This window comes from Streptomyces sp. NPDC058880 (assembly GCF_042742535.1).
Lineage (GTDB): Bacteria > Actinomycetota > Actinomycetes > Streptomycetales > Streptomycetaceae > Streptomyces.
On record NZ_JBHYMC010000012.1, the window covers coordinates 1 to 56,646 of the forward strand.

Sequence of the window (56,646 nt, forward strand, 5' to 3'; positions counted from 1 at the left end):
CCAGGTCCGACGGATACCCACCCCCAACACCACTCACGACGAGCTCAACGAACGCCCCAGTAACGGGACACGGCAGATCTCAAACGCGGTCTCAGTGGTCCCCGCGGGCAGGCGCGGCGGCGCCGACCGCCTGCTCCAGGGCCTCCAGCACGGTGTCGCGGAACAGCGTGGTCTTGTAGCCGGTCCGCGGCAGCGGCCGGCAGCGGGTCAGCACCGTCGCGGCCGCCGCGGCGAGGGTCACCGGGGTGGCTTCCCGGCCGATCAGCGCGGCCTCCACCTCCGGCAGCCGGAGCGGGACACGTGCCACGCCGCCGGCCGCAACCGCGGCGTGCGTCACCGTGTCGCCGTCGAACGTAAGCCGCGCCGTGGCCTCCACCAGGGGCCACTCCGCGTAAGCCCTGCTGGTGGCCCGGTGGTAGGCGGCGCGTTCGCCGGGCAGCGGTGCGGGCAGCCGGACCGCGGTCAGGATGCGGTGCGGCGGCAGCAGGTGGTCGCTCTGGTGGAGCCGGTCTCCGTCGCCGTACAAGTCGGCGACGCTGCACGGCTCTTCGTCGTGGATCTCGACCTCGGCGTCGTAGGTGAGCAGGGCCATCGCCAGGGTGGAAGGGTGCGGGGCGATACAGGGGCCCGCTCCGGTGACGACGGCGAAGTGGTGGTCGCCGTCCCGCGCCGGGCAGCCGGCGCCGCCCTTCTGGAGGCAGCTGACGTGCGGATTGCGGAAGTACCAGCAGCGGTTGCGCTGCAGGAGGTTGCCCCCCAATGTGCCCGCGGCGCGGATCTGCGGGGTGGCCGCCGTGCCGGCCGACACCGCGAGGGCCGGCCAGCCGGCGCGCAGTTGTGGATCGGCGGCCAGCGCGGCGAGGGTGGTCAGGGCGCCGATCCGCAGTCCACCGTCGGGCAGCGCCGTGGTGCCGTGCAGGGCGGTGGCGCCGTCGAGGTCGGTGAACGGCCCGGTGGAGACGCCGCTGTGCTTCCGGGCGCCGGTGTCGGTGCCGCCGGCCCGCAGTTCCCCGCCGCGGGTCCGTACGGTGTCCGAAAGGGCGGTCAGGACGGTGGGATCGGGCTCGGTGCTCACGTACCCAGTCCTTCCAGGAGCCGGTCGGGGCGGATGGGCATGTCGTACGGGCGCCAGCCGGTCGCGTCGTGGACTGCGTTGGCCAGGCATGCCGCCGTGGGCAAGGTGGCGATCTCGCCGAGGCCGACCCCGCCGCCGGGGACGTGGTCGAAGCCCTCCTGGTGGAAGTGGACGGTGATCTCCGGGGTGTCGCCGATGCCGGGGATCCGGTAGTCCTCCAGGTTCTCGGTCAGGACCCGGCCGGTGACCGGGTCGGTGCGGCGCTCCTCGTACAGGGCATAGCCGATGCCCTGGACGACGGCGCCCTCGCACTGGCTCCGGGCCAGCCGGTCTTCCTGGATGCGCCCCGCGGCGATGCCGCTCCACACCCGCAGCGGGCGGATCCGGCCGAGCCGCGTGTCCACCTCGACCTCGGCGACCTGCACCGATCCGGTGAAACCGCGGCCGACGGCGATACCGCCCAGGGAGAAGGGCGTGACGTAGCCGCGGCGGTCACGGGTGCGTCGGCCGGTCACCCGTACGCCGTGCGCCGCGTCCAGCCGGGCCGCCACGTCGGCGCCACCGAGCGCTGCGCGCAGCCGGACGGCGGCGTCCACGGCGGCAGGCACCAGGGACGGTGTGGTGCGGCTGCCGCCGGAGGTGGGGCCGTGGACGGTGTCGCTACGGCCGACCTCGGCCCGCACCCTGGTCTCCGGCAGTCCGAGCGCCTGCGCGACGGCCCGGCGCAGCACGGTCCGTGAGCCCGTGCCCATGTCCTGTACGGCGCAGCGGGCGACGACGACCCCGTCCTCGACGGTGAGTTCGACCTCGGTGACGGGGTCGAGGAAGTACAGCCAGTTGGCCGCCGCGACGCCGACTCCGCGGCGGAACCGCCCGGTGCCGCCGCGACGGCCCGTCCAGACCGGAAGGGCGGCGGCCCAGTCGTACAGGACGTGCCGCTTGGGGTTGCCGTCCCAGCGGCGGCGCAGGGCGATGGGGTCCTGGCCGAGCCGGCGGGCCATCTCGTCGACGGCCTGCTCCAGGGCCCAGCACATGGTGGGTCCGCCCGGTCCGCGGAAGGGGGCGCCCGGCGGCCGGTGGGTGACGGCGTCGAAGTCGCGGAGCCTGCGGGGGGCCTTGCCGTACATGAAGCGGGCGAGGGCCGCGACGGAGCCGCCCACCGAGACGCCGCCGTCGCTGTGCGCGTCGATGGCGAGTGCGCCGAGGTCGCCGGAGGCGTCGGCGGCCATGGCCAGCCGGATGCGGGAACCGGGCCGGTATCCGCCGTCGGTGAGCTCCTCGTCCCGGTCCAGGACGACGCGTACGGGGGCGCCGTGCAGCCGGGCGAGCTCGACCGCTGCGACGACGTCCGAGGTCAGGCCCATCTTGCAGCCGAAGCCGCCGCCGACGTGGACGGCACGTGCCACGACGCGTTCCACCGGGACGCCGAAGCGTTCGGCGGCGAGCTCGGCAACGCGTCGCACGGACTGGGTGGACACCTCGATGTGAAGGGTTTCCCCGGCCCAGTGGGCGAGACAGGCGTGCGGTTCGAGGGGGGTGTGGGTCTGCGCGGCGGCGGTGAAGACGCCTTCGACGACCCTTTCGGGGGTTTTCCTCCGCGCTTCCTGGATACGGCGTACAGCCGCGGCGGGGCGCTTGTTCATGGCGGACGGGCCGCGCAGGTTGCCGCGCCAGCGGGCGGGCACCAGCTGGGGGGTGTCGCCCGACCCGGGGGCCCGCTTGCGCGCCGCCCTGTCCGCGTAGACGGTCGGCCCGTCCCCGGTCCGGGCCTGCCGTACGTCGAGGGTCGCCGGCAGCACCTCGTAGTCCACCACGACGCGGGCGGCGGCCGCCCGCGCGGCGGCCCGGTCCGGCGCGGCGACGGCGGCCACGGGCTGTCCGACGTAGCGCACCATGCCGTCGGGGGGCAGCAGCGGCACCAGCGGCAGGTCCCCGGCCTTGAGAGAGCGTACGTGCGCGTGTGCGTGGGGCGAGCGGATGATCACGCCCTCCAGCAGGCCTTCGGGGTGCAGGTCGGTGGTGTAGCGGGCCGATCCGTCGACCTTCTCGGGTGCTTCGGCACGTGGAACGACCGTGGTCGGGCCGCCGGTCGGCGTCGCGTCGTAGGCGCCGGCGCAGGCCGCGGCCACGGCCCGGAGGATCCCCTCGTAGGCGCCGCAGCGGCACAGGTGGCCCGAGAGGGCTTCGGCGATCTGTTCGCGGTCCGGCTCGGTGGTGCCGTGTCCGGCGCGCCAGCGCTCGAAGAAGGCGGCCGCCTCGACCACGAAGCCGGGGGTGCAGTAACCGCACTGGAGGGCGTCCTCACCGGCGAAGGCGCGGGCCACGGGGTGGCCCGACAGGCCCTCCGCCGTCGTGACCCGCCGACCGGCCAGCCGGGCCGCCGGGGTCAGGCAGGACACCCGGGGCTCGCCGTCGACCTGGATCGTGCAGGCCCCGCAGACGCCGCCCGCGCACACCAGTTTGGTCCCGGTCAGTCCCAGGCGGTCGCGCACCACCTCCACAGCGGCCGGGTCGCCTTCCACGTCGACCGTGCGCCGGGCGCCATTGACCTCGAACTCCACGAGACCTACTCCTCAGCCGTGGGGCGGTGACCGCCGGAGCGTCACCCTCACCGCCCCTTGATATCCCGCCGCCGGGGACGGCGCAGTCCGGGGCACGCCGGATCGCGTACGGGCCCGGCCGGCCCGGGTCGGTGCTGCGGGCCCCGGGCGCGGTGGATCGGGCGGCCGGGGTGTTGCTCCGTGCGGGGTGCGCAGCCGGGCGGGCCCGGGACGCTAGGGGCGCGCGGCTCCGAGGCGGCACGCCTCAAGAACTCTCGCGGCCGTCTTCATGTCACTGCCTGCTAGGGAAACCGGTCAGACCCGGTCCAGGGGTCGGTGCGGACCGTTGGGAAGCTCTACTTCGATGGTGTCGCCAGGGCGCACTACGCCGCCTTCCCGCACGATGCTCATGATTCCGGCTTTGCGCACGCCGTTCCCCGCCTCATCGCGACCGACGACCTGCTTCAAGAGACCGTCCCGGAAGATGTTGATCTGCAGGCAGGGATTGCGCAGGCCGGTGACTTCCAGGACGGCGGAGCCACCCATGCGCAGCAATGTGCCGACCGGCAGACCGAGCAGATCGATGCCGCCCGTGGTGATGTTCTCGCCGAGTTCGCCGGGCGCCACCTTGAAGCCTTCTTCGCCAACCTCGGCGAAGAGCTCTTCATGAATGAGGTGGACCTGGCGCAGGTTCGGCTGGGTGGGATCCTGCGCGACGCGCGAGCGGTGCTTGACCGTCACGCCAGCGTGCACGTCCCCCTCCACACCAAGTCCGGTGAGCAACCTGACGCTGTCCCGGTTCGGCTTGGTGAACGCATGCTCCCCGTTGCTACTGACCGCCGTCACTCGCCCCTTCATACCTCGAAACCCCCTCGTCGGTAACCGTGATCGGTCACGAGCCTAGCCCTCGCCCCTCACGGCACAGCATCCACGATCCTCACGGGGTGAGGCCGTTGGTGCGGAGAAGCGGGCGAGGGCCCTGGGGCAGCCCGGGGCCCTCGTACCGTCTGCGGAGTCAGTCGCGCGCCGGTCCGGCCGGCGATCGTAGGCGGCGGGCTTCGAGGAACGTGGCCAGCGCGTAGGCGCCGCCGCACGCGGTGGCGAGGGCCCAGTGAAGGCGGGGGGCTTCGAGGAAGAGCACGGCAGCGGAGGTCAGGGCGAGCCAGATGCCGAGGCAGTAGTGCAGCACGTTGCGGCGTACGGCTCCTTCGGCGAGGTAGAGCAGGCCGACGATGATGCCGGATCCGGCGGGCCACAGGACGGTCTGGAGCTCCGGCGCGTCGAGGACCGAGGTCAGGCCGGTGATGGCGAGGGCCAGGGCGGCGAACCCCGCGATCCAGGCGGTGCCGAGCAGGGTGCCGGAGAGGATTTCCGCTGCGGGGGCTCCGCGTTGGGCCCGCAGGGCGGCCGCGGCGGCCAGGACGATGCCGGTCACGAGACCTGCGCCCAGCAGCACCGTGGGGAGCCATGCGGGCAAGCCGAGCAGCGGGCTGTCGCCGTGAGAGGCTGCGGTGGCACCGTGGCCGAGCAGGTAGGCGAGTCCGAAGCCGGCGTACGCCGCACGGTTGTCGACCTCGCTCGGTCGACGGGGGCCGGGGTCGGGACGGGCGCCGCCGGGCGGCGGGAGGGTGGCGGTACTGGTCACGGTGGAGGTCTCCGGGAGTGGGGAGGGGAGCGGACGGGCGCCCGGGGCGGGAGCGGGTGGCGCACCTTGGCGCGGAGGGGGGCTGCCGGGCTGACGCCGACGCTCCCGGCCCGGGTGCGGGGGCGCTGGTCAGGCAGACTGTTCGGCGTGGGCCTTGAGGCAGTCGAGCCAGTTCTGCAGGGACGTCCTGAGGGCCGTGGTGAGTGTGTCGGGGTCGGTGGCGACGGGGGCTCCGCTCCAGGACTCCTCGGTGCGCACGACGACGCCTCCGCCGGCCGCTTCGAAGGTCCACACGTGGATGCCGGCGATGCCCTGGACGGTCCCGTCCCAGACGATCCGTTCGCCGGGGACGACCTCGCGGACGGTGGAGGTGATGCTCATGCCGTGGGTCAGCCACGTGAAGGGGGTGCCGACCGCCATCGGGCCGTCGAGGCGGGCCTGGTCGACACCGGCGTTCCAGGCCGGCCAGGCGTCGACGTCGGTGTGCACCGACCAGACGGTGGCGAGGGGCGCTTCGATGCGCGTGCTGAGGCTGACCACGACGGGGGCGGTCGTGTCGATGGTGTACATGCGGTGTCCTTTCGTTTCGCGGAACGGGTCGGGTCGGCTGCGGTGGGGGGCGGGGCGTCGGGTCCGGGGTCAGGGGGCGGGAGCGGGTGCGTGCTGCGCTGCCTCGCCCTGTGCGGGCGGGGTGGTGGCTGTGCGCGGGCGGCACGGGAGGAGCGCCCGGCAGCGGCGCCGTCCCCGGCGGGTGAGCGGCAGCGCGAGGAGCGCCGAGGCCGCGAGGATCACGGCGGAGACCGCGAAGGCGGCCCGGTAGCCGGCGGTGAGGGCTTCGAGGCTGGGCTGGTGGCCGCCCGCGCTCGCGGTGACGGATCCGGCCAGGGTGGCGAGGGCGGCGAGGCCGATCGCGCCGCCGACCTGCCGGGTGGTGTTCACCAGTCCCCCGGCCAGGCCGGTGTCCTGCCGCGGGACGCCGTCCACGGCGAGGGCGGTGAGCTGGACGAAGGCGACGCTGAGGCCCAGGCCGACCAGGACGCTGGGGCCGAGGATGTCGACGAGGTAGGTCCCCTCGGCGGTCATCCGGGACAGCCACAGCATGCCCGCGGCCTCGGTGAGCAGGGCCGCGACCACGGTCGCGGTGGCGCCGACACGCCGGGAGATCCGGGGTGCCGCGACGGCGCCGAGCATGTTGGCCAGGGCGAGGGGCAGTTGGCCGGCCCCGGTGGTCAGCGGGCTCATGCCGAGGACCTGTTGCTGGTAGAGCGGCAGGAAGAAGAACAGCGCGATCCACACCGACCCCAGCAGCGCCATCAGCAGGTTGCCCGCGGCGACCTGCCCGGTGGCGAAGAGCCTCGGCGGTATGAGGGCGTCCGTCTGCCGGCGTTCGACGACGGCGAAGGCGGCGAGGAGCACGGCGGCGGCGAAGAGGGCGGCGAGCACTCCGGCGTGCGTCCAGCCCAGCGCCCGTGCGCTGGTCAGTGCCCAGACCAGGCAGGTCAGTGCGAGGGTGACAGTGGCGGTCCCCAGCAGGTCGAACCGGCCGCTGCCACGGGCGGCGTCCCGGGGTACGAGCACGGCTGCGGCCGCCAGCACCAGCCCGGCGCCGAGGACGGTGACGTGGAAGACCCACGGCCAGCCCCACGCCTGGGTCAGTACGCCGCCCAGCAGGACGCCGACCGCGCCGCCCGCCCCGGAGACCGCTCCCCACACCCCGAGGGCTCTCCCCCGGGCGGGGCCGGGTGGGTAGAGGTCCATCGCCAGGGCGAGCGCGGCCGGGGCGATGACCGCGGCACCGAGGCCCTGCACGGCGCGGGCGGCGATCATCAGGCCCGGGGAGGCGGCGAGTCCCGCCGCCAGCGACGCCGCCGCGAACACCGCCAGGCCGGCGAGGAGCACCCGGCGGCGACCGAGGAGATCGGCCGCCCGGCCCCCGGCGAGGAGCAGCGCCCCGAACGCCAGGCCGTAGGCGTTGACCACCCAGGTGGTGCCGCCGTCCGACAGGCCCGCCCCGGCCCGAATCTGCGGCAGGGCCACGTTGACGATCGAGGTGGCCAGCATGACGGTGAACTGTGCGGCGGCCAGCGCCGCGAGTGCGGGCCCCGGGCGGGGCGGGGCGTCCGGGGTGTGCTTCGTGCGTGCAAGGTTCATGGCGCACAGACTCGGGCCGGGCGGTGTCCACTTTCCATGCCTGGCGGAGGCGGCGGCTGTCCACTGCTGTCCGCACCTGTGCAGGTGCCCCCGGCGGCGCGCGGGCCCGGCCGGTCCGGTGCCCGCGCGGGTGATCGGCCGCACCGGCCCGTCCTCGCCCGGGTGGTCCGGGCGGCGCTACGGGCGGTGGCACGGGCGGCGGTGACCGTACGAGCGCGGCCTGGGGGTGGTCAGGCCGGGGCGTTCCACGCGGTTGTCAGCCCGTCCAGCCAGGCGGGCGGCAGCTCGACGGCGTCCCACTCCTCGCGCAGTTCGCGCGGTGCGGCGGCGAGCCGCTCCAGCACGGCGATGCTCGTGGCGGAGTGGAGGAGCGAATAGCGGCCGTGCACGCTGATGGCGCTGCCCGGTCCATAACCGGCGAACATCCGCTCCAGCCGGTCCTTGTGGCGGGTCGCGAACTCCGTCAGCCGGCCGGCGTACCCGGCCCGCTGCCGGGGGCTCATCGTGCCGAGGACCGCGGCGAGGACCTCGTCCGTCACCTCGGGATCCAGCTCCGAGACCTCGGTGAACGACAAGTACAAAGGGGTGACCGCCACGCGGGCCCGTTCCACCTCCATGCGTCTGGCTCTGGGGTGCTCCCCCGCCGGTCCCTGCTGTCCTGCCGCGCCGACGGCCCGTACCAGGGTCCGCTCGGCGACGGCGCCGAGATCCGCCAGGACGGCTCGGGCGCCGACCCCCTCCCCGCCCTTCTCCTCAGCAGCGCGGTGAGCGGCGCTCAGCTCGTCGTGCGCGAGAGCCAGGGCGCCCGCTTCCAGAAGCCCGAGCAGCTGCCGGGCGTCATCGGACGGGACTCCCGCCCGCGCAAGGAGCTGCAGCAGCGTCGCCCTCGCGTTCTCGACGCTGACCTCGTCCGGCCACTGCCGCCCCCCGTCGGCCACGCTCATCGGTTCCTCCTCAGCCCTCGCATGGTGCGGTGGATGCGACCTTCGCACCGCTTCCCACCCTTGACCCTGCACCGCCCCGACGGCCGGGGAACAGCGATCAAGGGCACCGTCGCCCTTGATCCTTCCAGACCGCCGTCACGGCCGCAGGCCCGCTCGCCTGAGGGCGATTTCGGACAGGGCGGAAATGACCCCCCGGTCGCCGCGGCGCCAGGCATCGGCGAGGCCGCCCGGCGGGGCGGGGACCGCCGCGAGCTCGGCCGGAGGTCCGGTGAGGGCCCGCAGCGCGAGCAGGTCGGCGCCTCCGGGGGCGTCGCGCAGGCGGCGCATGGTGGCGCTGCGACGGATCCAGCGCAGTCGGAGCGGAAGCCACAGCAGGAGCACGAGGGCGACGGGGAGGACGATCAGGCCGAGTGCGGCCAGGAACGCCACTTGGCCGACGATGTCCTGGAGTGACTGTCCTGCGTCGGCGAGCCCGCTGCCGGCGTCGGCCGCGGCCCGGAACGGCGTCTTGAGGAGGTCACCGACGAGCGGTACCCGCGAGGCCGTCTCCCCGGCGTCGTCGAGGGCGGCGGCCAGGCTGTCGCCGGAGCTCTCCACCTTCCGTCCCGGCTCGGCCAGCTGCATGATCGCGCCGTGCACGGCGAGGGCGAATCTCACCGCGGCGGCGATCAGGAGCAGCGCGATCAGGTCCGCAAGGATCTGGCGGTTCCGCCGCGCGGGGATCTGGGCGTAGAGAAGCAACGGCTGCTCCTGTTCCGGTCACGTCGTCGGGGCGGGCCGGCCGAGCCCGGCCGGTCGCTCGACCGTACGTCGCGCCCGGTCCTTCCCCGGGTGTCCGCGGGGCAGGTCCGCGAGACGTTGCCGGGTTGGCGCAGCGCCGGACGTCACGGACGGCTCGTCGCCCCCGGTGGAGCGGGCGACCCGGACCGGCGCCGGCTCGTTCCGTCGGGCTCCGGCCTCCGCCACGGCACGCCTTCGGTGTCGGAGGACGGCCTGTCGTCAACGCGAGCACGGGCCCCGCGTCCTCGTCCTATGCCCGGCGGGGGGCGGGGCGGGAGGACACGGGGCCGACGGAGCCGTTGGGGCCGACAGGGCCGTCAGGCCAGCCAGGGCTTCCAGACGGATGCGTTGCGTTCGACCCACTTCTTCGCCGCCTGCTGCGGTGACAGCTTCTCCTCGGCGATCATCAGCGACACCTCGTTCTGCTGGGCCTTCGTCCAGCGGAACTTCTTCAGGAAGTCGGCCGCTTCACCGCCCGACCGGGCGAACCGCGTGTTGAGGTACTTCTGCAGCGGCGTGTGCGGGTAGGCGCAGGCCACCTTCTCCGGGTCGTCCGCGCAGCCCTCGGTGTACTCGGGCAGCTTCACCTCGGTCATCGGGACCCGATCGAAGAGCCACTGCGGCTCGTACCAGTAAGTGAGGAAGGGCTTGCGCTCCTTGGCGAACTGCTTGATCTGCGTGATCTGGGCAGCCTCGGATCCGGCGAAGACCACCTCGTAGTTCAGGCCCAGATTCTTCACCAACGCCTTGTCGTTCGTGACGTAGGACGGCGAGCCGTCCATCAGTTGCCCCCTGCCGCGGCTCTCTGGGGTGCGTAGCTGGTCCGCGTACGTGTCGAGGTTCTTCCAGTCGGTGACGTCGGGATGCGCCTCTGCGAAGTACGTGGGGACGAACCAGCCGATGTGGCCCGTCACTCCCAGGTCGCCGCCGCGGGTGACGGTCTTCTTCCCCTCCACGTACCGCTTTTCCTGCTCGGGGTGGCCCCAGTCCTCCAGGATCGCGTCGACGCGCCCCTGGCTGAGGGCGTCCCAGGCGGGCACCTCGTCGACCTGGACGGTGTCCACGCGGTAGCCCAGCTCGTGTTCGAGGAGGTAGGCGGCGACGGCGGTGTTCGCCTGGGCGCCGACCCACGACTGAACGGAGAGGGTGACCGTCTTGGCGCCCTGCGCGGCGGCGTACGGGGAGGACTGGCGGGTCATGTCGGCGGCCCCGCAGCCGGTGAGGACGGCGAGTCCGGTCGCAGCGGCGAGGACGGCCACGCCGTTCCGGCGGCGCAGATGGCGCAGGGGGCGCAGGGGGTGGGTGTCGCGCATGTCAGGCCTCCTTCGCGGGCTGGGTGACACGGTCGAGGAACAGGCCGAGGCAGACGATCGCGGCGCCGGCCACCAGGCCGGTGGCGAGGTCGCCCTGGGCGAGGCCGAGGACGACGTCGTAGCCGAGGGCGCCGCCGCCGACGAGGCCGCCGATGATGACGACGGCGAGGACCAGTACCACGGCCTGATTGACGGCGAGCAGCAGTGCGGGGCGGGCGAGCGGCAGCTGGACCTGGCGCAGCAGCTGGGAGCGGGTCGCGCCGAGCGAGCGGGCGGATTCCACGGCGGCCGGGTCCACCTCGCGCAGGCCCTGCACGGTGATCCGGACGACTGCGGGCAGCGCGTACACGATCGCGGCGGCGGCGGCCGGGGCGCGGCCGACGCCGAAGAGCGCGACCACGGGGATGAGGTACACGAACTGCGGCAGGGTCTGGCACGCGTCGAGGACGGGCCGCAGCAGCCGGTCCGCCCTGGCGCTGCGGGCGGCTCCCACAGCGATCGCGAAGCCGAGGACGAGCGTGACGGCCACGGCGGCCAGGACCTGGGACAGCGTGTCCAGGGAGGCTTCCCACACACCGAGCACGCCGACGGTGGCAAGGGCGAGGACCGCGGTCAGTGCGGTGCGCCAGGTGCCCACGCGCAGGGCGAGCGCACCGGCCAGGAGCAGGAGCAGCCACCAGGGGGCGGCCTGGAGCCCGCTGCGCAGCGGGTCGAGTATCCAGCCGGTGAACCGGGCGGCCCAGTCGGCGGTGCCGCCGACGACGGGTACGCCGGAGTAGAGGTGGTCGGTCATCCAGGCGACGGCCGAGTTCACCGGATCGGCCAGGGAGACGGTCCAGGAGTCGGGCCATACGGTGGTGCCGGCCATCCGGCCGGCGACGGCGGCGGCGACCGCCGCGAGGAGGGTGAGCAGGCGGCCGTACCCGCCGGCGAACACCCGTCGCAACAGCGGCTGTTCGCCGGCCGGTACGGTGTGGGCGCCGAGTCGGCGGCCCGCGGCATCGGCGGTGCGGTCCAGGACCACGGCGAGCAGGACGATCGGAATGCCGGCGGTGAGGGCGGCGCCGACGTCGACGGAGGCGAGGGCCTGGTAGACGCGGTCGCCGAGGCCGCCCGCGCCGATCACCGAGGCGATGACGGCCATGGACAGGCCCGTCATGATGGCCTGGTTGACGCCGAGCAGGAGCTGTCGACGGGCGAGCGGGAGGCGGGCGGTCAGCAGCCGCTGGCGGCCGGTGGCGCCGAGCGAGGCGGTCGCTTCCATGACGCCCGCGTCGGCCTCGCGCAGGCCGAGGGCGGTGAGGCGGGCCATCGGCGGGGCGGCGTAGACGACGGTGGCGAGGACGGCGGCGGGCACGCCGATGCCGAAGACCAGCACCATCGGCAGCAGGTACGCGAAGGCCGGCAGGATCTGCATGGTGTCGAGCACGGGGCGCAGCAACCGGTCGGCGCGCCGGGAGAGCCCCGCGGCGAGGCCCAGGACGGCGCCGATGGCGACGGAGGCGGCGACGGCGACGACCATCAGGGCGAGGGTCTGCATGGTCGGCACCCACATGCCGAGCAGTCCGCAGGCGGCGAAGGCGGCGGCGCAGGTCAGCGCGAGGCGGACGCCCGCGAGGCGCCAGGCGACCAGGGCGGCCAGGGCGGTGACCCCGGTCCATCCGGCGGCCAGCAGGAGGACGTACACGGCGCGGACGCACACCACGACCGCGTTGCTGACGTGGCCGAAGAAGTAGAGGAACAGCGGGTGGCTGTCGCGGTGGTCGATGATCCAGTCACCGGCGCGTCCGAGCGGGCCCGAGAGGTCGGCGGCGAGGGCCGGGGGCCAGCTGCCGGAACCCGGGAAGGCCACGGCGAGCGGGACCAGGAGCACCAGGGCGACGCCCATCGGGACGAGGAAAGCGCGGCTCGCGAGCGGGCCGCGCGGGCCTCTGCGGGGACTGTCCTGAGCGGTGGGCGCGGCCGTGGAGGAAGCCGGCCGGGCCGCCGCGGGCCGGACGGAGGACGGTCGGGCCTGCGCGGGCAGCGCCGCACGGGAGCCGGCCGGCGCATGGGTCGGGGTCGGGGTCGGGGTCGCGGTCATGCGCACCACCTCCGGGGGTCGGGGACAAGGGTCGGGGGGCGTTCGGGGCAGGTCATGCCGCCACCCCCCGTCCGGTCGGGTCCGGGAGGCCGGCCACGACGGCAAGCAGCCCGGCGTCGTCCACGACGCCCAGGCAGCGGCCGCCGTCGACGACGCGGGCCGGACCGCCGCCGCGGGCGACGGTCTGGATGGCCTCGGCCACGGTGGTGGCGGGGTCCAGTGCGGGCCCCTGTTCGCTCTCCCCGGCGGCGGCGGGGCGCATCGCAGCGCGGACGGTGAGCACCTGTTCGCGCGGGACGTCGCGGACGAAGTCCCGTACGTAGTCGTCGGCCGGCGAGCCGACGATCTCCTCGGGCGTGCCGAGCTGGACGATGCGGCCGTCGCGCATCAGCGCGATCCGGTCTCCCAGGCGCAGGGCCTCGGTGAGGTCGTGGGTGATGAAGACCATCGTGCGGCCCTCGTCGTGGTGGAGGCGGGCCACCTCATCCTGCATCTCGCGCCGGATGAGGGGGTCGAGGGCGCTGAACGGCTCGTCGAACAAAAGCACTTCGGGGTCGGCGGCCAGGGCGCGGGCCAGGCCGACGCGCTGCTGCTGGCCGCCCGAGAGCTGGCCGGGGCGCCGGTCCTGCAGGCCGTCCAGGCCGACCTTGGCGAGGAGTTCGGCGGCCTTGGCCCGGCGGTCGCCGCGTGCGACGCCCTGGATCTCCAGTCCGTACGCCACGTTGTCGAGGACGGTGCGGTGCGGGAGCAGACCGAAATGCTGGAAGACCATGGCCGCGCGGTGGCGGCGCAGTGCGCGCAGCCGGGCGGTGTCCATGGCCAGGACGTCCTCGCCGTCGATGGCCAGGCTGCCGGCGGTCGGCTCGATGAGCCGGGTGAGGCAGCGCACGAGGGTGGACTTGCCGGATCCGGACAGACCCATCACGACGAAGACCTCGCCCTTGCGGACGTCGAAGGTGACGTCGCGGACGGCGGCGGTGCAGCCGGTGCGCTCGCGCAGTTCGGCGGCGGGCAGGTCGGCGGCGGCGGAGCCGGGGATCTTCGCGGCGGCCTTGTCGGGGCCGAAGACCTTCCAGAGGCCTTCCACGGAGAAGACGGAGGACCCGGCGGGGCCGTCGGCGGGCGCGGTGGTGGGGGTGGCGGGCGCGGGGGCGGTGGCGGGGGCGGTGTTCATCGGGCGTCACCCTCCCGGGCCACCAGCTCGGCTGCCTTCTCTCCGACCATGAGCACTCCGATCATCGGGTTGACCGCGGGCATCGTCGGGAAGACGGAGGCGTCCGCGATGCGGATGCCCTGGAGCCCGCGGACCTTGAGGTCCGGTCCCACGACGGCCGCGGGGTCGTCGGCGGCGCCCATCCGGCACGTGCCGGCTGGGTGATAGACGGTGTGCGCGACGGAGCGGGCGTAGGCGCTCAGCTCCTCGTCGCCGGTGATCTCCGGGCCGGGACACACTTCGCGTCCCAGCCAGCCGGCGAGCGGCTCGGTCGCGGCGATCTTCCGGGCGAGCTTGATGCCGTCGACCAGGGTCTGGCCGTCGTAGTCGTCCTCGTCCGTGAAGTAGCGGAAGTCCAGGGCCGGTTTCACCTCGGGGTCCGCGCTGGTCAGGTAGAGCCTGCCGCGGCTGCGCGGCTTGGGGATGTTCGGGGTCATCGAGACTCCGTGCGCGGGGCGCTGGTAGCCGATGCGCTCGGGGTTGTCGGTGAAGGGGACCTGGTAGAAGTGGAACATCAGGTCGGGCCCGGCCGATGCGGGGTCGCGGCGGACGAACAGGCCCGCGTCGCTGTCCATCGCGGAGTTCTCGGGCAGGGGGCCGTCGGTCTCCCAGACGATCACCGATTCGGGGTGGTCGAGCAGGTTCTCCCCGACCCCGGGCAGGTCGTGCACCGGTGGGATCCCGAGGGCTTCCAGGTCCGCGCGCGGGCCGATGCCGGAGTGCAGCAGCAGCCGCGGGGTGTCCACGGCTCCGGCACACACGAGTACCTCTCGGCGTGCGGTGACCAGGGACTCCGTGCCGTCCGAGGCGCGTACGCGGACTCCGCGCGCCCGGGTGCCGTCGATTTCGAGGCGGTGGGCCCAGGTCTCCAGGAGGATGTGGAGGTTAGGGCGTTCGTCCATGACGGGGTGGAGGTAGGCCACCGAGGCGGAGGACCGCTTGTTGTCCTCGGGGTGGTAGGCGAGGTCGAAGAAGCCGACGCCCTCGTGGAAGGGCTTGCGGTTGAAGCCCTCGACGTGCGGGACGCCCAGGGCGGTCTGCGCGGAGTCGACGAAGTCGCGTGCGATGGCGTTGCGGTCCTTCTCCGCCACCGGAACGATGTTGTTGAGGAGCTTGTCGAAGTACGGGTCCATGGCGGCCGCGTGCCAGCCCTCGGCACCCGCCTCCGCCCACTCGTCCCAGTCGGAGGGGAGCGGCTTGAAGGAGATCAGGGTGTTGTGCGAGGAGCAGCCGCCGAGAACGCGGGCGCGGCTGTGGCGGATGTGCGAGTTGCCGCGGGGCTGCTCGGTGGTGGGGTAGTCGTAGTCGAGGTCTCCGCCGAGCAGGCCCATCCAGCGGCGCAGGGTGAGCACGTCGGGGCGGTCGACGTCGCTGGGGCCGCCCTCGATGACGGCCACGGTCACGTCCGGGTCCTCGGTCAGGCGGGAGGCGATCACCGAGCCGGCGGTGCCGCCGCCGACGACGACGTAGTCGTACTCGTGCTCGGGCTCGGGCTCGGGTGCCGTGGGGGTGGGGACGGGTGTGGGGGTGGTCATGGTTGTGCTCCTCCTTCAGCCCGCGAACCAGCGCACGGGGCGCGGGGCGAGGTTCTGGTACACGTGCTTGGTCTCGCGGTACTCGGCCAGGCCCGAGGGGCCCAGTTCCCGTCCGGTGCCGGACTTGCCGAAGCCGCCCCACTCCGCTTGCGGGAGGTAGGGGTGGAAGTCGTTGATCCAGACGGTGCCGTGGCGGAGCAGGCCCGCCACACGGCGACCGCGGCCCGGGTCGGAGGTCCAGACGGCGCCCGCGAGGCCGAATTCGGTGTCGTTGGCGAGTGCGACGGCCTCGGCCTCGGTGTGGAAGGTCTCGACGGTCAGGACGGGTCCGAAGACCTCCTCCCGTACGACGCGCATTCCGCGGTGGCAGCGGTCGAGTACGGTCGGCCGGTAGAAGTAGCCGGGCCCGTCGGGACGTTCGCCACCGCACCGGAGCACTGCGCCCTCGGCGAGGGCTGAGGCCACGTACTCCTCGGTTCGTTCGCGCTGGGCGGCGGAGACCATCGGCCCGCACTCCACGCCAGGGTCGGTGCCTCGGCCGAGGCGGATCCGGTCGGCCCTGCGGGCGAGTTCGGTGACGAAGCGCTCGGCGACGCCCTCTTCGACGATGAGCCGGGATCCCGCGGAGCAGACCTGGCCGCTGTGCATGAAGGCAGCGTTGAGGGCTTGGTCGACGGCGGTGTCGAAGCCGTCCTCGGTGGCGCAGGCGTCGGCGAAGACGACGTTCGGATTCTTGCCGCCGAGTTCGAGGGCGACCTTCTTGACGGAGTCGGCGGCCGCGCGCATGACCTTCGTACCGCTGGTGAGGCCGCCGGTGAAGGAGACGAGGTCGACGCCGGGGTGTGTGCTCAGACGGGCGCCGACCGGGTCTCCGGGGCCGGTGACCAGGTTCGCGACGCCGGCCGGCAGACCGGCCTGGGCCAGCAGGTCGATGAGGGCCACCGTGGACAGCGGCGTGATCTCGCTGGGCTTGAGCACGAAGGTGTTGCCCGCGGCGAGGGCGGGGGCGATCTTCCAGGAGGCCTGGAGGAGCGGGTAGTTCCACGGGGTGATCAGGGCGCAGACCCCGACGGGCTCGTGGACGACGACGCTGTGGACGTCGGGGGTGCCGGCGTCGACGACGCGGCCGGCGCTCTCGCCGGCGACGAGGTCGGCGAAGTAGCGGAAGGCGTCGGCGACGCAGTCCACGTCCACGCGTCCCTCTTCCAGGGTCTTGCCCGCGTCACGGCTCTCCAGCAGGGCGAGGCGTTCGCGGTCGCGCTGGAGCAGGTCTGCGGTGCGCCGCAGGAGCGCGGCCCGCTCCAGGACGGGGGTCTGGGGCCACTCCCCTCCGTCGAAGGCCGCGCGGGCGGCGCTGACGGCCGCGTCGGTGTCTGCGGTGCCGCCCTCGGAGACGACGGCGAGGACCGTGGCGTCCGCCGGGTCGAGGACCTCTCGGGTGGCTCCTGACACGGCGGAACGCCAGGTCCCGGCGATGTGGATGGTCGGCTGCTCGGACACGACGCGCTGTACCTCCGATTCCGGCCACCGCGGCCTTCCCGCGGTGGTGCTGCTCGGGCGCGCCTGCCCCGCCCCTCGGAAACCATGTCCCATTCGTCACTGGAAGTGACGGGAGTCACTCCCCGTTGCCTCACCGGGAAATGGAGCAAGAATGGACATATGGGGCAGTCCTCGACGGGACGCCCTGGGGACGGGCCGGTCGGCCGGGCTCGCCGACGGGACCGCACCGCGGGCATCGGGGCCACGACGGGCGCACACCCGGAGAGGCGGCCTGAGGCCGCGTCCGGCGGGAGGAATCGTTCACGCCGCCGCATTCGAACCGGCAGCCAAGGACCCGGCCAGCGGCTCGCCGGTCAGCCGGGCCTCGCTCCAGGCCGGCCTCGCCAACGCCCGGGCCCGCAAGACCCGCTTATCCGCCCGTGTTGAGCAGCTGGAGAAACGGCAGTCGCACACGCTGGGAGCACAGGGCATAGCAGGTATCAGGGCCCGGAGCCCCGACCGACGTCGACGAGCTCCAGCGGAAGATCACGAGGCTGGAGCGGCACAACGTTGAACTGACATCCGCGTGGGAGGAGGCCCCAGTCCGATCTCGATGCCGCGAGGGAGGTCAGCCGGGACTTGGCCAGAGCACTGAACCAACGCGGCCGCCGCCTCGTACGGCCGTTGTCAGTGCCGGCTGAGAGGATCGTCGGCACGCCACCGCTACGTTCCAATCAGCCGCGTTCGAAGCAGTGCGCGTGGCCGATGGTGGAGAAGCCGCGACGCTCGTACCACTGGCGCGGCCAGTCTGACGCATCGGCGGTCAGGAACCGGGTACTGCAGCCCTCATCGGCAGCCATGCGCAGGGCGACGGTCAGGACGGCGTCGGCGTAACCGCGCCTGAGATGGTCCTCTGAGGTGATCAGGTCCTCGATCTGGGCTGTGCCAGTGACCGGATCCGCATAGAGGTCAGCCCATGAGGCGACCTCGCCTTCCTCTGTGCGGGCACTGATGAAGCGAACGATGTCCGCCCCGCGCCGGCGAGCTTCGCGTCGGTCGACAAGGTGGCGTATGACCTCGTTGTCGACGTCCGGAAGGAGGCCCCGCCATCGCCGGGTAAGTGGATCACGTAGCACATCGAGGTCTGCCTCATCCGCGGGTCCGCCAGCCGGCACTGGGCCTTCGTGCAGCATGACCGCATAGATGGAGTGGGCGTACCCAGCCTGGGTCAGCGGCTCTGCACACGCCAGTCCTGCTTCGTTGTCAAGGACGGAGATCAGTCGGTGTGGCAGATGGCCCAGTGCTTCCTCCGCGATAGTGGGCAGCGCCTCCGGGTCGACGGCCGTATCGATGATCACCTGGTTGTTCGCGCGGGAATGGAAGAAGGCGTCGTCATATACAGCGAAGCCGCCGGGGAGGTCGACGACGCGCGTGGCCTGCCGACGGGCGAAGGCGGATACGAAGGCGTTGATCCGCTGCAGTTCTGAACTTGGCATGGAGGGAGCCTATGCAGTGCTGACCACGGCCGCCGTTGACTTGTGTCGCGGGAAGAACCTTGCCCAGGGCGCCCTCCGGCCACCCGCTTGCCCCGCGGAAGACCCCATGACCTTTTCGTTCACACGCCGTTCGAAGACCTCCCGCGCCCCGGAGCGGCACGGTCCATCGAGCGGCGCATCGTGGCGGGGGCCGAGGGGCGCGCGTACGGGAGAGGGGGTCACGCCCGCGTTCCTTCCGGCGGGGGTGGTCCGTCGTGACCGCCCGTTCACCCACGGATCAGTGGAAGGATCCGGATCACGCGGGTCCGAGGACGTCGGCGAGGTGGCCGGCGAGGCAGGAGCGCACGTCTTCCGGGGTCATCCCCTCCTCGTCGATCAGGTGCGCAACGAGGTCGGCGCGAAGGGCGGCCAGCAGGGCGTGGGCGGTGAAGTCCGGTGCGTGGACTCCAGGCACCCGCTCGAGCTCCGTCCGCAGGGTTGCGTGCCACCAGCCGTAGTGCTCGGCCCGGTACGGGCTGCTGATTCCGGCCTCTTCCGCCGCCGACATCAGGTTCCGGTTCTCGATCTTGAAGTTCAGCGAGGCGTCGAGCAGGTCCGCGACCCGCTGCCGCGGCGAGGATCCCGCAGCCTCCTGCACCTCCCGCACCGTGCGCTGAAGGGGTTCGAGGCGGGAGGTAATCACCGCGGCGATCAGGCCGGCGCGGTCGCCGAAACGACGGAAGAGGGTGCCCTTGCCCACACCGGCGGCTGCGGCGATGTCGTCCATCGACACGCCGTGGGGGCTGGTGCTGGTCGCGAAGAGGGTGTCCGCCGCCGCCAGGACCGCTTCCCGGTTGCGCTGGGCATCCGCGCGCTCCGTGCGCTCCGTGCGCTCCGTGCGCTCTGCTCGTCGGGCCACGGGTCCTCCTCGGTCTGCGGCCTCTCCGGCCCCCGGAATGATATGTGCCCGGTCCCTGTCAGTGGCCGGCGGCCGCCCGGACCTCCCGTTCGACGAAGGCGCGAAGGGTACCCGGAGGGCGTCCGGTCAGGAGCTCGACGGTGTCCGAGGTGCGGTCCTCGGCGCCGTCGGCGATGGCGCGGTCCATGGCCGCCAGCATGGTGGCGAACTCCAGCGGGATCGCGGCCGCCCAGCGGTCGCGCAGTTCCTCGAACGTCAACTGCCGGTGCACGACGGGGCGGCCGGTGACCTCGGCGATGATCGCGGCGGCATCGGAATAGCTCAGCGCCTGCGGTCCGGTGAGGATCAGGTCGGTGTCGGGGGCCTGTTCTGTGGTCAGGGCGTGTACGGCCACGGCCGCGATGTCCTCGGCGTCGACGAATCCGACGCGGCCGTCGCCCGAGGCCGTGAAGATGGCGCCCTCCTCGCGGATGGTGCGTGCGTGAGGGGCGGAGCCGGCGAAGTTCTGCATGAACCAGGAGGGCCGCAGCACCGCCCACTCCTCGAAGAGGCCCGGCAGCTGCTCGTGGACCCGGCCGGCCGCCGGACCGCCCGCAGGAATCGCCGACGAGCTCAACAGCACCGCACGGAGTACCCCTGCTGCGCGAGCTTGACGGAGGAAGGGCAGCATGACCGCGGCCGGGTCCGGGGAGCCGGTGGGCGGGACGAGGTACACCCGATCCACGCCGCCCAGGGCCCCGGCCCAGGTCGCGGGTTCGTGCCAGTCGAAGCGGACAGCCTCCGCGCCGGGCAGCGCAGTGGCGGTCCGGCCGGCCGCCTTGACGCGACGGCCCTTGGCAGCCAGCCGGGCGGTGACGCGACGGCCGGTAGTACCGGTGGCCCCGATGACCAGGGTGGCGTGGGCGGTCGTCATCGGTTCGCTCCGGTGAAGTCGGCGCCGGGCAGGGACGCGGCGAGGGGGTTCCAGTAGTCGCGGTAGGAGGCGATGAGACCGTCCGCGACCGTGACCACGGCGATGTAGCCCATGTCGTAGGGGGTGTCGGTCCGCACCAGCCTGCCGACGCCGCGCATCTCGGCCACGACCGTTTCGGCGACGGTGGTTTGATGGATCGTCACCTCGGGGAAGTCGTGCAGGTCCACGTGATCGGGGTAGTGGCGCATGTAGTCGCCGATCGCGGCCTTGCCCTCAAGGCGCCGCGGCCAGCCTTCGGGGGCGAAGGGGAATTCGAGTACACCGTCGGTGTGCCACAGGTCGACCCAGGCTGTGATGTCCTTCGCCAGCAGCAGGCGCAGGCCGTGGCGATACAGCTCCTCGGCCGTCATGGAGTTGGTCATGTTCGAGGTTTCCGTTTCCGCTCGGGGTGGCAGCGACGCCCGGCGGCTCGCGCGAACGCGGCAGCCGAAGTAAACGGACCGGCAGGCCGCATGATTCGAAGCATATGGACCGTCAGTCCGTTTAACAAGTGCGCTGCCGCGCGGACCGATTGGATGGCGCGCTCAGCCACCCCCCGCGCGACCGGGGACCTCGCTCCACACCGCCGACCCCCACACAGCCCCTCCCCCACCACCACACCGCACGGTCAGGCGGCCCGGCAGAGCTCCGCGGACTTCGCGCCCGCCGCAGCCCGGGCCACGGCGGCGGGCAGGCATCCGGCGCCACGGGAGGCTCCCGCGGCCTGCGCGTGGCCCCGCGCGTGGACGACGAGGCGGAGCAGCGCGAACCGTGCGACACCGGCGAGCGCCGAGGCCGGCAGGTAGACGACCTGCTCCAGCGGCGGATCGGGAGCCGCCACCAGCTGCCGCAGACCCAGCATCGCCATGCAGGTCATCACGTACGCCGCGACGGCGGAACCGGCCGATTGCGCGTGCTGACGGCGGCTCGCGCGACATCCCGCGCCGAAGGTGAAGCGGGCATGGAGCTCGGTGGCGAGGAGCGTGGAAACCGCGGCGATCAGGGCATTGGCGAGAGCCCACGGAAGCCGGGCGACCAGGGCGCCCACGGCGAAGCTGGAGGCGACTCCCACCCCGCCGCCACACAGGACGAAGCGGGCGAAGGCGGTGACGACGCCGGGACGCGCCGCCTGCCGCCGACTCTGCACCGCCTCCATGACCCGACCCCTTCGCCAGCCCGCCCTCGACAGCGCGCCGACATCCGCGGAGCAGACGGGCGCACCACCCATGGCGCCATGACGGCCCATCCATGGCGCCACATCGAGCCATGTCGACGTCACATTGACTTGAATTCGGCAACATCGCAGGTCAAAAGCAGTGCCAGTATGGTCACTCGTTTCGAACCCGGGCTGCTCGCGAGCGGAGGCCGGGCGTGACGGAGGCGCCAAGGCGGAGATGGGGGCGCGTGGACCGGCACCCGAGGAACGGTCACCCCCGTGCGTGCACCAGGCTGAAGAGGACCCGTCGGTTCCTGTCGGGGAAGGCGGGATCGGCCCGCTCCAGCCTGACCCGGACACCGGCCCCGAGCTCGAGGTCGGCGGCATCCGAGGTGACTCTGCCCAGCACGGCGGGCTCCGCCAACTGGGCCTGCCCCTCCCGCGGGTTCGGCTGTGCGAGTTCCGCGTCCGTATCGATGATCACGGCGTCGAAGGTGCCGCCCACCCGGTCCATCAGCAGCGCCGCCTCGACCAGGTCCACGGACTGCCGGTCGACGGCGTTCCCTTTCGCCTTCTCCATCCGGCTGGGCAGGTCGCCCAAGGCCGCCAGCACCCACTCGGGCGCCGCGCGGCCCGCCGTCGCGGCCACGCAGATTTCGCCGGCGTACCGGTCGACCAGGCGGCGCAGCGGTGCCGTGCAGTGGGTGTACGGTGCCGCGATCGCCGCGTGGACCGTCTGTGCGGGGACGTGGTCATGGTCGGGGAAGGACGTGTAGACCGATTTCAGGAGCAGGGCGCCGGCCGCCTCGTGGAGGAACGCCGCGTGTTTCCGGTCGTGCGGATCGAGGGAGCGGATCAGCTCGGCGTACGAGACGTGGTGCGGCCAGCCGATGCCCAGGCCCTGGGCGATGCGGTGCAATCGGGTGACTTCGTGGGTCGGGGCCCGGTCCTGCGTCCGCAGGATGCCGGGGCCGCCGTCGAGCATCATCCGGGCCGCGGCCATCCCGGTCATGAGGGAGATCTGTTCGTTCCAGCCGTCCACGGGCAGCGCGGCCCGGTAACCCAGCCGGAAGGAACCGTCCTCGAAGGTCACCTCCTGGTCCGGCAGCCTGAGCGAGATGCCGCCCCGCTCGGCCTCGACCGCCTCGCGCAAGGTGCCGATCTCGCGCAGCAGGGCGAGCGGCTCCTCGGCGGTGCCCGAGTCGACGGCCCGCTGCACGCCCGCGTAGTCCAGTCTGGCTCTGCTGCGCACCAGGGCACGGCTCACGCTCGACCCGGTCAGCTCGCCGTGGGCGTCGAGGTCGTGCTGCCACAGCAGGGCGGGGACGTCCTGGTCCGGCAGCAGGCTGGCCGCGCCCTCGGAGAGTACGGGCGGGTGCAGCGGCACCTTGCCGTCGGGGAAGTACAGGGTGACGATCCGCCTGCGGGCCTCGTCGTCCAGGGCATCTCCGGCGGTGACGAAGGCGGCCACGTCGGCGATGGCGTAGTGGACGCGGAAGCCGCCGCCGGGCCGCCTCTCCAGGTACATGGCCTGGTCGAGGTCCTTCGCGTCGGGCGGGTCGATCGTGAAGAGCGGCAGGTCGGTGGCGTCCCTGTCGGGGAGCCGGGGCGCCCGGGCAGCCGCTTCGGCCGCCGCGAGCACGGGTGCGGGAAAGCCCGAGGGAGCCTGCAGGTCGGTCCGCAGCTTCTTCAGGGCGGTGGCCAGGGCGGCCTTGGCCGCGTCGGACATGCGCATCGGGCGGCGTGGCATGCCCCGAGCGTAGGGCGGCGGGCGGTCACCGGCACGGCGGGCGATCCGTCCGGGTGCGGCAGGGCGCCCGAGCCCCGCCGCACCCGCGCCCCCGTCACCAGGCGGACCATCGAACGGCGCCCGCGGCGCGGCGCCCGGCCCTCGCCGCCCTCGCCGCCCTCGCCGCCTTCGCGCCTTCGCGCCTTCGCAGGACGGTCAGGCGCCGGTGCCGAGGACCGTACGGATCAGCGTCCGCTGAGCCTCCGACAGGCAGGGGTCCTGCAGGTCGAGCACCTCATCGTCGACGGTGATCCGGTAGCGATAGCCGTCGGGCACGGGAGCGACGGCCCGTTGGGCCAGCTCCTCCAGGTCCGCCGCGTCAGGACGTCCGGAGGTGTCGAGCGCGCTGAGCTTCTCCAGGCCCCCGGCGAAGCCTCCGGAGCGGGTGACCGTTATCAGCATGGCCGTTCCTTCCTGTTCGCTGGTGCGTCACACGGTCTGCGGTCGCAGCCATCGGTGCGCATGCCCCGAACGGCGGAGCACGGTCACGGAGCGGGCGCCGAACCGTAAGAACGTCCGGAAAGGACCGCCCCGGGGCGGTCGAGCCCGCGGGGTGTCGGCGCGGTCGCTCCCCGCGCGAGAGCCCTCGTGAGCCGCTCGGCGGGGAGGGCGCGCGGGAGTCCCGGGCGGGCGGGGCGACGGAGCCCCGAACCCGGGCCGGAATGTCCGGTTTTCGATCCTGCTGGGGGAATACCCCCTCTGTTGCCGTCAGTTCATCCGGATGGAACCGGGGGCGGGCCCGCACCGCCCGTCCCCGACCGGCTCACATGGTCAAGGAGAAATCGTGCGCATCCTCTTCACCGGCCCGGCCTCGGCCGGACACCTCTTTCCCATGGTCCCGACCGCACAGGCCTTACGCGGCGCCGGACACGACGTACTGTTCGCCGGCTCGCAGCCGCTTCAGCAGCTGCGCCAGACAGGTTTTCCGGTGGTCGAGATAGGCGACGGCCGCACCCTTCAGGACGTTTTCGAGCAGGCCATGGGGGAGGAAGTCCGTTACGTCACCACCGACCTGACCTCCGACCAGATCCTCGACCGTGCGGCCCGCGGCTTCGCGTTCCTCTCCCGTCCGACCGTGGACGGCCTCCTGGAGGTCGCCGAGGGCTGGGGCGCCGACCTGCTCGTCTACGACTCCTTCCAAGCCTCGGCACCGCTGGTCGCGGCCAAGCTCAAGATCCCTTCGGTGATCCAGAACTTCGGTGTCACCTCCGGCCACGACATGGTCGGCCGGCTCGCCGCCCACTTCACCGAGACGTACGAGGCGTACGGGGTGGAGGGCCCCGCCCGGTCCACCGCACTGAACATCGTCCCCGCCTCCCTGGGAGGCGACCCCGGCGGTCTGCGCATGCGCTACGTCCCGTACAACGGCGGCGGCTTCGTCCCCGCCGGGCTGCTCCGCCGCGGTCCCCGCCCGCGCGTGGCCGTCACCCTGGGCACGGTGCTCAGCGAGCTGGACGGGGTCCGGGCCATCGTCCGCCTGGTCGAGGCCGCCGCGTCGGTGGACGCGGAGTTCCTGCTCGCCGTGGGCGATGCCGACCTCGCACCGCTCGGCACCCTCCCGGACAACGTCCGCCCACTGCCCTGGGTCCCGCTCGCCGAACTGCTGACCACGTCCGACGCCCTGATCCACCACGGCGGGTCCGGCACCCTGCTCACCGCCCTCCAGGCCGGCCTGCCCCAGCTGCTGCTCCCCCAGGGCGCCGACCACTTCACCAACGCCGACGCCCTCACCGCGACCGGGGCCGCCCTACGCTCCGCCTCCGACGACGTCGACACCGCTCTCCTCACCCGACTCCTCTCCGACCCGGCCCTGCGGGAGGCCGCCGACCGCCTGCGCGCGGAGAACGCCGCTCTGCCGACGCCGGCCGCGACGGTCCCGGCTCTGGAGGCGCTGATCACCTCCTGACGCGTCCGCCCGGCGTCACGCGAGCCGCGCGCGCCGGGACAGCAGCCCACGGCTCGGGGCCTGGAGCCCGGAGCGGGGACCTGCCGTCCGGGCTCCGGCCGTCCGCCGGGGCGCGGACGGCCGGGTGGACCGGGGCGGGCGGTCGGCCGCGGCTGCCTCAGCGCGGCCGCCACCAGGCCTTCGAGCGGCACCGGCGCGGGGCCTGTCCGTTGACTCGCTCGCTGCCGGACACGAGGTGCGATGGGATGTCAGCGGGTGTCGGCCCCTACCGAGGCCCCGTAGGGACCGTACGCAGAGAATGATCGTCCAGCCCATCGGTACGGCGTCCTGCGGTCGGCATCGGGCTCGGCTTCCCCTACGCGGGGCACCCGGGCGGCGCCCGGCCGGCGGGAGGACGGTCGGCCCGCCGTCAGGGCATACCGTCGGGGTCGCAACTGGCCCGCCGCAGCCCGATGGTGCGCAGCGCCCGCATCAGGGCGTCGAAGTCCCCCTCGCGCACGATGTAGACCGCCCCCTCGGCCGTGAGTCCGGACACCGCGCGGGGCACCCGGTCGGCGGCCGTGCGCAGCACCACTCCGCTCGGCGGGTCCAGATCCCGCACCCCGCGGAACACGCGCAGGACGGCCGGATCCGAATCGATGCTGTCGAGCCCGGCCGGCAGGGACAGGACGGTGATGTCGGGCAGTAGGACGCGGGCGTGCGCGAGGGCGACGGCGGGATCGTGTGCGTGCGACACGACCCGGAAGTGCGGGCTGCGCTGGATGCCCGAGCGCAGCAGCTCCAGTTGCTCGCCCTCGGGCACGCCGACCACCAGGATCGTCATCACCCTCCCATCGTGGTTCCCCGCGCGCCGGGGGGCGACCCGGGAGGGTTCTCAGGGCCGTGCGGAGGACACCGGGGCCCGGTGTTGCCCGGCCGACCCGGCCGCCCGGTCCGCCTCGGCCGCTTCGGCCTCGGTGTAGGCGGAGGCGAAGGTGAAGGCGCGCGGCGAGGGCCCGTGCGCCCGGAGGTCGTCCAGCCGCTCCAGCGCCTCGTCGACGGTGGGCAGTCGGCCGGCGGGGATCCACCAGAGCACCAGGTGCGCCTCGACGTGCCGGTCGAACCACTCACGGCGGCGCCGCATCGCCTCCAGGTGTCCGCTGCGGTAGGCGAAGTCCCACAGGGCCTCCCTGCTCTCCCAAACGGACAGGTTGACGATGACGCCCTCCCCCGCCGGACGCAGACCGGTGGCGTCAACCTCCCCCTCCTCGACGAGCCGCCACACGAAGCCGGGGGCTCCGTCGGCGGCGGAGTTGACCGGATCGAGCAGCTCGACGAACGGCGCGATGCGCGGGTCGTCGAGGGGGTGCAGGAGTGTGGCGACGTTGAACTGGGCGAGGTGGGCGGCGTGCGCGGGTTCGGTCATGGCCTCATCCCAGCACGGCCCCCTTTTCTATGTCAATGCTCATTGTTTTTAGAAGCTTCGACCACCACGCAGCACTCCCCCGGCTTGGCGTCCATACGGGCACGAACCGGCCCGTCGACGCCGAACAGCCCTTCCAACAGCGCGAGGTTCATGCCGCAGACCAGGGGCGGGAAGCGCTCGGCGACCGCATGGAACGGGCAGTTGCGCATGCGGACGACGCCACCTCGGCCCGCCTCCCCCGCACCCTCCTCACCCTCCTCCAGGTGCGGTTCATAGCCGCGGGCGGCCAGCAGTTCCATCGCGTCCTCGATGCCCCCGCAGGGCGCCGCCGCCCCGCGCAGCAACTCGCCCCGGCGGCGCGCGGCAGCGCAGAGCCCCGCGTCCAGCCCGGCCTGCTCGGCCGCCTCGGCCAGCAGTTCGACGGCGGTGCGATAGTCGCGGGCGGGCAGCGAGACCGACCGCTCGACCCGCGCCCGTGTGTACACCTTGGCCGGCCGCCCCGCCCCCGGCCCCGAGCGCCCCGTCAGGCGGCGGCTCCCGCTCTCCAGCAGGCCCGCCTCGGCCAGCCGGTCCAGGTGGTGCGCGGCGAGCGTGCGCGCCACACCGGTCGCCTCGGCCGCCTCGTTGCGACTCACTTCGTGCCCCTGGGCCGCCACGTACTCGTACAGTCGACGGCGCACCGGGTCCTGCAGCACCGCGATCACATCGATGTCCTTCACCCGGCCATTCTAGAAACAACGCGGGTCGGAGATAGAAGCGCCGACAGCGGGGGCCCACGGGATGGTCACACTCCCGGCCGACCGCGGTCGAGGACGACCATCCGCGGGTGCTCGCGGTGCTGGACGCGTGGTGGGGCGGCCTCAAAGGCGGGGCGGGATCGGCGGAACGCGCCCTACTGCTGCCCCGGCTGCACTTCCAGCACTTCACCACGACCAGCCTCCTGGTCGAACACGACAGCGGCGAGATCGCCGCGTTCCCGGTCGGATTCCTGTCACAGACGGCGCCCGAGGCCGCGTACGTGCACTTCGCCGGCATCGACCCGACACTGCACGGGCAGGGGGATTTCGGTTGGCGCAAAAGAGGAACAATTGACATCAAGATCAGCTGTCCGCCGTCGCCCCTGCCGACATCATCAGGAGAAGCCGAGGTGCCTCTCAGCCCGGGGGCCCTGCCGGGCCAGCCCACCTCCTACCGTGGAGAGTCACACACAAGCGCGAAGGGGTGGGGAGTATGACGATATGGGGACTGGTCATCGAGACGACCGTGGGTGTCGGCGAGCGCAAGCACACAGAGGCGCACGTGGTGGCGCACATCTCCGGATCCCGAGCGGAGGCGCTCACAGAGCTGGAACGGCGGGCGCGGAGCCACACTCCCGAGCACCCCAGAAGCCCCAGGCGTCGTCGGCTCCTTCGAGAGAGCGACGGATTCCTCCTCGTCGTTGACGGGGCGTGGCAGTCGTTCGTCACGCGGTTCACGGTGGCGGAGGTGCTGGAGGACTCTGCCGCGCCCGCTGTCCCGGAACCCGTGGAGGTGTCGAGGGAGCCCGTCACGTCACCTGGCGAGTCGGTCGGGCAGGTCGAGCGGTACGCGGACGGCGTACCGGTCAAGCCGGCGTGGCTGGGCCGCGACGACCTGTCGTGAGCGGTGGCGCGAGGCCGGCTGTGCACGCAGCATCCGACCAGCGCGATCAATCTCGGATGATACAAACTCGCGTCCGTCGCGATGGGATGGCAAGCGGTCAAAGTTCGGTGGCACCGGGGAGCGTGACGGAGGGGACGGCCCGCATGGCACTCGCCCATTAAATCGAACATGTGTTGCAATAGAGGGGTGAGACCTACGCCCCGATTCCCCGATGATCTCGTCGCGCTCCAGGAGGCGTGGCTGCGTACGTATGCCGAGCTCGCGCAGGTGGCCGCCGGCGGCGGGACCACCCTGCTGCGGCGGCGGCTGATCGCGTTGTCCGGCCGGCTGTGCGCCCATCCGCACTGGCCCGCTCCGGCCGGCTGGCGGGACGGCGGCGTCGAGCTGCGGCGGACCGCGCGCGGGCAGGCCCGGACGCATCGCGAGGCGGCCTGACGATGCCCGCGCCCGGACGCCGGGGCGGGGCGGCGCGGCGGCCGGTCGGGGAGAGTCCGGTGGCTGTCCGGTGTGTCTGCGCGGCACGTGCGGCCGGGCTCCCTTGAATGGGCAGCCTCCTACGGAAACGGGCACCGTATGACCCTCCCCTCGCCCCACCGGGCAGCAGCCCCGGCCGCCGCCGCGGCCGGCTACACCCGCCGGTCACTCCTCACGGGCGCCTTCGCCCTGGCCGGCGCGGCGGCACTGCCCGTGGCCGCGGCCGGGCCCGCATACTCGGCCGCCGGCCCGAACGTCATCGCCTGCACCACCTGGGGGGCGCGGGCCGCTTCCGAACCCGTCGTCGTCCTCGCCAACCGCCCCGAGCGGATCGTGGTCCACCACACGGCGACGGCGAACGTCACCGACTATTCCCAGCAGCGCGCCTACGCCCTGGCCAAGGCGATCCAGAACTATCACATGAACGCGCAGGGCTGGATCGACACCGGTCAGCACTTCACCATCAGCCGCGGCGCCTTCGTGTTGGAGGGCCGCCACCACAGCCTCGCGGAGCTGAACACCGGCAGGCGCCAGGTGCGCGCGGCGCACTGCGTCGGACAGAACACGGTGTCGATCGGCATCGAGAACGAGGGCACGTACACCTCCCAGGCCCCTCCCGCGGCGCAGTTCGCGGCGCTGGCGGACCTGTGCGCCCGGGTCTGCAGCCAGTACGGCCTGCCTGCGTCGGAGATCTACGGCCACCGCGACTTCAACGCCACGTCCTGCCCCGGCGACCGTCTGTACGCCCTGCTGCCGACCCTCCGCAAGGAGGTCGCCACCCGCCTCGGCACGCCCCTGTCGCAGCCGGAGGCGGAGGATCCGGTGTGGGACTTGGTGCGCCAGGTCACCGACCGGCCGTCCGCCACGCTCGGGGAATACCTGCCCGCGGGCCTACTCCCCTGACGGAGCGTCTTCCAAGAAACGGTCCGACGGGGGAGCCGGCCCGATCGCACACGGCGATACCGCGAGCGGCAGGCTGCCGGGCGGACCGGGAAGGCCTCGGGGCTGCCGCGCCTGCCGGTACGCACCCGGGAAACCCGTCCGACCCGTACGTAGGACAGGCGCGGCGCACGGCGCCACACCGAACCGCGTGGTGCGGCGGACGCCACGGCGCGGCCACGGCCTGTCCGCAGAACGAACACCTCCACGGCTTCGTCCACGAGGCTGTACGCGCCAGCCGGCCCGGATAGCGTCGGCCCTTGCGGTCACCGCCGAGGTCCGCCCGTGCACCCGAAGGCAGGAACGAGATGAACCCCCTGGCCGCCCGCGGTCCGCACCGCGTCACGCTCGCCACCCGGGCCGACCGCAGCGTCATCACCCTCACCGGCGACATGGACCTCGACCACGTCGAGCCCTTCCTCGCGGCACTCCGGGAAGCCTGCACCGCCGTCGGTGCTCCGACGCGGGTGGTCGTCGACCTCTCGCGCCTCGACTTCTGCGACTCCACCGGCCTCAACGCCCTGCTCCACGCGCGCTCACTGTGCGAGTCTCACGGGCGAACGCTGACGCTCGCCGACCCCGCCCCGCAGTTCCACCGCCTGCTGCGCGTCACGGGCGCCGACGAGGTGTTCGACGTCTCCGTCTCCGACGCGCCCGGCGCGGGGCCGGTACCGTGACCGCGGCCTCGACTCCGCCCGCTCAGCCGGACCTGAGCGTGACCGAGGGCGCGACACCGTACTCCTGGCGGTAGGCAGCGGCGAAGCGGCCCTGGTGGGCGAAGCCCCAGCGTCCGGAAATGCCCGCAACGGTAGCGGAGCCCGACGGGTCGGCGGACCGGAGCTCGGCATGGGCACGGGCCAGCCGGACCCGGCGGAGATGACCGAGCGGCGTCGTACCGGCGTGGCGGGTGAAGGCGTACTGCACCGCGCGCGGAGTGACAGGGATCGAGGCGGCGATGTCGGCGAGCGTGATGTCGCGGTGAGCGTTGGCCTCGATGAACGCGACGGCGCGGCGCAGGGTGTCGCTGTGCGCGTCGCGGGTGTCGCGCGGGCCCGGCCGGTCCGCCCGGGCGGTGTTCGGCAGCGTGTTCAGCACCGTGGCCGCCAGGTGCTGGGCGGCCGTCGAGACCAGCAGCGCGTCCGGGTCGGCCGATGCGGCGCTGTCGTCGAGGACGTGGTCGCGGAGGTAGGCGACGGCCGCGCCGAGCCGCCGGTTCTCGGCGGGGCCGACGGCCCGGGGCCCGGTGATCCGTACCTCCCCGCCACGCGGAACGGAGGCGACCCGCCCCAGCAGGCGGGGATCGAACATGGTGATCGTGTACCGGGCTTCGCGGACCTGCCCCGCGTACGGGCGGTCGTGGGGGGCGATGAGAAAGGTCTCGCCGGGCCCGAAGACCTCCTCGCGGCCCCCGGTGGTGTCCACGATGGTCCCGCTGTGCATCGTCACCAGGCACACCTTGCCCAGGCAGCCCGCGTCGTAGCCCATCGTGTAGCCGAAGGACACCCGGTCGACGCTCAGTCCGCCGACTGCGGTGCGGGAGATCCGGACGCGGGTGTCCGTGGGACGCCCGCCGATCTGCATGGGGGTGTAGGCGGCGGACAGGAAGGCTTCGGTGGCCTCCAGGTTCCCGCTCTCGAAGAAGAGGTTCGTCATCGGGCCCTCCCGCGCCCCACCCGCTCATCGGCACGGCTGCCGACGGCGGGCTCCCCCAGTATGCCGTGCCCCGCCGACCGGACCGTCTACGTGACGGGGCGGAAGGTCACCGGGAGGCTCAAGGGACCGCGCAGACCACCCGGGCGCCAGCGGATCTCCTGCGGCTCCACGGCCAGGGCGAGTTCGGGGAGCCGACGCAGCGCGGTGCCGATCGCGACCTGCCCCTCCAACCGGGCCAGCGGCGCGCCGAGACAGTAATGGACGCCGTGGCCGAAGGCGAGGTGGGCGTTGTCCTGGCGGGTGATGTCCAGGCGGTCGGGGTCGGGGAACCGGGCCGGGTCGCGGTCGGCGATGGCCGAGGCGATGAGGACGGTCGCACCGCGCGGGACGATCGTCCCCGCGATCTCCGCGTCCACGCGGGCGAAGCGGGCGATGCCGGGACTGACCGGCCCGTCGTAGCGCAGGAACTCCTCGATCGCGCTGCCCAGGAGACCGGGGTCGCCGCGCAGGAGGTCGAGCTGGTCGGGGTGGGCGAGCAGCATGGCGATGCCGCCACCGATCAGGTTGACCGTGGTGATGTAGCCGGCGGCGAGCAGCAGGAAGACCATCGCGATGAGCTCGTCCTCGCTCAGCCTGCGTTCCTCGTCCCGGGCGGCGATCAGGGCACTGAGCAGATCGCCTCGCGGGCGGGCGCGTTTGTCCCGGATGAGGTCGGTCACGTAGGCGCGCATGTGCCGCCAGGCCTCGTCCACCGCGGCGGGGTCCGGCGGCTCCCCGCCGCGCATGATCATGCGGTCGGTCCAGTGCTGGAAGTCGTGCCGGTCGTCCGCCGGTACGCCGAGCAGTTCGCCGATGACGGCGACGGGCAGCGGCAGCGCAAAGTCCGCGACGAGGTCGGCGCGGCCGGCCGGGGCGATCCCGTCCAGGAGGCGGTCGGTGATGTCCTGGATCCGGGGCCGCATCTGCGCGACTCGGCGGGCGGTGAACGCCGTCGAGACCAGGCGGCGCAGGCGGGTGTGGTCGGGCGGGTCGCTGCGGAGCATGTTGCTCAGCATCGACTCCCGATCGGTCGCGGGCAGCTGGGCCAGGAGCCGGGGGTCCGAGGCGTCGCGTACGTCGCTGCTGAGACGGGGGTCCGAAAGCGCGGCAAGTCCGTCCTCGTAGCGGGTGACGAGCCAGGCCTCCAGCCCGCCCGCGGCGACGACGCGGCGTACGGGGCCTTCCTCGCGAAGTTCCCGGTACAGCGGGAAGGGGTCCGCGAGGAAAGCCGGGTCGGCATAGGGAAGAAGGACCGGCCGCTCACTCATCGTGCCTCCAGGAATACGACGCCCCTGCCATGGGCAAGGAGGATATGCGTCCGAGTCTCCACGAATGCAGCTTTTCGGTCATGCGGACGAGCGGTAACCAGTCGTGACGGGCGTGGCGTCGGTGCGTCGACTTTTCGCCGTCAAGGGCATGCTGATGGCCCGTCGATTTCCGATGCACGCGTGATCTGGGCCAAGGACCACTCCGGAAAGTATGATCAAGAAATGGCTGACATGACCGAAACTACGCCAGGCTGGCTGACCCGTGACGAGCTGGACGCGGCCAGGGCCCAGATGCCGATCCTGTACGTCGAGGCCGTTCCCGTGCGCGTGGACGACACCGGCGAAGTCACCAGCGTCGGGCTGCTCCTGCGGATCGGCCCGGACGGGACCATCAGCCGGACGCTGGTGTCCGGCCGCGTCATGCACCACGAACGGGTCCGCGACGCGCTGCTGCGCCACCTGGAGAAGGATCTGGGGCCGGTGGCCCTTCCTCAGGTGCCGGCCTCGCTCCAGCCGTTCACGGTGGCCGAGTACTTCCCGACGGCCGGGATCACTCCCTTCCACGACCCCCGCCAGCACGCGGTCTCCCTCGCCTACGTCGTACCGGTCACGGGTGACTGCCGTCCGCGGCAGGACGCCCTGGACCTGGTGTGGTTCAGCCCGGAGGAGGCGTGCTCGGCCGCCGTGCAGGGCGAGATGCCGGGGGGCCACGCGGTGCTGCTGAAGCAGGCCCTGGCGCACGTGGGACGCGCCTACTGAGGCCGTCCCTACGCGCCGCGGTCACCGGGGCGGGGCGGGATCGGGCGGTACGGGCGGGACCAGGGCGCGTCGGCGCCGGCGTTGGCGCCGGAATCCGGGCGCAGGCCGAGCTCGCCGAGCGCGTTGAGCGCCATCATGGCGGTGAACACCGGGTTGGGGTTGGCGCCGCCCACCCGGCGCTCGGCGATGGCCCGCGCGTAGCGGGTGGTGAACGTGCTCGGGCGGACCGGCCCGTCCCCGCCGGTGAGGCCGAGTGCCGCGCCCTGGAGGGCCATGGCCTGCTCCAGCAGTCCGTCGAGGTGGGACACCGCCTCGGCTCCGCGGCGCAGGGCGAAGCTGTGGCCGTCGGTGAGGATCGTGGCCTCCCCTTCCTCGAAGAGGCCGGCGACGGCGCCGAGCACACTCTGGATCTTGAGCTGGTCGGCGTCGTACATCGCACCGCAGGCGCCGTTCCCCTCATCGGACAGGTGGAGGACCCCGCAGTCCCGCAGGTGCACGATCACGTGCCCGGCGCAGTGGCCCTGGCTGCGCAGGACGCGGACGGACCCGTCGGCGAAGGTCCAGCCGGTGAAGCGCCGTGAGCCGATGCGGATCAGCTCCGGCGGCCGCTCCTCGTAGGTCCGGGTCACCGCGGCGAAGGGCCGCAGCGGCGCGAAGAGCGCCACCACCTCGGCGGCCAGTCGGGCCGGCGGCAGCGGCACCGCCCAGGCGATGCGCTCGAAGGACCGCAGCCAGTAGGACTCCGGGTCCCGCATCTGGTCCAGGTCGCGGGCGGGGACGCAGTGCTGGACGGGCACGCCCAGTTCGTCGGCCAGGTCGTTGTTGCCGATGTGGTCGGGGTGGCCGTGCGTGGTCAGCACGACCGCCCGGGACCAGGGTCCGACCCGGTCGGCCGCCGCGCGCAGCGCGGCGCGGAACGCCGTCGTGACGCCCGTGTCCACCAGCACCAGGGTGTCACCGGCCCGGTGCACGAGGGCGTTGGCGACGTCCGGCCGACCGTGTGCGAGATCGAGCTCCCGGCCGAGGACCAGTACGGTCCTGTCGTCGATCCCGATCAGGTCTCCGAGCGCGGTCATGGATCCTCCCTCGGTCCGTTCGGGCCGGGCGGGGCGGGGCCGCGGCCGCTTCCCCCGACCGTGCAGGACCAGTCTCCCGCCGCGGCGGGTGCGCCGCACGGGCACCCACGTGCCGTACCGGCCGTGGGGTTCCCCGGCGGGCGCACGGCCGGGCCGGAAGGGGCACCGTCGAGACCGGAAAGCACCGGCACCCGTCAGCGGTGCCACGTACCGCCGGTGGGTAGGGAGCTGACCGTCGCGGCCCGTTCAACGCGGCACGCCAGGTGGACGGTTCGGGGAGGGACTGTGGCACTGCTCGATCAACTGCCCGCACTCATCGGGGTCGTGGTCGGCTCGTTCGGCTCCTACGCCGTCCAGACGCTGACCGAGCGCCGCCGGTGGAGACGGCAGCGGGAGGAGCGGTGGGACGAGAAGCGCTTCGAGACGTACGGCCGCTACGCCAACGCCTTGAAGGCACAGCTCCGCCTCACCCAGCGCATCGGCGCCTCTCTCGGATACTCCGACGTGGTCGACCCGTTGGCACCGGCCGACGGTCTGCCGCTGCTCGCGGACGCCGAGTCGCACCGTGCGACGGAGTGGGAGGCCGTCCTCCTCGTGGGTGACGCGGCGACGGTTGCGGCGGCACGGCGCTGGCACGAGACGATCTGGACCATACAGCTGCTGATCCGGGAGGACTCGGTCGACGGCGAGATGTGGACCAGGGCGCACCGGATGGCGAGCGCGGCGCGTGACGCCTTCTACGAGAGTGCGCGGCGCGACCTCGGCATCGAAGGCGCTCCCCCGCCGCCGGGACAGTGGCCCCGCGAGTGGCGGGCCGAGCTGTCCGGCTGAACGGGTCCCGACCCGTGCCCTGGCGGACCGCTGCTCGGTAGCGGCCACACCGTGGGAGCGACAGGCGCGTGGCCCGTAGAGGGCGGCCCATGGGCCGCCCTCTACGGACGTCTCGCGCCACTGGGCACTGGACCGGAACCTACGCGTCACGACCATCCTCCACCGGGGTTCCACCCCACGAAGAGGGCAGAACCCAGCACCTGCTCACGACATCACGCAGGCCCCCATCCTTCGGTCTCCAGGCAGGCCCGGAGCTCCTGGCGGCCGGGTCGGACGCCGTTCCCGCCGGATTCCGGCGTTCTCCCCCAGAAGATCCATGGGATCTCTAGGGTGGTTGCGCTGTCTTTTCGCGCGGTCGGCCCCCGGGGGCCGGCCCGTCACACAAGGGGGAGAACGGTGCTGGTCGAGACGTTGACAGCGTTGGCCGCCGCGGGTGGCGGCGCGGTCGTACAGGCTGCCGGGACGGACGCCTGGGACGGAGTACGGCGCCGGGTGGCGGGGCTCTTCGGGCGCGGCGACGAGCAGCGGGAGCAGGCCGAGCTGGAACGGCTGGACCGGACCTCCCGGGCGCTGGAAGCCGGCGCGTCCGCGGACCCGGAGCGGGAGCGTGACCGGCAGAGCGGCATGTGGCAGGGGCGCTTTGAGTCCCTGCTGGAGAACGCGGACCCGCAGGATCAGCAGCGCCTGGCCGACGAGCTGCGGGCGCTGCTTCGCTGTGGCGCCCTCCTCGAGGGCGACCTGGCCGTGTCCACCGGAAAGGCCACGGCCACGGACGGGGGCCACGCCGTGACCGGTGTCGAGCGCACCGGCGGAGTGGGCGGGCGGCCGGCGCGCGCGGTGAACACCGGGGACGCGCAGGCCACCGGCCCGGGCTCCCGCGCCGTCAGCGGCATCACTGATTCCCGCCATGATCCACGAGGCGCCTAGGCACCGGACACCGTCCGAAGGCCGGGGAGCGACGAGGCGAGGGATCGGGAGCGGCCATGGCGAAATGGCACTGGGGCAGGCGACGTGACGGGGGCGGGCGCAGCCTGGCCCGGGGCACCGCCGTCGAAGGGGTGCGCGTGACGGGGGACATCCCCTCGTCGCCCCCCGCCCAACAGGTGACAGGGTCCGGGAACGCTGTCGCCGACAACGGCGGCATCGCGGTCTCGGGTATCTACAACGACCATTCCAGCGTGCTGCTGCCTCCCGAGGTGTTGCGGGCGGCGGCCAAGGTGAAGGCCCCGCGGGGCATGGACGATCTGCCCTACCTGCCCGGTCACTTCGTGGGCAGGGAATCCGAACTGCAGTCCCTGGACGCGGCGATGAAAGGGTCAGGACAGGTGCGCCTGCAGGCGGTGCACGGACTCGGCGGAGTCGGAAAGAGCGCCCTGGCCGCCCACTGGGTGGCCACCCGGGCCCACTCCCACAAGCTGAGGCCGGTCCGGTGGATCACCGCCGACAGTCCCGCCGGCGTCGAGCAGGGGCTCGCCGCCCTGGCCGTAGCACTGCAGCCGGCCCTGGCCAAGGTGCTCACCACGGCAGCCCTGGCCGAGTACGCCCTCCAATGGCTTGCGGGACACACTGGCTGGCTGCTGGTCCTGGACAACGTCACCGACCCGGCTGACATCGCCGCACTGCTCGCGCGTGCCCCCGGCGGCCGCTTCCTGATCACCAGCCGGCTCGCCACGGTGTGGACCACCGCCACCACCGTCATCCGACTCGACGTCCTGGACCCGGCCGAGTCCCTGACCCTGCTCACTCGCGCCACCACCGCAGCCGGGCCCCGGGACCTGGACGGCGCCGCCGAGCTGTGCGCCGAACTCGGCCATCTGCCCCTCGCGGTGGTCCAGGCGGCCGCTTACCTGGCGCAGAACCCACTCCTCACCCCAAGCAACTACGTCGGCCTCCTGCGCGAGGACCCGGCCGGGACCTATCAACAGGGAGGCGAGGGCCGCACCTCCGCCGAGCGCACCGTCGCCCGCGTCTGGCGCGTGACGCTGGACCGGATCAGCGAACTCCAGCCGTACGCGGCCCGCGTCCTGCGCGCCCTGGCCTGGTACGGCCCCGATCGCATCCCCGTCGGCCTCCTTGACCGCATTCCCGACCATCCCTTCGAGTCGATGCCCACGCCTCGCCAGGTCGCCGACGCCGTCGGCCTCCTGAACGCGTACAGCATGATCGATGTCGCCCCGGCCACCCGCACCCTCGGCATGCACCGTCTCGTGCAGGGGCTGACCCGCACACCCGATCCCGCCGACCCCCACCGCGACCCGGTGCTCATCGAGATGGCCCGCATCCACGCGACCCTCGCCCTGCACGAGGACGTCATCCCCCTGTCCTGGCGGGACCCGGCCTTGTGGCCACAGTGGCGCAGCCTGATCCCGCACATCGATGCCCTGGCGAGCAACACGCCGACCGCCGATGACTCACCGCAGATGGCGGCACTGCTCAACCAGGCGGGGGGCTACCTCCACGGCCAGGGGCTGGCGGGCCGGGCGGTCCCGCACCTCGAACGAGCCCTCGCGTATCGGGAGCGCAGCCAGGGCCCGGACCATCCGGACACCTCCGACATCGTCAACAACCTCGCCGCCACCCGGCTCGCGATCGGTGACCTGGCCGGGGCCGTCGCCCTGTCCGAGCGGGCCGTCGCGGCGACCGTGCGGCACAGGGGCAGGGATCATCCGCTCAGCATCGGAGCCCAGGTCAATCTCGCGGTGGTCCGCCTGGAGGCCGGGGAGGTGGACCGGGCGACGGCCATGATCGAGCAGGCCCTCGCCGACAGTCTCCGCCTGGGAGGTGAAGCGCACTACGCCACCATCATGGTCCGTTCCCATCTGGCAACCGCCTACCTGGCGGCCGGGCACTTCGACCGGGCGCTGGAACTACAGACGCGGAACGCCGCCATCAGCGCCCGGGTGCTCGGGGAGGACCACCCCGACACCCAGGCCGCCCGCATCATCCTCACCCAGGCCGCCCAGGCGGCAGGAGACCCGGCCAGAGCCGTCCCGTTGTACGAACGGCTCCGCCGACGCCAGGAGCGGGCCCTGGGCGAGGACCATCCGCACACCCTCGCCACCCGTTCCAACCTCGCCTCCGCCCACCTGGCGTCCGGAAACCCAGGCCGGGCGATCGAGGAATACGAGCAGGTGGTCGAAGACCGGATGCGCGTCCTCGGCGAGGACGATCCGCACACGCTTGCCGCCCAGGGCCTCCTCGCCGACGCCTACACCGAGGCCGGGGACACCGAGCGGTCGATCCCGCTCAGCGCGCGCGTCCTGGAGGACCGGCTGAGGGTCCTGGGAGAGGACCACCCCGACACCTTCACCGCCCGCGAGAGTCTGGCCGGGGCACACCGGGCGGCGGGAGACCTCGACCGGGCGATCCTGCTCTGCACCCAGGTCCTCGACGACAGGCTGCGTGTACTCGGCCCGAACCACCCCGACACCCTCAACGCCCGGAACAACCTCGCTCTCCTCCAAGGGGGGCAAGGGGCAGAAAACAAGGCGATCGCCCTGCTCGAACACACCCTCGCCGAGAGCGTGCGCGCGCTGGGCGAGGACCACCCGCACCTTGCCGCCACCCGCCACAACCTGGCGGCCGCGCACTTGGAGGCGGGAAACCCCGGCCGGGCGATACCCCTCCTGGAGCAGGCCGTCGCCACGAACATCCGCACGCTGGGCCAGGACCATCCCCGCACGGTCGACTCCCTCCACGGACTGGCATCGGCCCACCGGGAGGCGGGGAACGCGGCCCAGGTCGCCCTGCTGTGCGAACGGATCCATGCCTCCCACAGCCGCACGCTCGGCGAGCACGACGCCCAGACCCTCAAGTCCGCTTCCCACCTCGCGCTCGCCCGCCTGGAGGCGGGAGACCCCGAGCGCGCCCTCCCCCTGCTGAAAGCCGCCTTCCGCGCGCAGAAACGTCTCCTCGGCCCCGGGCACATCGACTTCCTCACGACCGCCCACAACCTGGCCCTCGCCCACCACGCGCTTGGACACCTGGGCAAGGCCCTCCGGCTCTACCGGAAGGTCCTCATCCTCAGCACCTCTGTCCTGGGCGAGGACGATCCCCTGACGCAGTCCGCCGCCGCGCACCACGCCGCCGCCTCCGCTGCGCGGGGCGCCCCTGAAGACCCCCGCATCGATCACGCCCCCAAGAGAAGCTGAGGATCGGATCGGTCCGACCGCCGCTGCCGAGGTGTCAGGCAGCGGTGGAGCGGGCCTCCAGCTGTGACTTCAGGTTGCGCAGGGTCGTCCGGATGTTCTTCCGCTGGAACTCGGCGAAGGTGTGTCCCCTCGTCGCGATCCGGTCGAACGTGTTGGCCACCGCATCGGGCCAGCTCCGGCGGTCGTCGGTCCACGTCTCGGTCACCTCGGTGCCCCCGGGCACGGCGGCGAAGCGGTACTCCCAGGTGGCGATCGGGCCGGGCAGCCACGGGCGGCGGAAGCCTATGGCGTGGACCCTGAACCGGAACAGCCGGTCCGGGTCGGCGGCCGTCACCGTGCAGCGGGTCGTCCAGCGCAGCGGGCCGCGTTTGTTGCGGCCGTCGAAGGCCATGCCGACCCGGGTCCGGGTGCCCGGCCCGTCGACCGGGGTCCCGCCGAGGTTCTCCGGGCTCCAACGCCCCATCAGGGCGGGGTCGGCGACGTGCTGGTAGACCGTCGACGGGTCGGCGGCGACGAAGACGGTGTCGTGGACGCTGAACGTACGGGGCATGTGGCTCCCTCCTCGGAGCACGACGGTAGCGGCCGCCTCGCGGCACGGGTCCGGCGGGCCCCTCTCCAGCCGGCCCCCGCACCCGTCAGGCCCGTCCCAGCATGCGGCGGCGAAGAGTGTCGTAGAGGGGTGCGCTCCCCAGCCGGTCCGCCGTCACCGCCGCGGCGAAGCAGGCCGTCAGCAGCGGCAGCAGAAGCGCGCCGGTGCCGGTCATCTCCGTCACCAGGGCGACGCCGGTGAGCGGTGCCCGCACCACGGCGGTGAAGACGGCGGCCATCCCCACGGCCGCGAACGCGGCGGGACCCGCCGTGCCGGCCGGCAGCAGGGGGAAGGCGGCCGCGTGGGTGAGCGTCCCCCACAGGGCTCCCAGGGCCAGCAGCGGTGCGAACAGCCCGCCGGGAGTCGCGGCAGCGTAGCTGAGCGGGCCGGCCACGAAGCGCACGACGAGGCAGACCACCAGCGCCGCGCCGGTCAGGCTCCCGCCCGCCAGCAGGCGCTCGCTCAGCTGGTCGCCGCCGCCCGTGAGGAGCGGGTCGAAGGCCATCAGGGCGCCGACCAGGGCCCCGATCACGGCGGCCCGGACCACGAGGGGCACCTGGGTGAGCCGGTCGCACACCTCCAGAGTCCCCACGACCAGGGCGCTGTACCCGGCGCCCAGTGCCCCGGCCGTCACCCCACACAGGAGGAAGACCGGGAGCATCCACAGCGGCGGGGCGGGAACGGCCGGCATGGGAAGGACCAGCCCGTCGCCCACGATCAGCTGGGAGACGGACACCGCGGTGACGGTGCCGACGATCGTCAGCAGCACCAGGCGGGGCCGCACCGTGCCGGTCACCTCTTCGCAGACGAACAGCAGCCCGCCCAGCGGGGCGGTGAAGGCCACCGCAAGACCGGCCCCGCCCAGCGCGGTGTGGAGCATGCGGGCGTCGCCGGCGGCCAGCCGGCCGCGGCGGCCCGCCACGGCTCCGATGGCGGCACCCATGTGGACGATCGGTCCCTCCCGTCCCAGGACCAGGCCCGAGCCGATCCCGACGACTCCGCCCGCGAACTTCGCGGGTAGCAGCCGGGCCGGGTGGCCCTGGGACTCCCCCCGCCACACGGCCTCCACGTGCTGGATGCCGCTGCCCGCGGCGTGCGGTACCCGCAGGGCGATCGCACAGGCCGCCGCCGCGCCCGCCGCGGTGAGGGCGACGGGGATCAACCGGCCGGCCCCGCCCAGTGCGGCGGCCTCCTCCACGACCGAGGTGCGCAGCAGGTCGGCGTGTTCCAGGCACCACCGGAACGCGCCGCCGACCAGCCCGACCAGACCCCCCGCCAGCGCCGCCACCAGGAAGGCGCGGCCGTCTCCCCACCTCCGCCCGGATGCCATGGCTCAGTGCTGGGGCAGGTGGGTCTTGGCGTCCTCGTACGTCGCCCCGCCGGGTGCGGGGGCCACGGCGTAGAAGAGGTTCAGCACACCGGTGCGGAAGGTCTCGGCGGACACCAGCTCCAGCGGCACCGCTGTGGGCTCCCGGTCGAACAGGCGCATGCCGCCGCGCACGGCGATCGGGTGCAGCAGGAGGTTCAGTTCGTCCAGCAGCCCGGCGGCGATCAGCTGGCGCACGACGGAGACCGAGCCGCTGATCCATACCGGCGTGTCCGTCCCCGGCTGCTCCTTCAGGGCGGCGACGGCGGGGGCGAGGGCGCCGCCGAGCTGTTCGCAGTTGCGCCAGGTGAAGTCGAGCCGGCTGTTCGACACCACGATCTTGCGCGCGTCACCCAGCACCTTGGCGAACGGCGCGTCCTCCCCGCCCTCCACCTCCCGCTGCGGCCAGGCGCCCGCGAAGCTGTCGTACGTCCTGCGCCCGAGCAGCAGGGTGTCGGCCCGGCCCAGGGTGGCATCCACGGCGGCGCCCATCTCGTCGTTGAAGTAGGGGAAGTGCCAGCGGTCGGGCGCCTCGACGACACCGTCGAGCGAAATGAACAACTGCGCCTTGATCTTCCTCATGCCGGTCTCCGGGAGCTGGTGGTCGGTCCGTCCGCGTACGGGCCCATCCAAGGGCACGCGGGGGTCTGTACCCGGTGCATTCACCCGCACGGCGGCTGCGTCGACCGCTTGCGGACCCCGCCGACGGCGTGCGACTGCGGATCGGCGGCCGGGAACTGCAACCCGATCGGACCCTCGGCCGGAAGTGGGGATGAGGGGCCGCCGCCGCGGACCCCCCGGGCACGGACGCTGTTCGCCCGACCTCCACCCATCACGGCCAAGGACTCTCGTTGAGAAAGACACCGCGCGCAAAGGCATCGCGCCGGGCCCGCTGGATCGTTCCGCTCGCCCTGCTGGTTGTATGGCTCGGCATCGGTGGAACGCTGGGACCGTACGCGGGCAAGCTCCGCGAGGTCGCCACGAACGACCAGGCGGCGTTCCTGCCGCGCAGCGCCGAGTCGACGCGGGTCCTCGAAGCCCGCGGGGCCTTCGAGGAAGCGCAGTCCGTACCCGCCGTCGTGGTGTGGACGGCGAACGGGCCCCGGGTGACCGTCGGGCAGCAGGAGGCGGCCGCTCGGGCGGTCGGGGACCTCGTGGGACGGCCCGGGATCGCCACCACGCCCTCACCGCCCGTCGTCTCCGCCGACGGGCGGGCCCTGCAGGCCGTCGTACCGCTCGCGCCCGACCTCGGCGAGGAGCTCCCGGCGGTCCTGGACGAGGTGCGGCAGGCGGCGCAGCGGGTGCCGGGCACCTCGGTCGGGATCGCCGGTCCGGCGGCCACCCAGGTGGACCTGTCCGAGGCGTTCGCGGGGATCGACGGGCTGCTGTTGGGAGTGGCCCTGGGAGCGGTCCTGCTGATCCTGCTGCTGGTCTACCGCAGTGTGCTGCTGCCCTTGGTGATCATCATCAGCGCGGTGTTCGCGCTGGGCCTGGCCTGCGCGGTGGTCTACGCGCTGGCGGCCCGGGGCGCCGTCCGCGTGGACGGCCAGGTGCAGGGAATCCTGTCGATCCTCGTGATCGGCGCCTCGACCGACTACGCCCTGCTGGTCGCCGCGCGCTTCCGGGAGGAGCTCGCCGTACGCGGCGACCGGGCGCACGCCGCGGCGGCAGCCGTGCGCCGGTCGGCCGGAGCGGTCACCGCCAGTGCGGCGACCGTGGCCCTGGGGCTGCTGGCCCTGCTGGCGAGCGACCTGACGAACAACCGGGCACTCGGGCCCGTCGGCGCCATCGGGATCGTCTGCGCGGTGCTGAGCTCGCTGACCTTCCTGCCGGCCGTCCTGGTCCTGCTGGGCCGCACCGCGTACTGGCCGGCCATGCCCGGCCCGGCCGACGCCTCGGCCGAGGGGCACCGCGTGTGGCGCCGGATCGCCGCCCTGATCGACCGCTCTCCCCGCCGCGTGTGGGTCTCCACCTCCGTCCTGCTGGTGGTGCTGGCCGGCTTCTCTCCCGCGCTGTCCGCCAAGGGCGTGCCACTGGACGAGATCTTCGTGAACGACGCGCCCTCGGTGGGCGCCCAGCAGACGCTGGCCCGACACTTCCCCGGCGGCTCGGGCAATCCCGCCGTCGTCATCGTGAACGCCGACCGGGCCGCCGAGGTACGGGTGGCCGCCGAAGGCACCGACGGGGTCGCCTCGGTCGCACCCTTCACCGCGGGTGGCGGCAGGCCGGGCCCGGGGGCTCCGCTCGTCGTGGACGGCCGCGTCCGTCTGGATGCCACGCTGGACGCGGCGACCGACAGCGACGCCGCCAAGAGGACGGTCCAGCGGCTGCGGGAGCGCGTGCACGCGGTGCCGGAGGCCGACGCGCTCGTCGGGGGCTACACCGCCCAGCAGTTCGACACCCAGCAGACCTCGGCCCGTGACCGCGCCGTCATCGTCCCGGTCGTCCTCGGCATCATCCTGCTCATCCTCGTCGCGCTCCTGCGCTCCGTGCTCGTGCCCGTCCTGCTGGTGGCGACGGTCGCACTGAACTTCCTCGCCACCCTGGGGGTGTCCGCGCTCGTCTTCGGACACCTGCTGGGCTTCAGCGGCACGGACGCCTCCGTACCGCTGTACGGATTCGTGTTCCTGGTCGCCCTCGGCGTCGACTACAACATCTTCCTGATGTCCCGCGTACGCGAGGAGAGCCTCGCGCTGGGGACCCGTGCGGGCGTGCTGCGGGGGCTCGTCACCACGGGCGGGGTCATCACCTCCGCCGGGGTGGTCCTCGCCGCGACCTTCGCCGCGCTGATGGTGATTCCGCTGGCCTTCCTCGTCCAGATCGCCTTCATCGTCGCCTTCGGCGTCCTGCTGGACACCCTCGTCGTGCGGTCTCTGCTGGTACCGGCCCTCATCATCGACATCGGCCCGCGCGTCTGGTGGCCCGGTGCGCTGGCCCGCCCGGGCACGCGGGTCGGCCCGCGGACCGCACCGGCGGCGCGGACCGGGTGATCACCACTGCGGCCCCGGCGCGCCGGTCGCGTTCCCGTCGGCTCGCACCGGACCGAACGGACCGTCGCCGCCGGGGAGGCCGCCGGGGAACGGGGCGAGTCCGAGGAGCGCCGCGGTGGCTTCGGCCGTGATCCGGTGCCACAGGCCGGCGTTGCCGATCATGGCGTGGCCGCCGCGGGGCATCCTGATGCCGCGGACCCGGGCTTCGGCCTTCCGGGCGCGTTCGAGGTAGGCCCAGGTGTCCGCCGCCCGGGTGACACGGTCGTGTTCGTCATGGAGGGCGACAACCGTGCGAGCGCGCAGATGGGCGGCCGGTTCGGCCGGCGGGCACCACGGAGCGAGCGCCACGACCCCCTCGACCTGGGGATCGTCTGCGGCACGCAAGGCCGCACGCCCGCCCATGGAGTGCCCCACGAGGACGACGGGAACCGGTCCGGCGACGGCACGGAGCTCCTCCAGGGCGCGTCGGACGTCGGCGACCGGATGCGCGTGGTGGCCGTTCCAGCCCCGGTGCCGGTAGCGGACGTGTGCGACGAACACGCCGGCGTGGGCGGTGGCGCGCGTGACGGCCGTCGCAAAGGGTCGCATGCGCAGGGCCGGCAGGTTCAGCAGGGGCGGCGGCCGCAGGGCGTCCGCCCGACCGCCGTGCAGCAGCAGGACGGCCGCGGGCACCCCTTGGGACAGCCGGTGGGCGGGGGCGGGGATCAGGGCGGCCGGCACGGGCCGATCCCGGTGGGCGCCCCCTCCGGGGTGGTCGGCGGCCTCGGGCGAAGGGTCCACACGTCACCTCCTGGGCTTCGAGGGGTGGTGGCGGGGCGGGAGCGGAAGGAATCCGCTGGTGCGGGCGGCGTACTCAGCGTAACCGGGGCGGTCGGCCATGTGTCTCTCCAGCAGCCGCTTGCCGCTGCCGACCGTCAGCAGGGCCGTCATGAGGACCGGGGAAACCAGGCTCAGCAGCGCCGAGGACACGCTGGTGCAGGCGAACAGGTACAGGCCCCACCAGACGAGGCTGTCGCCGAAGTAGTTGGGATGGCGGGTCCAGCCCCACAGTCCCCGGTCCATGATGCGGCCCCGGTTGGCCGGGTCCTCCTTGAACCGGGCCAGCTGGTGGTCGCCCACGGCCTCGAAGCACAGTCCTGCGGCCCACAGGGCCAGTCCGAGTGCGCCGAGCACGCCCATCGGGGCCGCCGCGTACGAGGCGGCCTGGACGGGCAGGGAGACGAGCCAGACCAGCGCGGCCTGGAGGAGGTACACGGTGCGCAGGGCGTACCAGGTCCGGTTTCCGGGTGCCTTGTCCAGGAGCGCGGTGTAGCGCGGGTCCTCCCCGTGGCCGCGGGCGCGCCGTGCGATGTGCGCCGACAGCCGCAGCCCCCACAGGATGGTTGCCGCGGCGACGAGCAGCCGTCTGACGGGGTCTCCCTGCCCGGCGGAGAGGACGTAGGTCCCGACGGCGACGGCGCTGAAGGCGACACCCCAGGCGACGTCGACGACGCGGTGCAGGCGCAGGCGTGTTCCGACGGCGAACGCGACGAGCAGTACGGCCGCCGAGACGGCTGCCGCGACCGCCAGGTTGGTGCCGAACGGGCCCCAGGCGGTGCCGTTCACGGCCCCTCCCCGGCGGCGGACGCCCCGGCGGGCCCGACGGCCCTCACCGGAAGGTCCCGTCGGTCAGGACGATCTGGCGGACGTCCAGGTAGCGGGAGCGGAAGCCGGCTTCCGAGTAGGCCAGGTAGAAGTCCCACAGCCGCTGGAAGACGGTGTCGAAGCCGAGTTCGGCGACGGTCGCCTGGTTCGCAGTGAACCGTTCCCGCCACAGCCGCAGGGTCTGCGCGTAGTGCTCGGCGAAGCCCATATCGGACTCGGTGCGCAGGCCTGCCGCCGCCGCGTGCTCGGTGATGGCACGGCGGGAGGGGATCAGGCCGCCGGGGAAGACGTACTTGCTGATCCAGGTGTGGGTGGCCGCGGTGTTCAGCATCTGCCGGTGGCCCATGGTGATGGCCTGGAGGGCGACGCGGCCGCCGGGATGGAGCGCGGTCCGCAGGGCGGCGAAGTAGGAGGGCCAGTACTCGGCGCCGACCGCTTCGATCATCTCGACGCTGACCACGGCGTCGTAGCGGCCCTCCACGTCACGGTAGTCGCACAGCCGGACCTCGACGCGGTCGCCGAGCCCGGCGGCGTCGATCCGGGCGCGGGCGAGGGCGGCCTGTTCGGCGGACAGGGTGAGGGTGGTGACGCGGGCACCGCGGGCCGCGGCGCGCAGCGCGAGCTCTCCCCAGCCGGTGCCGATCTCCAGCAGCTCGGTGCCGTCCGTGACGTGGGCGAGGTCCAGGAGTCGGTCGATCTTGCGGTGCTGGGCGGCAGGGAGGTCCTCGTAGCGCGCGGGGAAAGCGGTGAACACGGCGGAGGAGTAGGTGAGGGTCGGATCGAGGAAGGCGGCGAAGAGGTCGTTGGACAGGTCGTAGTGGCGGTGGATGTTCTCGCGTGCGCCGCGCCGGGTGTTGCGGTCGCGGCCTGGGCGGTGGGACACCCACAGCGGGCGGAGGCCGCGCAGCGGGGCCGGGACCAATTCGTCGACGTGGGTGGCGAGGACGGTCAGCAGGCCGGGCAGGTCGTCGCTGTCCCATTCGCCGGCCATGTACGACTCCCCGAAGCCGATCAGGCCGGCGTGCCCGATGCGCTGGAAGAAGGCGTCCGGGTCGTGGAGGGTGATGTCCGGCCGGGGGCCGGTAGCGGCGTCGGTTCCGGTGCCGTCGCGTACCTCCAGGGGGAGCCGCTTGAGAGCCCGGCCGACCAGGTGTGCGGCGACGGCGGTCCGGGCCGGACCGGCGGCCGGCGGCCGTGCCACGTCCGGCCAGCGTGCGGGGTCCGCGCCCCGGCCGGCAGCGGGGGTGCCGCCGGGCATGCGCCGCTGCTCCGGCATCAGCGGCGGACGGCCGGACGGTGGTGCCTGGTGGTCGGGCGTGATGGCCGGGCGGGTCACGGGACCATTCCCTTCTGCGGTATGTGCCGGGGGCGGGGTTGTAGGGGCAGGCCGCGCAGGAGCAGGCGGATCCCGTGGAAGCGGATCCCGGCCCAGACGACGGCGGTGGACCAGGGCCTGCGGGCGGCGGCCCGCAGCAGGGCGCGGGGCGTGGCGGGGCGGGCACGGCCCCGTACGGTGGCGGTGAACGGGCGGCCGGCCTCGGTGTGGAGGTGCACCGTCAGGTCGAGGCGTTCCCCGGGGCACGGCAGGCGCATCCGGTAGTGGCCCTCGATCGGGAAGAACGGCGAGACGTAGAACCGCTTCTCGGCCCTGGCCCGGCCGCCGGCGTCCGGATGGAGGAGGTAGCAGTGCCGCTGTCCGTAGGTGTTGTGGACCTCCGCCACCACGCACACCAGGTTTCCGGACCGGTCGTGGCACCAGTAGACGCTCAGGGGGTTGAAGACGAACCCGAGGACCCGCGCGTGGGCGAGCATCAGCACGCGCCCGCCCGCGAGGTCTATGTCGCGCGAGGCGAGGAACTCCTCCAGACCGGCGCGGATCGTGGGGGCGCGGCCCGCGAAGTGGTCGCGCGGGTCGAACCGGGCCAGGGGACGCAGCGGGCGGGGCAGGACCGGCAGCCGGTCGAGGTCCACGCACCACAGGTAGGTGCGGTGCCGGAGGTCGTGGCGCAGCGGCGCGGTGCGGGCGTGGACGACCAGGCACTCGTACAGCGCGGCGGCGGGGGCTGCCTCCCCGGTCACCAGCGCACTCCCAGGGAGCGCGCGGCGGCCGCGCCGGAGCGGCAGCCGTCCTCGTGGAAGCCCCAGCCGTGCCATGCTCCGGCGTAGGCGGTCACGCCGGTGTTCAGGCGCGGCAGTTCCTTCTGCGCGGCGACCGAGGCGGGGGTGTAGACCGGGTGCTCGTAGAGCATGCGACGCACGACCCGGTCCGCGTCCACACGGTCGTCGGCGCCCAGGGTCACCACGTAGTCGGCGCCGTCGGGGAGCTTCTGCAGGCGCCGCATGTCGTAGCTGACGCGGACGGCCTCGGTGGAGGGGGCGCAGGCCGGCATGTGGTAGTTCCAGCAGGCCCGGGCGCGGGGTGAGCGGGGCAGGATCCCGGTGTCGGTGTGCAAGACGGTGGGGTTGGGCTCGTAGGTGAAGGCGCCCAGGAGCCTTCGTTCATCCTCGGTGGGATCGGCGAGCAGGCGGAGGGCCTGGTCGGGGTGGGTGGCGATGACGACGGCGTCGTAGCCGTCGGTGGCTCCGTTCTCGGTGGTTATCCAGGCGCCGGAGCCGCGTCCCGCCCGGTGGACGGCTTGCACGGGGCTGTCGGTACGGACCCGGTGCACGCTCTTGGCCGCGGCCTGCACGTAGGCGGCGGAGCCGCCGGTGACGGTCTTCCACTGGGGGGAGCCCGTCACCGACAGGAGGCCGTGGTGGTGGAGGAAGGTGAAGAGGTGGGCGGCCGGGTAGGACAGCGCGGTACTCGCGGGACACGACCACACCGCGGAGACGAGCGGGAGGGCGAAGTGGCTGACGAAGTAGGGGGAGAACCGGCCCGCGCGCAGGAAGTCGCCGAAGGTGACGTGGTGGGAGGGCGGATCGGCGAGCAGCCGCCGGGCCCTGCGGTGGAAGACCGGAACCTGCGCGAGCAGGGCCAGGTAGCGGCCGCGCAGTGCGGGCCGGCCGGTGAAGAGGCCGGACGGGCCGCGGGCGCCCGCGTACTCCAGTCCGCAGCCGTCGCAGCGGACCGACATGCTCATCTCGGCGTCCTGGGTGGTGATCCCCAGCTCGCGAAAGAGCCTCAGCAGGGTGGGGTAGGTCCGCTCGTTGTGGACGATGAACCCCGAGTCCACACCCATGAGCCGCCCGTCGGGGCCGGGCAGTTCATGGGTGTGGGCGTGGCCGCCGAGGCGGCCGTCGGCCTCGTAGAGGGTGACCTCGTACGAACGCGCGAGGATGTGGGCTGCCGTCAGGCCCGCGACCCCGGCGCCGACCACCGCCGCTTTCCGGTGTTCCACCTCAGCACTCCCGTCACTCGACGCGCCGCTGGGTGCGGTCGCTCACCCGTACTTCGCAGCGGGCGGGCGGGTGGATTGGTGGCGGACGATTCCTGATGCGTACGGGGCGGGGGCGGTCCGGCGTCAGGTGGGCAGGGCCATGAGGAGGAGGGGGGCGGTGGTGGGGCTGGGGGAGCCTCCGGCGGGTTCGAGGGTGAGGCCGACGGCGCCTGCGCCGGCAGTGTCCCCGTCGATGAGGACGGTGCCGTCCTGGTGGATGAACCCGGCCGGGCGCATGGTGCCGTCGTGGTCGAGCCAGAGCTGGTAGGTCCTGCCGGGTGCGGGCGCGGGCAGTCCGGCGGCGGTGAAGGCGGCCCTGTTCTGCCGCTCGGAGGCGACGACCGTGGTGGTCGCTCCGTTGCTCGCCCGGCCGTGGACCGCACGTGCGTCGGGTGCCGCCAGGACGGCGCTGACGTCGTCGAGCCGCTGCTGGGCCTGGATCGCACGCTGCCGGTACTGGTCGCTCTGCTGGTTCTGCCAGGCTGCCAGACCGGCGAACGAGGCGGCCGCGGCCACACTGGCGGCGAGGGCGAGGGGGACGGCCCGGCGTCGCAGCACACTGCCGAAGCCGGCGGTCGGCGCGCTGTCGGTGACCCGCGGCGGCAGTTGGCGGACGCCGTCGACGGCGTCCAGGACGTGCTGCTTCATCCCCGGGGGCGGGCTCTGCGCGGCGGAGTCGGCCAGGCGCGCGGCGGTGGCCTCGAACTCGGCCACCTGCTCGCGGCACGTCGGGCAGTGCGGCAGGTGGTCGGCGAACCCCCGGCGCTCGGCGGGGTCCAGGGCGTTGAGGGCGTAGGCGGCGGCGAGGGCGTGTACGTCGGAGTGGTGTTGTTTCATGTGGTCACCCCCATGCAGTCGCGGAGCCGGATCAGTCCGTCGCGCATGCGTGTCTTGATGGTCGGAAGCGGTGTGCGCAGGGCTTCTGCGACCTCACGGTAGGTCAGGCCGCGGTAGTAGGCCAGGGTCACGGCCTGGCGCTGTAGTTCGGTCAGGCCGCGCAGGCAGCGGCGTACCTGTTCGCTCTCCAGGCGGGTCTCGACCTGCTCGGAGACCTCGTCGAAGGCCGTCTGGTGCTCGCGGGCGGCCTGGGCGTGTTCCCGGTCGGAGGACGCCTGGGCGGAGCGGACCCGGTCCACCGCCCGCCGGTGGGCGATCGTCCCCGCCCACGTGGTGACGGCGCCGGACTCGGGCCGGTAGCGGGCGGCCTGCCGCCACAGGTCGATCATGACCTCCTGCGCGACCTCCTCCGCCTGGTGCCGGTCGCGTACGACCCGGACGACGATCCCGAAGACCATGGGCGCGAGTGCGTCGTAGAGGGTGGAGAAGGCCTGTTTGTCGCCGTGGGCGACCTTGTCCATGACCTCGGCGAGGTCGCTGCGGCCGGCGTGACTCGCCCGGCCGGTACGACCCGGCCCGAACGGGAGGGGTTGGTTCACTGGTCGGACCCCGGCTGCGGCGACAGGGGGCTGGGGCTGGGGCAGCCGGTGCCGGCCGGCCGGGGTCGGGGTGTCCGTCGCATGGTGGTCCTTGTCCTCGTCCTGGTCCTGGGTCGTGCTCTCGGGTTCGGCGCGGTGCCTGTGGTGTGTCCGAGGTTTCTTCGTAGCGGACGCGCGTACGGATGGCCGGAAATTTGCCAAACGGATCAGATGAGCGGGTCGGCCGCGGCCCCTGATGTCCAGGGGCCGCAGCCGTCGTACTGCCCGGGCAGGCGCTACCACGTGTCGTGGCAGCTCCAGTGTCCGGGAACCCAGTGGTTCACCGGGTGTCCGGGCGCCCGGTGATCCTTCCCTTGGCCCTTGCTCCACCAGCCGTCGTGCCATGTGCCGTGGTGGTCGCGGTAGCCGTGGTGCCGGGTGCCGGCGTGCCACGTGCCGTCCCAGTGGCCCTTGACCCACGTGCCAGTGATCCAATGACCCTCGACCCACGTGCACCGGTCGTGGTGGCGACGGTGGTGCCGGTCGTCCCGGTCGTGACCGCGGTCGCGGTCCCGGTCGCTGGTGAGCGTGGGGTTCGGCGTGGCCGGCGCCGCCGTGGCGGCGCTCGCCGTACCGGACAGGCCCAGCAGCGGGCCACCGGCCAGCAGCCCTGCGGACACGACTCCGACGACCAGGCGCTTCTTGTGTGGTGAGGCGGTCATCGGGTTCACCTCCTGCCTTTCGTAGGGTTCGTCAAGCATGCGGTTTCACCTGCTCCTTCACCGTCTGGAGCGTCACCACCTATTCGTGATGAACGGGGTGAAGGATTGGCAAGACACTCAAACCGTCATGTCTCTCTCCCTTCGGAGTGCGTGCAGTGAACCCTGTCGCCCCTGCGCGGACCACCGTGCGCCGTGCGGCACCGGCTGCCGTGTCGGGTGCGCTACCTGAGCAGCGGCCGCTCCTCCCGGCTCCCCGAGCCGTCGGTCCGGCCCGACTGCCCTGGCCGGACCCCCTCGTCCCCCGTCTGACGGCCGGACTCCTGCCCCGGCCCGCGCCCCGCCCCCTCGTGACCCGACCGGACCGGACCGTCACCGCTGCCGGCGCCCTTGCCCGTCGCCTTGCCGGTCCCAGAGCCCTGGCCGGAGCTTTGGCCGGAGCTTTGGCCGGATCCCGTGCTCGTCTCCTCCCCCGAGCCCTGGACCGGTGCCTGGCCCGTGCCGTCGCCGGGGCCGCCGCCCGCGTCCTGCTGGGGCGCCTTGCCGGTTCCCGTGCCGCGGCCGGACCCTTCGACCCCGCCTTGGTCGTCGCGCCGGCCCGCACCCTGGCCCGGTACCTCGCCGGTGCCAGGGCCGGATTCCCGCCCGGGAGCCTGGCCCGTGTCGGCGCGTGGACCCCCATCCGTCTGCCGTCCCGGCTCCTTGCCGTCGCCGTCGCCCCGGCCGGACCCTTCGCGCGTCTGCTGACCCGGCGCCCTGCCCGGCTCCTGGCCAGAGCTCTGGCCCGGTGTCTGGCCCGTACTCTTGTCGTGCCCACGGCCGTCCTTTCCGCCTCCGCCCTGGCCGGCCTCCCGGCCCGAGCCCTCACCGGTCTCCCGGCCGGGGCCGCCCTCGTCCGGCTTTCCACCGGGCTCGTGCTCCGGGTGCTTCGCCCTTGACTTCTGCTCCGGCGCGCCGGGGGCGTGGTCCTGGCCTCTGCCCGGCTCCTGCGCCGGGTCCTTCCGCGGTGTCCGGTCCGCGCCCCGTGGCTTCGCAGGCGTGTCCGGCGCCTCGGTCGTGCCCTGCTCCCCGTGCCCCTCGCGGCCCGGGTCCTGAGCCGGGTCCGGCTTGCGACCCGGTGCGACACCCGGCGCCGGGTCCGGCACTTCGGGATTCCGCTGCCGCGTCTGCGCGTCGTGTCCGGTCCGAACCGATCCCTGGCGGGCCGGTGGCAGAGCCGGGTACGGCGAGCCGGACGGGCGGCCCGGCGGCGGCTCGACCTCGCGGTCGGACCGTGCCCGCACGAGGCCGCTCGGGCGCTCGAACCACGCCTTGCGGTCCTGATCGAAGACCGTGACGGCCTTCACCGGTTTCGCGGCAGGCTTGACCGCGACCAGTTCGGCGGACCGGAACGAGGACCACTCCCCACCGCTGAGCCTGGCCTTCCCCGGGACCGCAACCGGTGGCGTCAAGGGGTTGCCGCACGCGCACCGGACCCGCGGCACACCGCGCCCGTCGACCAGTACGGACGTACCGGCCTGCAGGATCGCCTGGTAGCCGGTCGGCGCGCTGTTGCGGTACCCGTGGTTGGTGACCCGGGTGTCCCAGCCCAGCCGGACCGGTGTGAGCGACCGCAAGTATGCGGGGATCCCGGCCCGGCGGACGCCGAGCGCGGCGGCGAAGGCGTTCCCCTTCTCCGCGTGCTCCGTGAGGAACGTGATCTGCTTCTCCACGTCACAGCTCGCGACGTTCCGGGTGCCCCCGTAGAGACCGGGGTGACCGCCGTCGACCTCCAGGGTGCGCCCGCCGCCCGTATCGCCCCGCGGCGCGCCGGTATGCGCGGCCGGCACGGCGGCCCGGTTCGTCTCGGTGGCCGTCGAGGGTGTGAACGGATCGGGCCCGGCGGCCGAGGCGGCCTCCAGGAACACTTCGCCGCCGGCGGCGGTGGTGCCGCCGAGCACGGTGAAGCCGAGGACGACCGCCGAGACCACCACCGCCGCCATGCTCGCACTGACCGCCGCCCTGCGGGACCGCCAGCGGTGTTCCGGCCGCCCCGCTCCGTCGGCGGGTGGCAAGGTCGGCGCGGACGGGTGGGAGGGGGGCGGCGGCGGGGGCACTGGTGGCGGCGCCTCGGACGCCGGCGGTGCCTGGGGTCGCGGCCCCCTGCCCGAGAGCGGACCGGGCGGCGGCCCCGAGGGGTGCCCGGAGGAGGACAGGGAACTCATGACCTTCGCCCCCTGACACGGGGCCCGCGGAAACCGTTGGTGGCTTTCATGCGCTCGCTCCTTCTGGCCGTCGACTCCTCCACATCCCGGAGGGGAACACCGCAACCGGTGGCACCGATGGGGTCACGCAGCGGGCGTGAACCGTGCCTCGAGTAAGCCCCCCGATGCCCGGCCGCGTCATGTCGCGACCATTCGGGACTTGACAGAGCCCTGCCGCAGACCGCTTCCACGCCCGGGTGCGCCGCCGGGCGGGGGTCGGGAACCACCGGCCGGATGACGCCGGGCATTGACAGCCAAAAGTGTGAGTGGTTTATTACACACATGAACACGGAACGACGACGCCAGCGCTCCTCGGCCGAGGAGCGCCGCGAGACCGTCCTGCGGACGGCGGTCGGAGCCTTCGCGGCCCGCGGTTACTTCGGCACGACGACGACCGAAGTGGCCAAGGCCGCCGGAATCTCCCAGGCCTACGTCTACCGGCTGTTCCCGAACAAGGAGGCGCTCTTCACCGCGGTCGTCGAGCACTGCTTCACCCGGGTGCGGACCAGCCTCGAAGAGGGCGCCGCGCAGGCCCGGGGCAGCAGCCCCGAGGCGGTCCTGCACACCATGGGCGACACGTACGCCCACCTGATCGCCGACAAGGACCTGCTGCTCGTCCTGACCCACGCCCAAGCGGCGGCCGTGTCCGAGGTCGCCGTACGCGGGGCCGTGCGGGCCGGGTACGCCCGCATGGTCGAGTACGTGCGGGGCGCGTCGGGCGCGACAGAGGCGGACGTCCAGCAGTTCTTCGCGACGGGGATGCTCTGCCACCTCCTCGTATCGCTGGATGCGCACGAGGTGGACGCACCCTGGTCCCGGACGCTCTCGGCCGGCATCCGGCACTACTGACAGGCGACGACCGCCGGGCGGACCATGTGGTCCGCCCCGCTTTCGAACCAAACAGTGAGTGGTTAACCACACACAGGAGATCGCGCATGCACGCCCCACCGTCCGACCAAAAGACCACCGGGACCACCGGGACCACCGGGACCACCCTCGCGACGCTGGCCGCGGCCCAGTTCGCCGTCACCCTCAGCACCTCCATCGTCAACGTCGCCCTCCCTGCCGTGCGCGACGGGATCGGTCTGTCGGACACAGGCCTGTCATGGGTCGTCAACGCCTACGGCCTGGCCTTCGGGGCCCTGCTCCTGCTCGGCGGCCGAGCGGCCGACCTCCTGGGGCGGCGCCGCGTGCTGGCGGCCGGCCTCGCGCTCTTCTCCGCGGCGGCCGTCGCCGCCGGGCTGGCGAGCACCCCCTGGATGCTCATCGCCGCCCGTACGGCCCAGGGCGCCGGTGCGGCTGCGATCGCCCCCGCTGCGCTCTCGCTGACCATGCGGCTCCATCCGCCTGGGCCGGCCCGCGCCAAGGCCCTCGGTGTCTGGGGTGCCGTGTCCGGTGCGGGCGGAGCGGCCGGAGTCCTGCTCGGCGGAGTCCTCACCCAAGGCCCCGGCTGGCCCTGGGTGTTCCACGCCTCCGGCATCGGCGCGGCGGCGGTCCTGGCAGCGACCCTGCGCCTCGTCCCCGCCGACCCGAAGGAGGCAGGCGGGCCCCGTCCGCGGCTCGACCTGGCCGGGTCCCTCACCGCCACGGCCGGCCTGGTCTCGCTCGTGTACGGGCTCACCGCCGCGGGCCGCGCCGGCTGGACCGACCCTCTGGTACTCGGCACCCTCGGTGCGGCGGCGGCCCTGCTCGCCCTCTTCGCGCTGGTCGAACGCCGCCACCCGGCGCCCCTCCTGCCGCCCGGACTCCTGACCCGGGGAGCCGTGGCTCCGGCCAACCTCGTCATGGCGCTGCTCGGCGCGGTCTGGGTGGGCTTGTTCTTCTTCCTCCCCCTCTACCAGCAGCAGGTCCTCGGCGCCGGCCCGCTGGAAGCGGGACTCTCCCAACTGCCGCTGGCGGCGGCGAACATGCTCGGGTCCGGCCTGGCACCCGTACTCGCCCGGCGCATCGGCCCGCACCGGACCCTGCTCGCGGGGCTGGCGACCCAGGCCGCCGGATTCCTGTGGCTGGCCAGGATCCCGGCCGACGGCACCTTCCTCATCCACCTCCTGGGCCCGGTGCTCCTGGTCGGGGTCGGCCTCGGCGTGGCCTTCGTCCAGCTCACCGGCTCGGCCGTGAGCGGGGTGGAGCCCTCCGATGCGGGACTGGCCGGCGGCCTGGTCAACACCACCCGCCAGATCGGCGGCGCCGTGGGCCTCGCCGTACTGGGCACCCTCGCCGCCGCCCGCACCGCGTCCGCCCCGCCCGGCCTGCCGCACGCCGCGGCCCTCACCGAGGGATACCGCGCCACCTTCCTCCTCTCGGCCGCCGTGCTGGCCCTCGGAGCGACCCTCACCCCGCTCCTCGCCCGCGGAACCCGGCGCGCGCCGGAGTCCGTCCCCACTCCCCCACCGTTCGCCGCCCCCCGCCCGTCCCACCGAACCCACCGACCCCACCGAACCCGCTGATCAGCTGATCAGCTGATCGCACCATCGAAGGAGCACCCCATGACCACGCACCCCACCGCCGTCGACGCCGAGGCCCCGGTCGTCGTCCGCCTCGAGACCACCGTGCACGCCCCGCTCGCCACCGTCTGGGACCTGCACACCGACGTCGCCGCCTGGGCCGACTGGAACGAGGGCGTCGACCGCGTGGAATACGCCGGTCCGCTCGCCCCCGGCTCCTCCTTCCGCTGGCTCACCCACGGCCTGGACATCACCTCCACCGTCCACCAGGTCGTCCCCGGCGAGCGGATCGTCTGGGGCGGTCCGGCGCACGGCATCGACGGCATCCACGTCTGGACGTTCCAGGAGACGGCGCAGAACACGGTGACGGTGCGCACCGAGGAGTCCTGGAGCGGCGAGCCCGTGGAGGCACGGCCCGCGGAGCTGCAAGAGGTGCTGCGGCAGTCGCTGGAAGCCTGGCTCGCCGCCCTGAAGGCCCGCGCCGAGACGGCTGCCGGGACCGGACGCGTCTGACCGGATGGTGCCGACCGCCCGCGAAGCCCCACACCCGCACCGCCGCCCGCCCCCTCTTGCCGCCATCGTCGAAAAGGTCCAGGACATCGTTATGAGCAGCCCCGCCAAGCCCTACCTGACCGGCCACTACACCCCCGTGGCCGACGAGATCA

At 73.3% G+C, this 56,646-nt stretch carries 54 protein-coding genes (1 of these 54 only partly in view); 16 read left to right on the plus strand and 38 right to left on the minus strand.

Annotated elements, in window-relative coordinates:
- Positions 1–91: 91 nt before the first annotated feature.
- The 20 genes from ACFW2G_RS09640 to ACFW2G_RS09735 all read right to left on the minus strand — a co-directional run bounded on the left by ACFW2G_RS09640 (position 92) and on the right by ACFW2G_RS09735 (position 23,451).
- On the minus strand, positions 92–1,075 hold the full coding sequence (locus tag ACFW2G_RS09640) for an FAD binding domain-containing protein (RefSeq protein WP_384582254.1): 984 nt from the start codon (positions 1,073–1,075) through the stop codon (positions 92–94).
- Positions 1,072–3,636, minus strand: a complete 2,565-nt coding sequence (locus ACFW2G_RS09645) for a molybdopterin-dependent oxidoreductase (protein ID WP_384582252.1) — start codon at positions 3,634–3,636, stop codon at positions 1,072–1,074. Before ACFW2G_RS09645 ends, ACFW2G_RS09640 begins: the two co-directional genes overlap by 4 nt.
- Positions 3,637–3,930: 294 nt before the next feature.
- The gene (locus ACFW2G_RS09650; protein ID WP_384446447.1) at positions 3,931–4,473 is read right to left on the minus strand and encodes an MOSC domain-containing protein; all 543 of its coding nucleotides are present in this window, start codon (positions 4,471–4,473) and stop codon (positions 3,931–3,933) included.
- A gap of 157 nt (positions 4,474–4,630) precedes the next feature.
- A complete protein-coding gene (locus ACFW2G_RS09655; protein ID WP_384582250.1) occupies positions 4,631–5,260 on the minus strand; it encodes an ABC transporter permease in 630 nt (209 codons plus the stop codon).
- 129 nt (positions 5,261–5,389) lie between these two features.
- Complete coding sequence (locus ACFW2G_RS09660; protein WP_384446451.1) at positions 5,390–5,830, minus strand: SRPBCC family protein; 441 nt, start codon at positions 5,828–5,830, stop codon at positions 5,390–5,392.
- A 69-nt stretch (positions 5,831–5,899) separates the two neighbouring features.
- Positions 5,900–7,411 (minus strand): MFS transporter, encoded by a 1,512-nt coding sequence (locus ACFW2G_RS09665; RefSeq protein WP_384582248.1) that lies wholly within the window; start codon positions 7,409–7,411, stop codon positions 5,900–5,902.
- A 230-nt stretch (positions 7,412–7,641) separates the two neighbouring features.
- Positions 7,642–8,355 (minus strand): hypothetical protein, encoded by a 714-nt coding sequence (locus ACFW2G_RS09670; protein ID WP_037917566.1) that lies wholly within the window; start codon positions 8,353–8,355, stop codon positions 7,642–7,644.
- Between the two features lie 135 nt (positions 8,356–8,490).
- Positions 8,491–9,096, minus strand: coding sequence for a hypothetical protein (locus ACFW2G_RS09675; protein ID WP_384446455.1), 606 nt, complete (start codon positions 9,094–9,096; stop codon positions 8,491–8,493).
- A gap of 356 nt (positions 9,097–9,452) precedes the next feature.
- Positions 9,453–10,448, minus strand: a complete 996-nt coding sequence (locus ACFW2G_RS09680) for an ABC transporter substrate-binding protein (protein WP_384446457.1) — start codon at positions 10,446–10,448, stop codon at positions 9,453–9,455.
- Position 10,449: 1 nt separating this feature from the next.
- Positions 10,450–12,336: an ABC transporter permease gene (locus ACFW2G_RS09685; protein ID WP_384680898.1), complete on the minus strand. Its 1,887-nt coding sequence runs from the start codon at positions 12,334–12,336 to the stop codon at positions 10,450–10,452.
- Between the two features lie 247 nt (positions 12,337–12,583).
- A complete protein-coding gene (locus ACFW2G_RS09690; protein WP_384582244.1) occupies positions 12,584–13,705 on the minus strand; it encodes a glycine betaine/L-proline ABC transporter ATP-binding protein in 1,122 nt (373 codons plus the stop codon).
- Positions 13,702–15,279 carry a GMC family oxidoreductase gene (locus tag ACFW2G_RS09695; RefSeq protein WP_384582242.1) on the minus strand — a complete coding sequence of 526 codons (1,578 nt, stop codon included), beginning with the start codon at positions 15,277–15,279 and terminating at the stop codon, positions 13,702–13,704. The genes ACFW2G_RS09690 and ACFW2G_RS09695 overlap by 4 nt, the downstream gene beginning before the upstream one ends.
- Before the next feature lie 15 nt (positions 15,280–15,294).
- A complete protein-coding gene (locus ACFW2G_RS09700; RefSeq protein WP_384446463.1) occupies positions 15,295–16,779 on the minus strand; it encodes an aldehyde dehydrogenase family protein in 1,485 nt (494 codons plus the stop codon).
- A gap of 713 nt (positions 16,780–17,492) precedes the next feature.
- Positions 17,493–18,254 carry a GNAT family N-acetyltransferase gene (locus ACFW2G_RS09705; protein ID WP_384446465.1) on the minus strand — a complete coding sequence of 254 codons (762 nt, stop codon included), beginning with the start codon at positions 18,252–18,254 and terminating at the stop codon, positions 17,493–17,495.
- 295 nt (positions 18,255–18,549) lie between these two features.
- On the minus strand, positions 18,550–19,152 hold the full coding sequence (locus ACFW2G_RS09710; RefSeq protein ID WP_384446467.1) for a TetR/AcrR family transcriptional regulator: 603 nt from the start codon (positions 19,150–19,152) through the stop codon (positions 18,550–18,552).
- A 58-nt stretch (positions 19,153–19,210) separates the two neighbouring features.
- On the minus strand, positions 19,211–20,065 hold the full coding sequence (locus tag ACFW2G_RS09715) for an NAD(P)H-binding protein (protein ID WP_384582240.1): 855 nt from the start codon (positions 20,063–20,065) through the stop codon (positions 19,211–19,213).
- On the minus strand, positions 20,062–20,487 hold the full coding sequence (locus ACFW2G_RS09720; protein ID WP_384446471.1) for a nuclear transport factor 2 family protein: 426 nt from the start codon (positions 20,485–20,487) through the stop codon (positions 20,062–20,064). The genes ACFW2G_RS09715 and ACFW2G_RS09720 overlap by 4 nt, the downstream gene beginning before the upstream one ends.
- A 245-nt stretch (positions 20,488–20,732) precedes the next feature.
- Positions 20,733–21,260: a hypothetical protein gene (locus tag ACFW2G_RS09725; RefSeq protein WP_384582238.1), complete on the minus strand. Its 528-nt coding sequence runs from the start codon at positions 21,258–21,260 to the stop codon at positions 20,733–20,735.
- A 271-nt stretch (positions 21,261–21,531) separates the two neighbouring features.
- A complete protein-coding gene (locus ACFW2G_RS09730) occupies positions 21,532–23,010 on the minus strand; it encodes an RNB domain-containing ribonuclease (RefSeq protein ID WP_037917546.1) in 1,479 nt (492 codons plus the stop codon).
- 195 nt (positions 23,011–23,205) lie between these two features.
- A complete protein-coding gene (locus ACFW2G_RS09735) occupies positions 23,206–23,451 on the minus strand; it encodes a protealysin inhibitor emfourin (protein WP_037917544.1) in 246 nt (81 codons plus the stop codon).
- A 382-nt stretch (positions 23,452–23,833) separates the two neighbouring features.
- On the opposite strand from ACFW2G_RS09735, the gene ACFW2G_RS09740 reads away from it, so the two are divergent.
- Positions 23,834–24,955 (plus strand): nucleotide disphospho-sugar-binding domain-containing protein, encoded by a 1,122-nt coding sequence (locus ACFW2G_RS09740; protein ID WP_037917541.1) that lies wholly within the window; start codon positions 23,834–23,836, stop codon positions 24,953–24,955.
- 409 nt (positions 24,956–25,364) lie between these two features.
- On the opposite strand, the gene ACFW2G_RS09745 is transcribed toward ACFW2G_RS09740, so the two are convergent.
- Genes ACFW2G_RS09745 through ACFW2G_RS09755 form a run of 3 tightly spaced genes read right to left on the minus strand, consistent with a single transcriptional unit; the run spans position 25,365 to position 27,079 of the window.
- Complete coding sequence (locus tag ACFW2G_RS09745; RefSeq protein ID WP_384582236.1) at positions 25,365–25,781, minus strand: hypothetical protein; 417 nt, start codon at positions 25,779–25,781, stop codon at positions 25,365–25,367.
- A 48-nt stretch (positions 25,782–25,829) separates the two neighbouring features.
- On the minus strand, positions 25,830–26,360 hold the full coding sequence (locus ACFW2G_RS09750) for a DUF3291 domain-containing protein (RefSeq protein WP_384446477.1): 531 nt from the start codon (positions 26,358–26,360) through the stop codon (positions 25,830–25,832).
- A gap of 32 nt (positions 26,361–26,392) precedes the next feature.
- On the minus strand, positions 26,393–27,079 hold the full coding sequence (locus ACFW2G_RS09755; RefSeq protein ID WP_384582234.1) for a helix-turn-helix transcriptional regulator: 687 nt from the start codon (positions 27,077–27,079) through the stop codon (positions 26,393–26,395).
- A gap of 107 nt (positions 27,080–27,186) precedes the next feature.
- Here ACFW2G_RS09755 and ACFW2G_RS09760 point away from each other — a divergent pair, with 107 nt between their 5' ends.
- From ACFW2G_RS09760 to ACFW2G_RS09780, 5 genes are all read left to right on the plus strand, one after another.
- A complete protein-coding gene (locus ACFW2G_RS09760) occupies positions 27,187–27,594 on the plus strand; it encodes a hypothetical protein (protein ID WP_384582232.1) in 408 nt (135 codons plus the stop codon).
- Positions 27,591–28,001, plus strand: coding sequence for a hypothetical protein (locus ACFW2G_RS09765; protein ID WP_384582230.1), 411 nt, complete (start codon positions 27,591–27,593; stop codon positions 27,999–28,001). Before ACFW2G_RS09760 ends, ACFW2G_RS09765 begins: the two co-directional genes overlap by 4 nt.
- 186 nt (positions 28,002–28,187) lie before the next feature.
- Positions 28,188–28,436: a hypothetical protein gene (locus tag ACFW2G_RS09770; RefSeq protein ID WP_384446485.1), complete on the plus strand. Its 249-nt coding sequence runs from the start codon at positions 28,188–28,190 to the stop codon at positions 28,434–28,436.
- A 138-nt stretch (positions 28,437–28,574) separates the two neighbouring features.
- Positions 28,575–29,378, plus strand: coding sequence for a peptidoglycan recognition family protein (locus ACFW2G_RS09775; protein ID WP_063890551.1), 804 nt, complete (start codon positions 28,575–28,577; stop codon positions 29,376–29,378).
- 344 nt (positions 29,379–29,722) lie between these two features.
- Positions 29,723–30,091: an STAS domain-containing protein gene (locus tag ACFW2G_RS09780; protein ID WP_384582228.1), complete on the plus strand. Its 369-nt coding sequence runs from the start codon at positions 29,723–29,725 to the stop codon at positions 30,089–30,091.
- A 22-nt stretch (positions 30,092–30,113) separates the two neighbouring features.
- Here the strand turns inward: ACFW2G_RS09780 and ACFW2G_RS09785 are convergent, their stop codons facing one another.
- On the minus strand, positions 30,114–31,067 hold the full coding sequence (locus ACFW2G_RS09785) for an AraC family transcriptional regulator (protein ID WP_384446489.1): 954 nt from the start codon (positions 31,065–31,067) through the stop codon (positions 30,114–30,116).
- Positions 31,068–31,153: 86 nt separating this feature from the next.
- Complete coding sequence (locus ACFW2G_RS09790) at positions 31,154–32,374, minus strand: cytochrome P450 (RefSeq protein WP_384582226.1); 1,221 nt, start codon at positions 32,372–32,374, stop codon at positions 31,154–31,156.
- Positions 32,375–32,605: 231 nt separating this feature from the next.
- On the opposite strand from ACFW2G_RS09790, the gene ACFW2G_RS09795 reads away from it, so the two are divergent.
- Positions 32,606–33,133, plus strand: a complete 528-nt coding sequence (locus tag ACFW2G_RS09795) for an NUDIX hydrolase family protein (RefSeq protein WP_037917524.1) — start codon at positions 32,606–32,608, stop codon at positions 33,131–33,133.
- An 8-nt stretch (positions 33,134–33,141) separates the two neighbouring features.
- Here the strand turns inward: ACFW2G_RS09795 and ACFW2G_RS09800 are convergent, their stop codons facing one another.
- Entirely contained in the window at positions 33,142–34,209 is a 1,068-nt protein-coding gene (locus ACFW2G_RS09800) for an MBL fold metallo-hydrolase (RefSeq protein ID WP_384582224.1), read from the minus strand.
- Between the two features lie 285 nt (positions 34,210–34,494).
- Between ACFW2G_RS09800 and ACFW2G_RS09805 the strand changes: the two genes are divergently transcribed.
- From ACFW2G_RS09805 to ACFW2G_RS09815, 3 genes are all read left to right on the plus strand, one after another.
- Complete coding sequence (locus ACFW2G_RS09805) at positions 34,495–35,040, plus strand: hypothetical protein (RefSeq protein ID WP_236647498.1); 546 nt, start codon at positions 34,495–34,497, stop codon at positions 35,038–35,040.
- Positions 35,041–35,436: 396 nt separating this feature from the next.
- A complete protein-coding gene (locus tag ACFW2G_RS09810) occupies positions 35,437–35,967 on the plus strand; it encodes a hypothetical protein (protein ID WP_384582222.1) in 531 nt (176 codons plus the stop codon).
- Positions 35,968–36,023: 56 nt separating this feature from the next.
- Positions 36,024–39,191, plus strand: a complete 3,168-nt coding sequence (locus tag ACFW2G_RS09815) for a tetratricopeptide repeat protein (RefSeq protein ID WP_384582220.1) — start codon at positions 36,024–36,026, stop codon at positions 39,189–39,191.
- A gap of 34 nt (positions 39,192–39,225) precedes the next feature.
- Here ACFW2G_RS09815 and ACFW2G_RS09820 read toward each other — a convergent pair whose 3' ends face one another.
- The 3 genes from ACFW2G_RS09820 to ACFW2G_RS09830 form a co-directional block, all read right to left on the minus strand.
- Positions 39,226–39,741, minus strand: a complete 516-nt coding sequence (locus ACFW2G_RS09820) for an SRPBCC family protein (protein ID WP_384446499.1) — start codon at positions 39,739–39,741, stop codon at positions 39,226–39,228.
- 85 nt (positions 39,742–39,826) lie between these two features.
- A complete protein-coding gene (locus ACFW2G_RS09825; RefSeq protein ID WP_384582218.1) occupies positions 39,827–41,110 on the minus strand; it encodes a ClC family H(+)/Cl(-) exchange transporter in 1,284 nt (427 codons plus the stop codon).
- 3 nt (positions 41,111–41,113) lie between these two features.
- Entirely contained in the window at positions 41,114–41,728 is a 615-nt protein-coding gene (locus ACFW2G_RS09830) for a dihydrofolate reductase family protein (protein WP_384582216.1), read from the minus strand.
- A gap of 269 nt (positions 41,729–41,997) precedes the next feature.
- On the opposite strand from ACFW2G_RS09830, the gene ACFW2G_RS09835 reads away from it, so the two are divergent.
- The gene (locus tag ACFW2G_RS09835) at positions 41,998–44,136 is read left to right on the plus strand and encodes an MMPL family transporter (protein ID WP_384446505.1); all 2,139 of its coding nucleotides are present in this window, start codon (positions 41,998–42,000) and stop codon (positions 44,134–44,136) included.
- Here ACFW2G_RS09835 and ACFW2G_RS09840 read toward each other — a convergent pair whose 3' ends face one another.
- The 9 genes from ACFW2G_RS09840 to ACFW2G_RS09880 all read right to left on the minus strand — a co-directional run bounded on the left by ACFW2G_RS09840 (position 44,137) and on the right by ACFW2G_RS09880 (position 53,276).
- Positions 44,137–44,856, minus strand: coding sequence for an alpha/beta hydrolase (locus ACFW2G_RS09840; protein ID WP_384582262.1), 720 nt, complete (start codon positions 44,854–44,856; stop codon positions 44,137–44,139).
- 63 nt (positions 44,857–44,919) lie between these two features.
- Positions 44,920–45,741 carry a DUF1295 domain-containing protein gene (locus ACFW2G_RS09845; RefSeq protein ID WP_384582214.1) on the minus strand — a complete coding sequence of 274 codons (822 nt, stop codon included), beginning with the start codon at positions 45,739–45,741 and terminating at the stop codon, positions 44,920–44,922.
- 43 nt (positions 45,742–45,784) lie between these two features.
- Complete coding sequence (locus ACFW2G_RS09850; protein WP_384582210.1) at positions 45,785–47,116, minus strand: class I SAM-dependent methyltransferase; 1,332 nt, start codon at positions 47,114–47,116, stop codon at positions 45,785–45,787.
- Entirely contained in the window at positions 47,113–47,862 is a 750-nt protein-coding gene (locus ACFW2G_RS09855; protein ID WP_384582260.1) for a DUF1365 domain-containing protein, read from the minus strand. The genes ACFW2G_RS09850 and ACFW2G_RS09855 overlap by 4 nt, the downstream gene beginning before the upstream one ends.
- Positions 47,856–49,121 (minus strand): NAD(P)/FAD-dependent oxidoreductase, encoded by a 1,266-nt coding sequence (locus ACFW2G_RS09860; protein WP_037917500.1) that lies wholly within the window; start codon positions 49,119–49,121, stop codon positions 47,856–47,858. Before ACFW2G_RS09860 ends, ACFW2G_RS09855 begins: the two co-directional genes overlap by 7 nt.
- Positions 49,122–49,244: 123 nt before the next feature.
- Positions 49,245–49,997, minus strand: coding sequence for an anti-sigma factor domain-containing protein (locus ACFW2G_RS09865; RefSeq protein WP_384582208.1), 753 nt, complete (start codon positions 49,995–49,997; stop codon positions 49,245–49,247).
- Complete coding sequence (gene sigK / locus ACFW2G_RS09870) at positions 49,994–50,596, minus strand: ECF RNA polymerase sigma factor SigK (protein ID WP_037917494.1); 603 nt, start codon at positions 50,594–50,596, stop codon at positions 49,994–49,996. Before sigK ends, ACFW2G_RS09865 begins: the two co-directional genes overlap by 4 nt.
- 275 nt (positions 50,597–50,871) lie before the next feature.
- On the minus strand, positions 50,872–51,336 hold the full coding sequence (locus ACFW2G_RS09875) for a hypothetical protein (RefSeq protein ID WP_384582206.1): 465 nt from the start codon (positions 51,334–51,336) through the stop codon (positions 50,872–50,874).
- A gap of 182 nt (positions 51,337–51,518) precedes the next feature.
- Positions 51,519–53,276, minus strand: coding sequence for a DUF6777 domain-containing protein (locus ACFW2G_RS09880; RefSeq protein ID WP_384582204.1), 1,758 nt, complete (start codon positions 53,274–53,276; stop codon positions 51,519–51,521).
- Between ACFW2G_RS09880 and ACFW2G_RS09885 the strand changes: the two genes are divergently transcribed.
- The 5 genes from ACFW2G_RS09885 to ACFW2G_RS09905 all read left to right on the plus strand — a co-directional run.
- Positions 53,275–53,514, plus strand: coding sequence for a hypothetical protein (locus ACFW2G_RS09885; RefSeq protein WP_384446518.1), 240 nt, complete (start codon positions 53,275–53,277; stop codon positions 53,512–53,514). The two genes, ACFW2G_RS09880 and ACFW2G_RS09885, sit on opposite strands and share 2 nt — an antisense overlap.
- Before the next feature lie 305 nt (positions 53,515–53,819).
- On the plus strand, positions 53,820–54,386 hold the full coding sequence (locus ACFW2G_RS09890; protein ID WP_384582202.1) for a TetR/AcrR family transcriptional regulator: 567 nt from the start codon (positions 53,820–53,822) through the stop codon (positions 54,384–54,386).
- Between the two features lie 86 nt (positions 54,387–54,472).
- Positions 54,473–55,984 (plus strand): MFS transporter, encoded by a 1,512-nt coding sequence (locus ACFW2G_RS09895; RefSeq protein WP_384582200.1) that lies wholly within the window; start codon positions 54,473–54,475, stop codon positions 55,982–55,984.
- A gap of 39 nt (positions 55,985–56,023) precedes the next feature.
- Positions 56,024–56,494: an SRPBCC family protein gene (locus ACFW2G_RS09900; protein WP_384446523.1), complete on the plus strand. Its 471-nt coding sequence runs from the start codon at positions 56,024–56,026 to the stop codon at positions 56,492–56,494.
- 91 nt (positions 56,495–56,585) lie between these two features.
- Positions 56,586–56,646, plus strand: the 5' end (the start) of a protein-coding gene (locus ACFW2G_RS09905; RefSeq protein WP_384582198.1) for a carotenoid oxygenase family protein. It continues 1,313 nt past the right edge of the window; 61 of the gene's 1,374 nt are visible here — the first part of the coding sequence; it begins with the start codon at positions 56,586–56,588; the stop codon falls past the right edge of the window.

Bases quoted from the DNA above. Each gene is read 5' to 3' on its own strand.
- ACFW2G_RS09865 (WP_384582208.1), bottom strand. From the start codon at position 49,997: ATGAAACAACACCACTCCGACGTACACGCCCTCGCCGCCGCCTACGCC.
- ACFW2G_RS09695 (WP_384582242.1), bottom strand. From the start codon at position 15,279: ATGACCACCCCCACACCCGTCCCCACCCCCACGGCACCCGAGCCCGAG.
- ACFW2G_RS09785 (WP_384446489.1), bottom strand. From the start codon at position 31,067: ATGACGAACCTCTTCTTCGAGAGCGGGAACCTGGAGGCCACCGAAGCC.
- ACFW2G_RS09895 (WP_384582200.1), top strand. From the start codon at position 54,473: ATGCACGCCCCACCGTCCGACCAAAAGACCACCGGGACCACCGGGACC.
- ACFW2G_RS09795 (WP_037917524.1), top strand. From the start codon at position 32,606: ATGACCGAAACTACGCCAGGCTGGCTGACCCGTGACGAGCTGGACGCG.
- ACFW2G_RS09735 (WP_037917544.1), bottom strand. From the start codon at position 23,451: ATGCTGATAACGGTCACCCGCTCCGGAGGCTTCGCCGGGGGCCTGGAG.
- ACFW2G_RS09825 (WP_384582218.1), bottom strand. From the start codon at position 41,110: ATGGCATCCGGGCGGAGGTGGGGAGACGGCCGCGCCTTCCTGGTGGCG.
- ACFW2G_RS09730 (WP_037917546.1), bottom strand. From the start codon at position 23,010: ATGCCACGCCGCCCGATGCGCATGTCCGACGCGGCCAAGGCCGCCCTG.
- ACFW2G_RS09715 (WP_384582240.1), bottom strand. From the start codon at position 20,065: ATGACGACCGCCCACGCCACCCTGGTCATCGGGGCCACCGGTACTACC.
- ACFW2G_RS09705 (WP_384446465.1), bottom strand. From the start codon at position 18,254: ATGCCAAGTTCAGAACTGCAGCGGATCAACGCCTTCGTATCCGCCTTC.
- ACFW2G_RS09885 (WP_384446518.1), top strand. From the start codon at position 53,275: ATGCTCGCACTGACCGCCGCCCTGCGGGACCGCCAGCGGTGTTCCGGC.
- ACFW2G_RS09790 (WP_384582226.1), bottom strand. From the start codon at position 32,374: ATGAGTGAGCGGCCGGTCCTTCTTCCCTATGCCGACCCGGCTTTCCTC.
- ACFW2G_RS09720 (WP_384446471.1), bottom strand. From the start codon at position 20,487: ATGACCAACTCCATGACGGCCGAGGAGCTGTATCGCCACGGCCTGCGC.
- ACFW2G_RS09775 (WP_063890551.1), top strand. From the start codon at position 28,575: ATGACCCTCCCCTCGCCCCACCGGGCAGCAGCCCCGGCCGCCGCCGCG.
- ACFW2G_RS09800 (WP_384582224.1), bottom strand. From the start codon at position 34,209: ATGACCGCGCTCGGAGACCTGATCGGGATCGACGACAGGACCGTACTG.
- ACFW2G_RS09660 (WP_384446451.1), bottom strand. From the start codon at position 5,830: ATGTACACCATCGACACGACCGCCCCCGTCGTGGTCAGCCTCAGCACG.
- ACFW2G_RS09880 (WP_384582204.1), bottom strand. From the start codon at position 53,276: ATGGCGGCGGTGGTGGTCTCGGCGGTCGTCCTCGGCTTCACCGTGCTC.
- ACFW2G_RS09685 (WP_384680898.1), bottom strand. From the start codon at position 12,336: ATGGGCGTCGCCCTGGTGCTCCTGGTCCCGCTCGCCGTGGCCTTCCCG.
- ACFW2G_RS09900 (WP_384446523.1), top strand. From the start codon at position 56,024: ATGACCACGCACCCCACCGCCGTCGACGCCGAGGCCCCGGTCGTCGTC.
- ACFW2G_RS09890 (WP_384582202.1), top strand. From the start codon at position 53,820: ATGAACACGGAACGACGACGCCAGCGCTCCTCGGCCGAGGAGCGCCGC.
- ACFW2G_RS09750 (WP_384446477.1), bottom strand. From the start codon at position 26,360: ATGACCGAACCCGCGCACGCCGCCCACCTCGCCCAGTTCAACGTCGCC.
- ACFW2G_RS09665 (WP_384582248.1), bottom strand. From the start codon at position 7,411: ATGAACCTTGCACGCACGAAGCACACCCCGGACGCCCCGCCCCGCCCG.
- ACFW2G_RS09875 (WP_384582206.1), bottom strand. From the start codon at position 51,336: ATGCTTGACGAACCCTACGAAAGGCAGGAGGTGAACCCGATGACCGCC.
- ACFW2G_RS09780 (WP_384582228.1), top strand. From the start codon at position 29,723: ATGAACCCCCTGGCCGCCCGCGGTCCGCACCGCGTCACGCTCGCCACC.
- ACFW2G_RS09725 (WP_384582238.1), bottom strand. From the start codon at position 21,260: ATGGAGGCGGTGCAGAGTCGGCGGCAGGCGGCGCGTCCCGGCGTCGTC.
- ACFW2G_RS09765 (WP_384582230.1), top strand. From the start codon at position 27,591: ATGACGATATGGGGACTGGTCATCGAGACGACCGTGGGTGTCGGCGAG.
- ACFW2G_RS09830 (WP_384582216.1), bottom strand. From the start codon at position 41,728: ATGAGGAAGATCAAGGCGCAGTTGTTCATTTCGCTCGACGGTGTCGTC.
- ACFW2G_RS09820 (WP_384446499.1), bottom strand. From the start codon at position 39,741: ATGCCCCGTACGTTCAGCGTCCACGACACCGTCTTCGTCGCCGCCGAC.
- ACFW2G_RS09815 (WP_384582220.1), top strand. From the start codon at position 36,024: ATGGCGAAATGGCACTGGGGCAGGCGACGTGACGGGGGCGGGCGCAGC.
- ACFW2G_RS09670 (WP_037917566.1), bottom strand. From the start codon at position 8,355: ATGAGCGTGGCCGACGGGGGGCGGCAGTGGCCGGACGAGGTCAGCGTC.
- ACFW2G_RS09690 (WP_384582244.1), bottom strand. From the start codon at position 13,705: ATGAACACCGCCCCCGCCACCGCCCCCGCGCCCGCCACCCCCACCACC.
- ACFW2G_RS09680 (WP_384446457.1), bottom strand. From the start codon at position 10,448: ATGCGCGACACCCACCCCCTGCGCCCCCTGCGCCATCTGCGCCGCCGG.
- ACFW2G_RS09650 (WP_384446447.1), bottom strand. From the start codon at position 4,473: ATGAAGGGGCGAGTGACGGCGGTCAGTAGCAACGGGGAGCATGCGTTC.